Annotated in this window: 49 protein-coding genes and 2 pseudogenes (1 of these 51 running past the window's edge); 26 read left to right on the forward strand and 25 right to left on the reverse strand. The window is 70.7% G+C overall.

What is annotated here, in order from left to right:
• The first annotated feature begins 229 nt into the window (after positions 1–229).
• The 5 genes from ACWD4G_RS29450 (at position 230) to ACWD4G_RS29470 (ending at position 4,370) form a co-directional block, all read left to right on the forward strand.
• Entirely contained in the window at positions 230–376 is a 147-nt protein-coding gene (locus tag ACWD4G_RS29450) for a hypothetical protein (protein WP_451298664.1), read from the forward strand.
• A gap of 232 nt (positions 377–608) precedes the next feature.
• Complete coding sequence (locus tag ACWD4G_RS29455; protein ID WP_451298666.1) at positions 609–1,547, forward strand: NmrA family NAD(P)-binding protein; 939 nt, start codon at positions 609–611, stop codon at positions 1,545–1,547.
• Between the two features lie 355 nt (positions 1,548–1,902).
• Positions 1,903–3,129 (forward strand): FAD-dependent monooxygenase, encoded by a 1,227-nt coding sequence (locus ACWD4G_RS29460; protein WP_451298668.1) that lies wholly within the window; start codon positions 1,903–1,905, stop codon positions 3,127–3,129.
• Positions 3,130–3,180: 51 nt separating this feature from the next.
• On the forward strand, positions 3,181–3,903 hold the full coding sequence (locus tag ACWD4G_RS29465) for a TetR/AcrR family transcriptional regulator (RefSeq protein WP_451298670.1): 723 nt from the start codon (positions 3,181–3,183) through the stop codon (positions 3,901–3,903).
• A gap of 44 nt (positions 3,904–3,947) precedes the next feature.
• Positions 3,948–4,370 carry a nuclear transport factor 2 family protein gene (locus ACWD4G_RS29470; RefSeq protein ID WP_451298671.1) on the forward strand — a complete coding sequence of 141 codons (423 nt, stop codon included), beginning with the start codon at positions 3,948–3,950 and terminating at the stop codon, positions 4,368–4,370.
• Positions 4,371–4,547: 177 nt separating this feature from the next.
• Here the strand turns inward: ACWD4G_RS29470 and ACWD4G_RS29475 are convergent, their stop codons facing one another.
• The 10 genes from ACWD4G_RS29475 to ACWD4G_RS29520 form a co-directional block, all read right to left on the reverse strand.
• Positions 4,548–5,714 (reverse strand): alpha/beta hydrolase family protein, encoded by a 1,167-nt coding sequence (locus tag ACWD4G_RS29475; protein ID WP_451298673.1) that lies wholly within the window; start codon positions 5,712–5,714, stop codon positions 4,548–4,550.
• A gap of 56 nt (positions 5,715–5,770) precedes the next feature.
• The gene (locus tag ACWD4G_RS29480) at positions 5,771–6,706 is read right to left on the reverse strand and encodes a VOC family protein (protein ID WP_451298675.1); all 936 of its coding nucleotides are present in this window, start codon (positions 6,704–6,706) and stop codon (positions 5,771–5,773) included.
• 29 nt (positions 6,707–6,735) lie between these two features.
• Complete coding sequence (locus ACWD4G_RS29485) at positions 6,736–7,830, reverse strand: FAD-dependent monooxygenase (protein WP_451298677.1); 1,095 nt, start codon at positions 7,828–7,830, stop codon at positions 6,736–6,738.
• 44 nt (positions 7,831–7,874) lie between these two features.
• On the reverse strand, positions 7,875–8,711 hold the full coding sequence (locus ACWD4G_RS29490) for an acetoacetate decarboxylase family protein (RefSeq protein WP_451298679.1): 837 nt from the start codon (positions 8,709–8,711) through the stop codon (positions 7,875–7,877).
• Between the two features lie 7 nt (positions 8,712–8,718).
• Entirely contained in the window at positions 8,719–9,705 is a 987-nt protein-coding gene (locus ACWD4G_RS29495; RefSeq protein WP_451298681.1) for a cyclase family protein, read from the reverse strand.
• Between the two features lie 180 nt (positions 9,706–9,885).
• Complete coding sequence (locus ACWD4G_RS29500; RefSeq protein ID WP_451298683.1) at positions 9,886–10,791, reverse strand: LysR family transcriptional regulator; 906 nt, start codon at positions 10,789–10,791, stop codon at positions 9,886–9,888.
• A gap of 275 nt (positions 10,792–11,066) precedes the next feature.
• Complete coding sequence (locus tag ACWD4G_RS29505) at positions 11,067–12,098, reverse strand: quinone oxidoreductase family protein (RefSeq protein ID WP_451298685.1); 1,032 nt, start codon at positions 12,096–12,098, stop codon at positions 11,067–11,069.
• Positions 12,099–12,178: 80 nt separating this feature from the next.
• Complete coding sequence (locus ACWD4G_RS29510; RefSeq protein ID WP_451298687.1) at positions 12,179–12,724, reverse strand: ester cyclase; 546 nt, start codon at positions 12,722–12,724, stop codon at positions 12,179–12,181.
• 463 nt (positions 12,725–13,187) lie between these two features.
• Positions 13,188–14,036: a lipocalin-like domain-containing protein gene (locus ACWD4G_RS29515; RefSeq protein ID WP_451298689.1), complete on the reverse strand. Its 849-nt coding sequence runs from the start codon at positions 14,034–14,036 to the stop codon at positions 13,188–13,190.
• 104 nt (positions 14,037–14,140) lie between these two features.
• Positions 14,141–15,352, reverse strand: a complete 1,212-nt coding sequence (locus ACWD4G_RS29520; RefSeq protein ID WP_451298691.1) for an FAD-dependent monooxygenase — start codon at positions 15,350–15,352, stop codon at positions 14,141–14,143.
• 202 nt (positions 15,353–15,554) lie between these two features.
• Between ACWD4G_RS29520 and ACWD4G_RS29525 the strand changes: the two genes are divergently transcribed.
• On the forward strand, positions 15,555–16,223 hold the full coding sequence (locus ACWD4G_RS29525; RefSeq protein WP_451298693.1) for a TetR/AcrR family transcriptional regulator: 669 nt from the start codon (positions 15,555–15,557) through the stop codon (positions 16,221–16,223).
• Positions 16,224–16,471: 248 nt separating this feature from the next.
• Here the strand turns inward: ACWD4G_RS29525 and ACWD4G_RS29530 are convergent, their stop codons facing one another.
• Both ACWD4G_RS29530 and ACWD4G_RS29535 read right to left on the reverse strand, forming a co-directional pair.
• Complete coding sequence (locus ACWD4G_RS29530) at positions 16,472–16,729, reverse strand: hypothetical protein (RefSeq protein ID WP_451298695.1); 258 nt, start codon at positions 16,727–16,729, stop codon at positions 16,472–16,474.
• A gap of 156 nt (positions 16,730–16,885) precedes the next feature.
• Positions 16,886–17,209, reverse strand: a complete 324-nt coding sequence (locus tag ACWD4G_RS29535) for an NIPSNAP family protein (RefSeq protein ID WP_451298697.1) — start codon at positions 17,207–17,209, stop codon at positions 16,886–16,888.
• A gap of 99 nt (positions 17,210–17,308) precedes the next feature.
• Between ACWD4G_RS29535 and ACWD4G_RS29540 the strand changes: the two genes are divergently transcribed.
• The gene (locus tag ACWD4G_RS29540) at positions 17,309–17,959 is read left to right on the forward strand and encodes a TetR/AcrR family transcriptional regulator (RefSeq protein WP_451298699.1); all 651 of its coding nucleotides are present in this window, start codon (positions 17,309–17,311) and stop codon (positions 17,957–17,959) included.
• Positions 17,960–17,975: 16 nt separating this feature from the next.
• Here ACWD4G_RS29540 and ACWD4G_RS29545 read toward each other — a convergent pair whose 3' ends face one another.
• Positions 17,976–18,590, reverse strand: a complete 615-nt coding sequence (locus ACWD4G_RS29545; protein WP_451298701.1) for a TetR/AcrR family transcriptional regulator — start codon at positions 18,588–18,590, stop codon at positions 17,976–17,978.
• A gap of 246 nt (positions 18,591–18,836) precedes the next feature.
• Here ACWD4G_RS29545 and ACWD4G_RS29550 point away from each other — a divergent pair, with 246 nt between their 5' ends.
• Entirely contained in the window at positions 18,837–19,487 is a 651-nt protein-coding gene (locus ACWD4G_RS29550; protein WP_451298703.1) for a helix-turn-helix domain-containing protein, read from the forward strand.
• A gap of 73 nt (positions 19,488–19,560) precedes the next feature.
• Here the strand turns inward: ACWD4G_RS29550 and ACWD4G_RS29555 are convergent, their stop codons facing one another.
• From ACWD4G_RS29555 to allB, 3 genes are all read right to left on the reverse strand, one after another.
• Positions 19,561–19,914, reverse strand: a complete 354-nt coding sequence (locus tag ACWD4G_RS29555; RefSeq protein WP_451298705.1) for a hypothetical protein — start codon at positions 19,912–19,914, stop codon at positions 19,561–19,563.
• A 1,679-nt stretch (positions 19,915–21,593) separates the two neighbouring features.
• The gene (alc, locus tag ACWD4G_RS29560; protein WP_451298936.1) at positions 21,594–22,718 is read right to left on the reverse strand and encodes an allantoicase; all 1,125 of its coding nucleotides are present in this window, start codon (positions 22,716–22,718) and stop codon (positions 21,594–21,596) included.
• Positions 22,719–22,762: 44 nt separating this feature from the next.
• On the reverse strand, positions 22,763–24,103 hold the full coding sequence (gene allB, locus ACWD4G_RS29565; protein WP_451298707.1) for an allantoinase AllB: 1,341 nt from the start codon (positions 24,101–24,103) through the stop codon (positions 22,763–22,765).
• 280 nt (positions 24,104–24,383) lie between these two features.
• Here allB and ACWD4G_RS29570 point away from each other — a divergent pair, with 280 nt between their 5' ends.
• Entirely contained in the window at positions 24,384–25,184 is an 801-nt protein-coding gene (locus ACWD4G_RS29570; RefSeq protein WP_451298709.1) for an IclR family transcriptional regulator, read from the forward strand.
• Between the two features lie 232 nt (positions 25,185–25,416).
• Here the strand turns inward: ACWD4G_RS29570 and ACWD4G_RS29575 are convergent, their stop codons facing one another.
• On the reverse strand, positions 25,417–25,728 hold the full coding sequence (locus tag ACWD4G_RS29575; protein WP_451298711.1) for a DUF5955 family protein: 312 nt from the start codon (positions 25,726–25,728) through the stop codon (positions 25,417–25,419).
• 226 nt (positions 25,729–25,954) lie between these two features.
• Here ACWD4G_RS29575 and ACWD4G_RS29580 point away from each other — a divergent pair.
• Together ACWD4G_RS29580 and aceB are read left to right on the forward strand one after the other, a co-directional pair.
• Positions 25,955–26,623, forward strand: a pseudogene (locus tag ACWD4G_RS29580) (nucleotidyltransferase family protein); the annotation flags it as partial.
• 228 nt (positions 26,624–26,851) lie between these two features.
• A complete protein-coding gene (aceB, locus tag ACWD4G_RS29585; protein WP_451298713.1) occupies positions 26,852–28,486 on the forward strand; it encodes a malate synthase A in 1,635 nt (544 codons plus the stop codon).
• 4 nt (positions 28,487–28,490) lie between these two features.
• Here aceB and ACWD4G_RS29590 read toward each other — a convergent pair whose 3' ends face one another.
• Positions 28,491–28,784 (reverse strand): SelT/SelW/SelH family protein, encoded by a 294-nt coding sequence (locus tag ACWD4G_RS29590; protein ID WP_451298715.1) that lies wholly within the window; start codon positions 28,782–28,784, stop codon positions 28,491–28,493.
• Positions 28,781–29,695 carry a HipA family kinase gene (locus tag ACWD4G_RS29595; RefSeq protein ID WP_451298717.1) on the reverse strand — a complete coding sequence of 305 codons (915 nt, stop codon included), beginning with the start codon at positions 29,693–29,695 and terminating at the stop codon, positions 28,781–28,783. The genes ACWD4G_RS29590 and ACWD4G_RS29595 overlap by 4 nt, the downstream gene beginning before the upstream one ends.
• A 924-nt stretch (positions 29,696–30,619) precedes the next feature.
• On the opposite strand from ACWD4G_RS29595, the gene ACWD4G_RS29600 reads away from it, so the two are divergent.
• From ACWD4G_RS29600 to ACWD4G_RS29610, 3 genes are all read left to right on the forward strand, one after another.
• The gene (locus tag ACWD4G_RS29600; RefSeq protein ID WP_451298719.1) at positions 30,620–31,279 is read left to right on the forward strand and encodes a hypothetical protein; all 660 of its coding nucleotides are present in this window, start codon (positions 30,620–30,622) and stop codon (positions 31,277–31,279) included.
• A complete protein-coding gene (locus tag ACWD4G_RS29605; protein ID WP_451298721.1) occupies positions 31,279–33,432 on the forward strand; it encodes a bifunctional serine/threonine-protein kinase/ABC transporter substrate-binding protein in 2,154 nt (717 codons plus the stop codon). Before ACWD4G_RS29600 ends, ACWD4G_RS29605 begins: the two co-directional genes overlap by 1 nt.
• Before the next feature lie 67 nt (positions 33,433–33,499).
• Positions 33,500–35,701 carry a protein kinase domain-containing protein gene (locus tag ACWD4G_RS29610; protein WP_451298723.1) on the forward strand — a complete coding sequence of 734 codons (2,202 nt, stop codon included), beginning with the start codon at positions 33,500–33,502 and terminating at the stop codon, positions 35,699–35,701.
• A gap of 312 nt (positions 35,702–36,013) precedes the next feature.
• Here ACWD4G_RS29610 and ACWD4G_RS29615 read toward each other — a convergent pair.
• The 3 genes and pseudogenes from ACWD4G_RS29615 to ACWD4G_RS29625 all read right to left on the reverse strand — a co-directional run.
• Positions 36,014–36,106: pseudogene (locus tag ACWD4G_RS29615) on the reverse strand (GntR family transcriptional regulator); the annotation flags it as partial.
• A gap of 29 nt (positions 36,107–36,135) precedes the next feature.
• Entirely contained in the window at positions 36,136–37,575 is a 1,440-nt protein-coding gene (locus ACWD4G_RS29620; RefSeq protein WP_451298724.1) for a glycoside hydrolase family 43 protein, read from the reverse strand.
• Positions 37,576–37,698: 123 nt separating this feature from the next.
• Complete coding sequence (locus ACWD4G_RS29625; protein WP_451298726.1) at positions 37,699–39,297, reverse strand: IucA/IucC family protein; 1,599 nt, start codon at positions 39,295–39,297, stop codon at positions 37,699–37,701.
• Between the two features lie 149 nt (positions 39,298–39,446).
• On the opposite strand from ACWD4G_RS29625, the gene ACWD4G_RS29630 reads away from it, so the two are divergent.
• The 3 genes from ACWD4G_RS29630 (at position 39,447) to ACWD4G_RS29640 (ending at position 43,152) form a co-directional block, all read left to right on the forward strand.
• Positions 39,447–40,946 carry an IucA/IucC family protein gene (locus tag ACWD4G_RS29630; RefSeq protein ID WP_451298728.1) on the forward strand — a complete coding sequence of 500 codons (1,500 nt, stop codon included), beginning with the start codon at positions 39,447–39,449 and terminating at the stop codon, positions 40,944–40,946.
• A gap of 122 nt (positions 40,947–41,068) precedes the next feature.
• A complete protein-coding gene (locus ACWD4G_RS29635) occupies positions 41,069–42,346 on the forward strand; it encodes a VWA domain-containing protein (protein WP_451298730.1) in 1,278 nt (425 codons plus the stop codon).
• The gene (locus tag ACWD4G_RS29640; RefSeq protein ID WP_451298732.1) at positions 42,346–43,152 is read left to right on the forward strand and encodes a hypothetical protein; all 807 of its coding nucleotides are present in this window, start codon (positions 42,346–42,348) and stop codon (positions 43,150–43,152) included. The genes ACWD4G_RS29635 and ACWD4G_RS29640 overlap by 1 nt, the downstream gene beginning before the upstream one ends.
• Positions 43,153–43,315: 163 nt before the next feature.
• Here ACWD4G_RS29640 and ACWD4G_RS29645 read toward each other — a convergent pair whose 3' ends face one another.
• Positions 43,316–43,948: a winged helix-turn-helix transcriptional regulator gene (locus ACWD4G_RS29645; protein WP_451298734.1), complete on the reverse strand. Its 633-nt coding sequence runs from the start codon at positions 43,946–43,948 to the stop codon at positions 43,316–43,318.
• An 88-nt stretch (positions 43,949–44,036) separates the two neighbouring features.
• Here ACWD4G_RS29645 and ACWD4G_RS29650 point away from each other — a divergent pair, with 88 nt between their 5' ends.
• The 7 genes from ACWD4G_RS29650 (at position 44,037) to ACWD4G_RS29680 (ending at position 50,737) form a co-directional block, all read left to right on the forward strand.
• Entirely contained in the window at positions 44,037–45,245 is a 1,209-nt protein-coding gene (locus ACWD4G_RS29650) for a pyridoxal phosphate-dependent aminotransferase (RefSeq protein WP_451298736.1), read from the forward strand.
• Between the two features lie 156 nt (positions 45,246–45,401).
• Complete coding sequence (locus ACWD4G_RS29655; protein WP_451298738.1) at positions 45,402–46,007, forward strand: hypothetical protein; 606 nt, start codon at positions 45,402–45,404, stop codon at positions 46,005–46,007.
• Complete coding sequence (locus ACWD4G_RS29660; protein ID WP_451298740.1) at positions 46,004–48,034, forward strand: M48 family metalloprotease; 2,031 nt, start codon at positions 46,004–46,006, stop codon at positions 48,032–48,034. Before ACWD4G_RS29655 ends, ACWD4G_RS29660 begins: the two co-directional genes overlap by 4 nt.
• 73 nt (positions 48,035–48,107) lie before the next feature.
• The gene (locus tag ACWD4G_RS29665) at positions 48,108–48,809 is read left to right on the forward strand and encodes a hypothetical protein (RefSeq protein WP_451298742.1); all 702 of its coding nucleotides are present in this window, start codon (positions 48,108–48,110) and stop codon (positions 48,807–48,809) included.
• A 9-nt stretch (positions 48,810–48,818) separates the two neighbouring features.
• Positions 48,819–49,352, forward strand: a complete 534-nt coding sequence (locus ACWD4G_RS29670; RefSeq protein ID WP_451298744.1) for a hypothetical protein — start codon at positions 48,819–48,821, stop codon at positions 49,350–49,352.
• 33 nt (positions 49,353–49,385) lie between these two features.
• Positions 49,386–49,985, forward strand: coding sequence for a histidine phosphatase family protein (locus tag ACWD4G_RS29675; protein WP_451298746.1), 600 nt, complete (start codon positions 49,386–49,388; stop codon positions 49,983–49,985).
• Positions 49,986–50,062: 77 nt separating this feature from the next.
• Positions 50,063–50,737 carry a hypothetical protein gene (locus ACWD4G_RS29680; protein WP_451298748.1) on the forward strand — a complete coding sequence of 225 codons (675 nt, stop codon included), beginning with the start codon at positions 50,063–50,065 and terminating at the stop codon, positions 50,735–50,737.
• 84 nt (positions 50,738–50,821) lie between these two features.
• On the opposite strand, the gene ACWD4G_RS29685 is transcribed toward ACWD4G_RS29680, so the two are convergent.
• The gene (locus ACWD4G_RS29685; protein WP_451298750.1) at positions 50,822–52,513 is read right to left on the reverse strand and encodes a peroxidase family protein; all 1,692 of its coding nucleotides are present in this window, start codon (positions 52,511–52,513) and stop codon (positions 50,822–50,824) included.
• A 370-nt stretch (positions 52,514–52,883) separates the two neighbouring features.
• On the opposite strand from ACWD4G_RS29685, the gene ACWD4G_RS29690 reads away from it, so the two are divergent.
• On the forward strand, positions 52,884–55,112 hold the full coding sequence (locus ACWD4G_RS29690) for an alpha-N-acetylglucosaminidase (RefSeq protein ID WP_451298752.1): 2,229 nt from the start codon (positions 52,884–52,886) through the stop codon (positions 55,110–55,112).
• A gap of 96 nt (positions 55,113–55,208) precedes the next feature.
• Complete coding sequence (locus tag ACWD4G_RS29695; RefSeq protein WP_451298754.1) at positions 55,209–56,036, forward strand: chitosanase; 828 nt, start codon at positions 55,209–55,211, stop codon at positions 56,034–56,036.
• Between the two features lie 34 nt (positions 56,037–56,070).
• Here ACWD4G_RS29695 and ACWD4G_RS29700 read toward each other — a convergent pair whose 3' ends face one another.
• Positions 56,071–56,927: the 3' portion of an 8-oxoguanine deaminase gene (locus ACWD4G_RS29700; RefSeq protein WP_451298756.1), read on the reverse strand. 517 nt of this gene lie beyond the right edge of the window; 857 of the gene's 1,374 nt are visible here — the last part of the coding sequence; the start codon falls outside the window, past its right edge — the gene reads right to left on this strand; it ends in the stop codon at positions 56,071–56,073.

The raw sequence follows: 56,927 nt of genomic DNA on the forward strand, positions 1-56,927 counted from the left end.
CTACGAACGCAAGGCCGAACACTTCCTGGCCTTCACCGCCATCGCCTGCAGCCTCATCTGCTACCGCAGACTCACCAAATGAGACGACGCCTTAGCCGATCCGGCTCCCGGAGGGGCGACGGTGCGTCACCAGCCGGCTCCCCATCACCGGCCACCTCCATGAGCAGGTACGTCCGCCACCCAGGCTGAACGAATTGAACAATTTGGTCAGTTTGGCTAACCTGGAATCATGAGCGTGAGCATGCATCGCCGCATCGAGCGTGCGGCCGTGGGCTCCGGTGGCTTCGACACGACCCCGCTGAACCGGGCCACCCTCACCGGGCGGAGTCGGCGCGCCGCGGTGAGACCCCGGCCGGGCAGTTCCCGCCCGGCATGAGTGGTGTCGCAATCCCTGTCCCGACATCAGCGGATCGCCCACCCCATCGGTGCGCCGCAACCGCGCCAGAGCAATGGTGCGCAGCCGAATACGGCCGCGCGTGCTCTCGCCGTCGCGGCGAGTTTCCCAGCACGGTGCCGGCACTTTTCATCCGGTGAATGCCAGGCGTGCGCCATCGGCTGAGTCCCGTCGGCGCCGAACCCTCCACGCACGCATCCCGAAAGGAATTCCCATGGCCGAAAGCATCAACAGCAAACCCGTTCCGCGCAGCGTTCTCATCTTCGGCGCGTCCGGTCACATCGGCAGGCCACTGGCTGAATTTCTCCGCCGCGAGGCACCGCAGATCCAACTGCGCCTGGTGAGCAGCAAGCCGGAGCGCGTCGACGATCTTCGCCGCGGCTTCCCCGAGGCCGAGGTGGTTGTCGCGGACTACTTCGACCTCCCCTCGCTTGAATCCGCCGTGCAGGGGATAGAGGGAGTCTTCGTCAACACCCCCGGCGGAACGGACGAACGGCCCGCCATGACGAACATGGTGGCCGCCCTCCAGCACGCGGGCACCGCGATCCACGTCCTGCGCACCGTCGGCATGCAGCCGGAGGCCAACCAACGGCGCATCCCGCAGTCCATCCGCGACAACAGGCTCGGACTGCCCGTTCAGCATCCGGTCGTCAAGCACATTCTTGACGAGAGCGGCCTGCCGGTGACCTATCTCAACATCGGCGCCACGTTCATGGACAATTTCTTCTGGATGAAGGAGGGCCTGAGTCGCGAACGCAAGCTCATCTGGCACAACCGCCTGATCCCCTTCATCGACCCGCGCGATATCGCCGAAGTCGCGGGACGCCTGCTCCTCTCCGACAACCATCGGCACATCGGCCAGTTCCACACCCTGAACAACGGCCACGATCTCATGCGCTTCAGTGAGGTCGCCGAGCTCATGAGCGAGGTCTTCGGGGAGAAGATCACTTACGACGGCAGCGAGGAAGCCTTCCTCAAGGCGTATTCCGGCCGGCTCGGCCCGCTCGTTTCGACTTTCTGGGAGTTCTTCGAGTACGAGAGGGAGAACGAAGTCGTCTGGGCCCGCAACGATTTCGTCGAGCGCACACTCGGGCGCAAGCCGATCACCGTACGGGAATGGCTGCGGGAACACGCCGAGCCTCTGTTGAAGTGAGCAGTACCGCGACACCGACGTGAGCGTCGCCGCCCCGCGACCGCTCACGGCCACAGAACGCCGAAGCCGCCGGCTCCGGCACGCCGATCACATATCCGTCGGCCATGGGGGAATCCCCGGACGGTCAGGATGCGTGGTCGGCGTTCGCGCGCGGCCGTGCTCGACCAGCGGTCGACTCTCGCCATGGATTCCCGACCGCCGAAGGTTGCCGCAGGCGACACCCATCGCTCCTTGGAGGCTCCTCGCAGCCCCGAGACGCCCGCACGCCCGACCGCCCGTCACCCACACAGCGAAGTGACCCACATCACGAACTGACCAGATGACGAATCTGGTCAGTTCCTCTAACATGGAGGGCATGGAGATCACGAACAGCAACAGCAAGAACCGCCGGGCACTGGTTGTGGGTCTGGGGATCAGCGGGATCGCGACCGCCCTGCGGTTGAAGCAGGTCGGCTGGACCCCGGTCATCGTCGAGAGGGCCCCGGCGCGGCGCACCGGTGGATACTTCATCGCTCTCTTCGGCGGGGGGCGGCCTCCCGCCGAACGCCTGGGCATCCTGGACAATCTGCAGGACCGGATACCCGTCGGCGGCCGTCAGTACGAGATCGACCGCGCGGGGAACCGGAGGCTCGGTCTGGGTTACGGAGACCTGCCCGGCAGCCCCTGGATGATGGTGCGCGGCGATGTGGAGGAGGCCGCCTTCGCGGCCCTTCCCAAGGACGTGGAGATCCGTTACTCGACCGTGCCGACCCGGATCGAGCAGGACGCCGAGGGTGTGGACGTCACGCTGACCGACACCTCGGACGACACCACTGTCACCGAGCGGTTCGATCTGGTGGTCGGCGCGGACGGACTGCGCTCCACCGTGCGGTCCCTCGTCTTCGGCCCGCATGAGAAGTACCTGCACCGGCTGAACTACATGGCGGTCGCCTTCCAGCTCCCCGGCCCGCTCAGCGAGATCCATCCGGACGACGGGGCGATCCTGATGGAACCCAACCGGTCGATGTGGCTCTTCCCCTTCGCGGGCAGTCCTCAGACGGTGCTGATGAGCTACCACACCGACGATGTCGACGCCGAGTTCACCGAGCCGCCGGCCACGCGGGTGCGCGCGGCGTTCGGCACCGAGCCCACCGGCCGGGTGCTCGGCGAGGTGCTGGACGCTCTGGACAAGGCGGACGACCTGCTGTTCGACTCGGTCGAGCAGACACGCATGGACCGCTGGCAGCGCGGCCGGGTCGTGCTGGTCGGTGACTCGGCCTGGTGCGTCAGCCTCTACGCGGGCATGGGCGTCTCGATGGGGATCACCGGCGCGGACCTGCTCGGGACCATGCTGGAGCGCCACTCGGAGGTGCGCCACGCCCTGGCCGCCTGGGAGCAGGCGCTGCGGCCCCACGTCGACGTGTTCCAGGAGAACGGGGTCCAGCAGCGCATGTTCTTCGTCCCGGCCAACAACAAGGAGCTGGCTCTGCGCAAGGCCATGAACGTGGGGATGCGGCTCCCCGGCACCTCGCACCTGCTGAAGCAGTTGCAGGCCAGGGACAAGGCGGGCCGGCTGAAGGACACGGACCTCGCCCTAGCATGAGGCCGGTCCCGCTCCCCGGGACCACCTCTTAGTACAGGCAAGGACGCGACCATGACTGCATCGGCTGAACACGACTCCGCGACGGCCACCCGAATCCTCGCCGCCGCCAGGGACCTGGTCCTCAAACGCGGCGTCAAGGGCCTGACCGTGGCCGAGATCGCGGAGAAGGCGCACGTCGGCAAGGGCACGGCGTATCTGTACTGGGGCACCAAGCAGGACCTGCTGTTCGGCCTGTTCGCCCGGGACTTCCTGGCCGTCCTCGACGACGGGATCGACACGCTGAGCGCCGATCACGAACAGTGCCGCCCGCACCGGCTCTGCCCACAGCTCATCCGCGGCGCCGTCGACCGCCCGTTCGTTCAGGCCCTGCAGACCGGCGACGCCGACCTGCTGGGTGTCCTCACCCAGCAGCCACGCAGCATGGAACTGCTCGACCTGGCGGGCCCCGCCGCGCTGATGTACACCGTGCTGCCGGTGTGGCGCCGGCACCGGCTCGTCCGTACCGACTGGCCCCTCGACGAACAGGCCTACGCGCTTCAGGCGCTGATGGGTGGCTTCCTCAGCAACGTCACCCGCCCGCAGACCCCTCAGAGCATCACCGTCGCCGACCCCTACGCGGTCATCGCGACCGCCGTGACGGCCCTGCTGGGTCCCGAGGAAGCCGACCCTGCCGAGGTCCGCGCGACCGCCGAAGAAGGCATGCGGGCGCTGCGCGAGAAGCGCGCGGCCGTCGTCGCGCTGATCACGGCCAACCAGGAGACCAAACAGAGTTAGCCACCGGAACGGTTCCGGTGCGAGAGATCAACGGAGGCAGTGTCATGACTCAGGCGATTGAGACGGTCACGAAGGCCGGATCGACCAACCCGAACGAGACCGTGATCGACCGCTACATCAGGATCTTCGACCGCGTGGCGCACGACCGCGGCGTGCTGGAGGAGCTGTTCGAGCTCTTCGCGCCGGACGCCACCGTGCAGCTCGCCCAGTTCCTCGAACCGGTGACCGGCCTGCCCGCGATCAAGGAGCTCTACCGGAACCTCACCTCGTCGATGGTGGACAGCCAGCACATGTGGAAGAGCACCGTGCTCGACGACGGCAGGATCGAGTGCCACTGGGCCCAGGTGGGACGCGGCAAGGACGGCCGCCTCGCGACCGGGCAAGGCCACGAGTTCGCGACCGTCAACGCCGAGGGACTGATCACGGACCTGCGTAACACCATGGTGGAGCCCACGGGCTGGGCCTGACCCGCCCGGGCCGACGAGGCCCCCTTACGAAGCGATGCTGAGGACCCCCGGCCTTCCCGGCCGGGGGTCTTTTCGTCCAGTGGGGCGGGTTCTGCGGGGGGCGGGTTCTGTGGGGCAGACCGAAGACCCCCGGCCGGGAAGGCCGGGGGTCTTGTTCTGCGGGTCAGCTCGTGTGGGTCAGGCAGGCCGCGTCGGTGAACCGAATGTCTCGGCGACCCAGTCGGCGATGAAGTCGGTGGCGTTGTGCGGGCCGTCCAGGTGGACGTGCTCGACGCCTCCCTCGCGCTCGGTGTAGATCTTCAGTTCGCGCTTGGGGCTGTTGACGGCCTGCTCGTAGCTGCGGTGGGCGTACTCGACGGGAATCTGCCGGTCGTTCACGCCGTGGGTGATGAGGAAGGGGACGGTGATCTTCTCGACCACTCCGTCCAGGGTGACCTCCTCGACCGCCTTCATGAACTCGGAGAGGTCCTCGTGCCCCCACACCCACATCACGTGGTCCCAGTAGTGCGGTACCGGGCGCTCACCCTCGCGTTCCAGGCGGCGCCTCTGCATCTCGCCCCAGTCGTGGTTGGCGCCCCAGGCGACACACAGCTTGAGCCGCTTCTCGAAGGCGGCGGCCCTCGGCGCGTAGTAGCCGCCGAGCGACCAGCCGACGATGCCGATCCGGTCCGCGTCGACGTCCTGCCGGGTCTGAAGGTGGTCGACGCAGGCGGCGGCCCAGTCCTCGGCCCGCACGGTTGCCGTCAGCCCGTTCAGCCGCAGTGCCCCTCCGGTACCTGGCTGGTCGACCATGAGGGTCGCGACACCACGGCGGGCCATGGCCTGCGGAAACCCGGAGAACAGCATGCTCTCCTTGAAGCTGTCCAGGCCGTTGCACTGGATCACGCAGGGCGCGGGCGAGCCGTCCGCGGTGCGGGCCGGCATGTAGTACGCGGGCAGGGTCGAGTCGCCGTACGGGATCTCGACGATCTCGATGTCCTCTCCGCCGAGCTTGATGGCCCGGTGGTGCAGGCCCACCGCCCGCTGGTAGACGGCGAGTCGTCCGGGCGAGCCGGGAGCCTGCATGCGCTCGGCGAGGATCAGGTAGGAGCCGGCCCGGTGGTACTTGGCGGCGGCGCTGAAGTGCCGGCCCGCCGCCTCGTCCAGTTCGGCGAGTTCGACGAGGTTGTCGGCGACGGCGGTCCAGGCGGCGAGGAAGTCCTCGGTGCCCGCGTCCTCGCCGCGCCGGGCCGCCTCCCTCAGGGGGCGGCAGGCTCGGTCCACCTCGTCGATCGTGCCGCCGCTGTTCAGCACGGCGACGACGGAGAGGTTCCATGTGTAGTTGCCGGGAAAGTACTCGTACATGTCTGTGTCCCTAGGGCCGGTGTGTACGGAAATCAGTGGTGGGGCCGGCTGACGTCTCACACCGGAGGGGCGACGAAGACGGGGTCGGGCAGGTCGGCGGGCGACTTGGCCATCATGTCCTCGACCGAGTTGGCCGTGCCCCACTGGTCCTGCACCATCGGGTCGCTGAAGTCGTAGATGTGCGGATGCCAGGTGTCCTCGTCGAGCAGCTCCAACTCGGTCGTGTACTCCATGACGTTGGCGCTGGGGTCGATGAAGTAGCTGAAGGTGTTGTCACCGCCCAGGTGACGGCCCGGCCCCCACATCAGCTCCACGCCCGCCCGCTTCAGCCGGCCGGTGCCGCGCAGGTACTCGTCGATGCCGCGCAGTTCGAAGGAGACGTGGTGCAGTGAGGCGTGCCGGCCGCGCGCGATGGCGAAGCTGTGGTGCCGGGGGTTGCAGCGCATGAACCACATGGCGCCGCCGATCTTCGGGTGGGTGAGGGTGTCGGAGAGGGCGAAGTCCAGGTGCTTCTCGTAGAACGCGACCAGGACTTCGGGGTCGGGCGAGTTGATGACCACGTGCGACAGCCGCACCGGCACCGACTCCTTCTCCTCCACCTGACGGTGGGCCCGGGCGGCCACGTCCGCGGAGACCTCGACGACGCGGCCGTCCGGGTCGAAGAAGCGGAATCCGTAGCCGCCGCCGGGAGTGTCGAGCTTCCCCGGTTCGGTGATCAGCCGTACGTCCGCCAGTGTCAGACGGGCGGCGAGCGCGTCGACGTCACTCGCCGTGGCGGCGCCGAACGCGATCAGATCGACGCGCTTCTGCTCGGCCTCGCGCAGCCGGACGACATACTGCTCGGGTGAGCCGACGGCCGCCAGGAAGGCGAGGCCGGTGTCGTCGGCCACCCTCTCCAGGCCCCACAGGTCCTGGTAGAAGGCCAGTTGCCGGGAGAAGTCCGGTACCGCCAGGTCGACGTGGCGGAGATGGGTGATCAGACGGTCGGGCATCGTGGGGCTCCGTTTCATGTTTCGCGTGATCAGGCGGGCCGGCGGAGAAGTGGGTAGAGACTCGTCGTGAGGGTCGCGGCGTCCACCGCGCGCTCGGGGGTCCGTACGACGTCGCACAGTTCGACCGAGGTCCGCACGACACTGCGCACCCGGTCGAAGCGGCGTGCGGTGAAGGCGTCGAAGAGGTCCTGGTCCAACGTGTCGTGGTTGGTGAGGAGTTCGGCGAGGACCAGCGCGTCTTCCAGGCCCATGGCGGCGCCCTGGGCGAGGGTGGGCGGGCAGGCGTGGGCCGCGTCGCCGATCACGATCGTCCGGCCCCGGTGCCACGGGGAGTCGACCAGCAGGTGGTCGAGGCTGCGGTAGTCGACCTGCCCCGGTTGGGTCACCGACTCGCGGATGGCGGGCCAGAAGCCTCCGAGCCCTTCGGTCAGCCGCCGGAACTCGGCGACCTGGTCGAGCTGCCGCAGCGCGGACCGGTCCCGGGCGTCCTCGATGATGAAGGTGTACAGGTGGGTCGCACTGATCGGGTTGTAGCCGGTGATGTACTGCGGGCCGGTGCCGTGTTCCAGGACAACGTGTTCCAGGCCCTCGGGACGCCTGGCGTACGCACGCCAGATCGCCAGACCCGTGGGGCTCGGGAGGTCCGGGATGCCGATCATGGCTCGCGTGGCGGAGTGGATGCCGTCGGCGCCGACCACGAGGTCGTATTCCGCGACGGTGCCGTCGTCGAGGGTGGCGGTGACCCGGTCGCCGGTGTCCACCAGTTTCTCGACGGTGCTGCCCAGCCGGACCCGGGCGCCCGAGCGGCGGACGGCGTCCCTGAGGATCGCCTGCAGGGTGGGCCGGTACATCCCGCACACACCGGGCAGGTCCGGACCGCCGTACTTCCACTGGTCCAGATGGGCGGGCGTGGGCGCGATTGCGGCCTCGACCTGGTCCCAGACGCCGGCTTCGCGCAGGACGCGCAGGGCGTTGCCCAGCAGCGTGATGCCCGAGCCGTGGGCACCCCACTCGGGGTCCTTCTCGACCAGGTCGACCTCGATGCCCGACCGGCGCAGCAGGATGGTGAGGGTGTTGCCGACGGTTCCGCCTCCGACGACAAGTACGTTGCGGACACTGGGCATGGTGCCTCCTGGCAGATGAGGTGCTGTGCTCCGCTGGATGCGGTTCAGGCCAGCACGCGGACGTCGTAGTGGTCGGCGTAGCCGCTGGTCACGGTCAGCGTGACGCTGGGTGTCCCGAGGACGGGCAGCTCCGAGAGCGGATTGACGATGTGGTGGAGGGTCGGCAACTGCTCGAAGGTCGCGGGCTCGAACGCCACGGCGCCCTGGCCGGTCCGCACGCTGACGAGCCTTGTCTCTGACGCCGCCGCGAGGCCGGTGCAGGTGACGTCGTCCGCGTCGGCCTCGCCCCACCGCCCGGGGGCGGGCACCCACCGGTGGTGCAGATACGGCCGCGGCTCGGGCGCCGGCGCATCGGGCGCGGGTGCGGGCGGGGTGAGCGTGTGACCCGACACCTGGGCGAAGGTGAAGCCGTCCCAGGCGGCGGACATGGACAGCGTGCCGGTCCCGGGCTCGGTGCGCAGGTCGCCGAGGTCGGCGTAGAGCTTGCTGAACCCCAGCTCCTCCCGCCCGGAGATGATGGGGTCGGCGAGGTTCTCCCAGGTGACCAGGTCCAGGTCGCCGCGCACGGTCTCCCCGCCGTGGTAGACCACGGGGACGCTGACGGACAGCAGGTTGTAGCCGCGGCCCGCGAGCCAGGGCAGATCCCGCAACTCGGCCGCTACGACCGTGTAGTGGCGGCCGTCGAGCGTGAACCGCTCGGGCAGGAAGGCCACGAGGCGGTCCGGGTCGGACGGCACCCGCACCGAGAGCTGGGTCGTGCGGCCCCGGTCGGGGGCGGTCCAGCGCCCGCCGTCGGGCCGCTGGCGCGGTCCTGGCTGCGGGCCGAAGGCGGTGGGCATGCGATACAGAGCGGCGGCGGTGCGCGGCGGAACGGTCGTCATGGCGGGCCTACTTGACGGCGAGAGGGTTGACTGGGGCGCCGGCGGCACCGGTGAACGGGATGGGGCCGGCGGCGAGCAGGAACTCGTACACCCCGTCGGCGGCGCAGTCGGCGGCCAGCGCGTCGAGGTCCCAGATCTCCCCGACGGGCATGCCGATATGAGGGATGACGACCTGGTGCAGGGGCTGGAAGGACCGGTCGAATTCGTTCGGCCGGACCTCGAATCCCCAGGTGTCGGTGGCGACCGCGGCGATCTCCGTGCCGTGCAGCCAGCCCGCGGTGGTGAAGGACAGCCCCGGCGCCGGCCCGCCCGCATACGTCCCCCATCCCTCGCGGCGGGCCCGCGCCAGACGGCCGGTGCGGACGAGGACGATGTCTCCTCGGCCCACCGCGGACGTCGCGCCCTGGGAGGCGATCGTCTCCTCCAGGTGGTCCGCCGTGATGGCGAAGCCGTCCGCGAGCTCGCCGTCCGTCCCGAGCGCCCGGCCCACGTCGAGCAGTACGCCACGGCCGACGAGCGGCGCGGCCAGGGTCTGTACGCCGGTGACCCGGTCCCCCCGCACACTCGCGACCTGCGCGGCGTCACGGCCGTTCCATGCCTGGCCTCGGTCGAAGACGTGCCCCAGGGAATCCCACTGGGTGGCGCACTGCAACGGCATGACCACCATGTCGTCGACGCCGCCGAAGCCGTGCGGGGGGAAGGGCACGTCGTCGCCGGCGTCGCCGGTCTCGATGGCGCGCACCGTGTACAGCGGGTTGATCCGTCCGCCGTCGCCGGTCTGCGGTCCGTCCGAGCCGAACTCGATGGACAGGGAGAACGAGACACCGCGGCGGACCAGCGAGGCGGCCCGCATGCGGGTGTCCGCGTCGATGAAGTTCACCGTGCCCAGCACGTCGTCCTCGCCCCAGCGGCCCCAGTTGGAGAAACGGGCCGCCGCGGCGGCGATCGCCTCACGGGGCTTGGCGGGATCGAGGGGCGTGGGCGGACGCGACATGAAAGGCCTCCTCATGCGGGACCGGTGTACGAGTCGGCCGCTGCGATGTGCCCGGGGATTCGCCGACGCGATCCTGCGGCCCGCTTCGACGGTGGCAGCCCCCTGCCTGATCAGGCCAACAGATCTTTCGTATGGAGAGATCGGTACGACCGATAGCCCGAGGTGAACGCGCGCACCCGGCTACTCGGCCAAGGTCTGCGAGGTGCTGCTCACCAGTCGCCGGAACCACACGTGGCCGGCGTCCCGGGAGTGTGCGGGATGCCACCAGAAAGCCTCGGTCAGCGGCGGCACCGGTACGGGCAGCGGAGAGAAGTCCAACGCCTCGTACGCGCCGAACCAGGCCGCCAGACGGCTGGGAAGCACGGCGATCCGGTCCGTGTGCGCCACCATCGGGGGCAGGCCGAGAAAGTCCTCGATGAGCAACTCCACGCGGGGTTCCATCCCCAGAGCCGCGAGATACCGCACCACCGGATTCTGAGCGCGCCGCTGGTCGTGGGCGAGGACCCACGGACGCTCCGCCAGCTCCTCCAGCGTGAGCGGCCCGCCCTTGACGTCGCGGTCCGCGGCCCGCAGGCAGACCCATTCGTCCTGGTAGAGATCCATCGCGGGATAGCCGCTGAGGAATCCGCGCGGTGCCAGAAGACCGTCCGCCGCGCGCAGCGCCGGCTCCAGTTCCCCGAACGAGTGGAGATCGCGCACTCTCACCCGGATACCGGGACCCGCGTCACGCAGCCGGTCCATCAGAGGCTTGACGAAGACCGCGAGCCCGTTGCTGCCCGCGATGAGGGTGAACGTGCGGTCACTTGTCGTCGGGTCGAAGTCACCGCGTATCCGGAACGTCCGCTCGACGCTGTCCAGGCTCTCGGCGACGCGGTCACGCAGGAGCAGGCCCAGCGGCGTCAGGTCGTACTGGGTGCCGTGGCGCAGCAGCAGCTCGTCGCCGAAGTGACGGCGCAGCTTGGCCAGGGCGTCGCTCATGGCGGGCTGGCTGAGACCGACGCTCTGCCCGGCCCGGGTCACATGCCGCTCGTCCAGCAGGGCCCGCAACGCGATGAGCAGGTTCAGATCAAGGCTGTGCAACCGCACACGGGCTCCTCCGGGTGATGCCGCCGGTCCGCCCGTGGGCGCGTTTCACGGTCCGTGGGCCGCGCGCTCCCCCCGCAAAGGGGTTCGCGGCCGCACGGGCGGCCTCGCCTCGCCGGCGTTCGAGGGCGTCGGGGCGGCTCGGTGACGTGTCCTGCTCCGGCCGGGAACGGGACGTGGGACCGGGCCCGGTGGCGTCCGAGAGGGGGGGCGGACGCCACCGGCCGGGGTTCAGGGGGATGTTCTCCGCCCCGGTCGCCCGTCGTGGTGGGGCGAGGTCAGTCCGCCCACGGGAGCAGGACCACCTTTCCGGTGGTCTGCCGGCTCTCGATCAGCAGGTGGGCCTCGGCCGCCGCGGACAGTGGCATCCGCCGGCCGTGGGAGAGCCGGAGGCGTCCGCTGCGGACGTGCTCGGCCAGTTCGTCGAGGGCCTGGTTCATCTCGTCGCGGGCGTGGGCCTGGTAGTAGTGCAGGCCGAAGAAGCCCAGGGTCTGGTTCATCCCGAGCCGGCCGGTGCTGATCTGGGCCGCGAAGTCGACGACCGGCAGTCCTCCGTTGGCACCGCCGAACACCACGACGCGTCCGCGGGGCGCCAGAGAGGCCAGCGTCTGGTTGAACGTCTCGTCACTGGTGCTGAGCATCGCGCCGTCCACGCCCCGGCCGTCGGTGAGGCGCAGCACTTCGGCATGCCAGTCGGGTTGTGTGTAGTCGATGGTGGCATCCGCGCCCAGCTCGCCGACGAGACGCCGCTTCTCCGGCGTGCTGGCCGTGCCGATGATCTGGCCCGCTCCCATCAGCCGGGCGATCTGCACGGCGAAGGAGCCGACCCCGCCCGCGGCGGCGAGGATCAGGACGCTGTCGCCCTTGGCGAGCCGTACTCCGTCGCGGACGAGGAAGTACGCGGTCAGACCCTGGATCAGCAGCGCCGGCGCGTCGGCGTAGTCGATGCCGTGCGGCATGGGGATGACGTTGTCGGCCGACGTCGCGACGTACTGTGCGTAGCAGCCGGAGCTCTTGGCGTCGACGATCCCGAAGACCTTGTCGCCGACGCTCACGCCGGAGACCGCGTCGCCCACCTCGACGACCTCCCCCGCGAACTCACCGCCCAGGATGGCCGGGAACTCGGTCACCGGCACGGGATAGAAGCCGGCCCGGCGGCGCTCGATGTCGGCGAAGTTGATTCCGGCGGCACGGTTACGGACGAGTACTTCGTGCGGCTTGATCGAGGGAATGGGTACGTCTTCGTAGACGAGCTCGTCGGGCGAGCCCTGCCGGTGGATGCGTGCTGCCTTCATGGTCGGAGTCTGCATGGGGGGTTCCTTTCACATGTGCACCGGCCGGAAGGCCGGCGTCCACGCCCCTCCTACGGGGCGTCGACAGCATGGGTCGGTCAGAACAGGCCGTTGTCGTGCGGGAGTTCGGCGGGGACGGGCATGACGACGTCCCAGTGCTCGGCGATCTTGCCGTCGGCCACGCGGAAGAGGTCGTAGAAGGCGACCGGGCCGCCGAACTCGCCCTCGGACTGCAGCAGGACGAAGTCGCCCTCGGCGATGACCTTGTGGACCTTCTTGTAGAGAAGGTTCTTGCCCTGCTCGGCCCAGGTCGTCGCGGCGGCCTCGAAGCCGTCGAGCCCGTCGGCGGCCTCGGGGTTGTGCTGGTGGTAGGTCTCGGTGGAGATGTAGTCGGTCAGCACCGAGTAGTCGGCGCCGACGAGCACCTTCTGCGCGAACTCCGTCACCAGGGCCCGGTTGGCCTCGGTCCTGTCGGCGCCGGTGCTCTCGGTGGGACCGTCTGTCTGGGAGCGGCCGGAGACGGTGTCCGCGACCTGCGGGGCGAGGCCGTCCCAGTGCTCGGCGATCTTGCCGTCCGCATCGACCCGGAAGACGTCGAAGGCGACCAGGGGGACCGGGCCGACACCGTGGTAGGTGCCGTGCACGGCGGCGAGGTCACCGTCGGCGATGACCCGGTGGATCTCGTGGCGGAAAAGCCGTCCGGCAGGTGGCCGAGGAGTTCCGTGGCGGCCTTGAGGGCCGTGCTCTTGATGTCGCTCATGGTTCCTCCCTCGGGGGACTTCGAGTGGTTTCGCCGGTCACAGCGAAGGCCTCACCCAGGCATCCCGGTCGGGGAACCGGTGAAGTGGAGCGACTCGCACCATTCGCGGTCGAAGGCGTACGGGGAGCCCGGTGGCGGGGTCGGCCGTCGTCGGAACTCCCGCGTTGACGGTGACGTACACCGTGCGGCCAAGATCCTTGCCGGCAAACCGGAAGACCGTCTGACATCCGTCAGATTAGTCGGATACCTGACAGGCGTCAAGTAGATTCCTGACAGACGTCAAGTAAAGGTCGTCCCGCGCGGTGAGGGAGCTCGCCTCGCGACGAGGACGCGAAGGCCTCCAGGACTCACCCGAGGACGTCCGTGTAGCCGTGCCCGGTGATGTCCCGCCCCTCGAAGGTGCCGGTCACCGAGCAGACACCGGTATAGAGGGAGCCCTCGGGGCGGCCCGGCAGCTCGCGGTAAGCGATCTCGAGGGAGGCGTCGAGGTCCGGGACGGTCAGGGTCCACTTTCCGTCACCGCCGGTCCGCCGGGCGCGGGTGAGGGTGTGGGTGCCGTCGGGCTTGAGTGCGGTGAGCCAGGACGTGCCGTCCCCCACGGTGTCCCAGACACTGAGGTAGCGGCCCGCGCCGAGGTCGAGTCCGAGCCAGGTGAACGCCAGGTGATCGTCGCCCGTGGCCGCCCACTGGCGGTCGAACCAGGTACGACCGCCGACCTGACGGGTGATCCCGTCGACGGTGATCGTCCCTGACGTGGTCAGTCCGGGCAGTGCGTACTGCACGGTCGTTCCGTCGAAGAAGGGGAAGACTCCGGCTCCGCCGTTGTAGAGCACGGGGTCCTCCCGTCGGAGGCCGAGCCGGATCGAGGCGGTGTCCGTGTCCCCGGAGATCTCGATCGCGTCGAGGTCCCCGCTCACCGCCAGGACCGATGTCCTCACATCGAGGGAGGTCGCGGACAGGGCCACCTCGTGGATGGCTTCGGGCACGTGCCGGACGCTGGAGTGGCCGTCGGGTTCCTGGAGCAGTGCGACGGTGCTGAGGCAGCCGCCCTGGAACTGCGCCACGTGGATCTTCGCCCAGAAGGTGGTCTCGTCGTCGTGCAGCCTGGCGGCGAACCACCAGGAGTCCAGCATCTCGGGGTCTTTCGCGGCGAGTTCGCCGGCGGCGTCGACCATGGTGGGGTGGGGGTTGTTCATCGTGTCTCCTTCGGCGAGGGGTGCGGCCCGGCCGTGCCGACAGGTGGCCTCGCCCGAGTGTTCCGGTGGGGGGTGGGGGGGTCGGATGCCGACGGGCCGGCAGGTCAGGTCGCGGCGGGGTCGAGGGACTTGGCCTTGAACGCAGGGGCGATCAGCTTCTTCATCACCCGCTTGCCGACCGCGTTGCCCGCCAGCGATGTGGTGAGGGTGCGGGCGAGCTTGTCCTTGCGGGTCTGGGGGACGAACTGCACCAGCTCCTTACGGCCGTGCTCCTGCATGTTGTCGATGAACGGCCGCAGCTTCTGGTCCCACTCACGCAGGGCACGGGCGGGGCTGCCCGGGTTGCGCTGCAGCAGGGTGCCGAGCAGGTCCGCACCGGAGATCGCGCTGGAGGCGCCCATTCCGGAGTACAGCGTCAGGCACCAGGCGGCGTCGCCGAGGAGGACGACCCGGTCGGTGTGCCAGGCGGGCATCACCACCTGGTGGACGGAGTCGAAGAGGACGTCGTCGGCCTGCTCGAACTGCTGCAGGAGGTTCTCCAGCACGGGCCCGGTCGGTTCGGGGCCGAAGGCACGGCGCAGCGACTCGACCGGCGGGCGGGTGAACTCCTCGTCCTCGTTCTCGGTGCGATAGCTGAGCAGCAGCCCCGGCTGGTGGTCGGTGAAGGGGAACACCCAGGCGGAGCGGCCCGGTTCCGCCAGGATCATGCCGTCGGTGACGCTGAAGCCGGGCACCGCTTCCTTGAGGACCGTGGCGCCGATGATGTGGTTGAACGGGCGCAGGTAGTCCGAGTGGGGGCCGAAGGTCAGTTGGCGCACGGTGGAGCGCAGGCCGTCGGCGCCCACCACGAGGTCGAAGCGCTCCGTGGTCTCGGTGACGGTCTCGTCCGCCGCGGTGGTGCGCAGCGTGACGTCCACGCCGTCGGCGTGCTCCTCGACGGCCACCGGGGTGGTGCCGTAGCGGATGTCGGTGACGGACACAGCGCTGTCGTAGAGGGCACCTTCGATGTCACCCCGGAGCAGCAGCCGGGGGCTGCCGGGCAGATCGCCGTATCCGAGGCCCGGCCGCCGGCGGCCCGCCCGGTCGATGTCGTACGTGATGCCGTCCTCGACGGCCCGGTTGCCGATCGCGTCGAGCACGCCCATCCGCTGGGCGGCGAGCCTGCCGGTTTCGAACAGCCCCACGAAGTAGCCGGCGGGCCGGCGCTGGGGGGCGCGTTCGACGAGCAGGCTCTCCCAGCCGATGTCGTGCAGGCGTATGGCCGTGGCCAGGCCTCCGATACCCATGCCCACGATCAGGGCGCGCGGCTTGCTCATGGCGGTCCTACCTTTCGTTGCCCCGTGTGGCGATGCCTGCCCCAGGGGGGTGAGGTGACGTGTGGACGGTCGGGGCGGCGCCACGGCGCGCGCTGATCACTCCGACCACGGAACGCTAACTGGAGAAGTCATCTCCGCTTACCTGGATCACTGTAGCACTGAAACCGGAGATGACGTCTCCGGTTTGGGTTACAGTGGTCACATGAGCAGCAAGAACGCCCCTGCCCCGCCCTCCGGGAAGGCCCCGTCGCGCCCCCTGCGGGCGGACGCGGAACGCAACCGGCAGCGCATCATCGCCGCCGCTCGGGAGGTCTTCGCCGAACGAGGACTGGACGTCACGGTCGACGACATCGCCCACCACGCGGGCGTCGGTGTCGGCACCGCCTATCGCCGCTTCGCCCATCGCGAGGAACTCATCGAGGCCGTCTTCGAGGACGAGGCGGAGCGGGTGATCGCGCTCGCGGAGCGGGCCCTTACCCACGAGGACTCCTGGGACGGCCTCGTGGAGTTCTTCCTGGCCACCGCACAGATCTTCGCCGAGAGCCGCGGACTGAGAGAGTTCCTGCTGGGAGTGACGCAGGGCAGACCCCGGGTGAGTGCCGCCCGGGACCGGCTCCATCCCGTGGTCGACGCCGTCATCTCCCGCGCCCGGCAGGACGGGCGGCTCCGCGACGACATCGAGCCGACCGACTTCCCTCTCGTCCAGATCATGCTCGGAGCCGTCACCCAGCACAGCCGCACCGTCGCCCCGGAGCTGTGGAGGCGCTACCTCACCCTCGTCCTGGACGGCATGCGCCGAGACCAGGCCGGACCGTCGCCCCTGCCCATCCGCGCACTCGATCTGGACGAATTCCACCAGGTCATGTCGTAGCCCACCCACTCCACGCCGATCACACCGGCACCGGCCCAGCGGGAGAACGGCCGCGCGGGCCCCCGTACCGCCGCATTGCCCCTACCTGCGCGATCAACGCGGGCGGCATGATCGCCGCCGACGGCATCCACGCTGCCCCTGGGGCCATCGAGCCGCCGATCGGCACAAAGGCCCCGGCGCGAGCGCCCCGACCGCCCGGCGGACGGCATCGCCGAGGACAGCCGGGCCGGCCGGACCCCGGCACTCGCCTACAGGACAGTCACCTTGTCCCCCTCGGCAGCCTGCCGCGCTGCGGCCACTTCGCGCCGATGCGCCAGAAGTCCGAAGAACCCTGCGGTGAAACCGCTGATGAGGCCGCTCACGGCGTGATTGACGGCGTTGGCCGCCACACTGTTCGGCACACCGACCAGCAGATAGTTGACGAGACCGCTCAGCACGGCCCCCAGCACTCCCCCCACGAGGCCGGCCTTCAGCGAAGCTCGCATGCCGGACGGCGATCGCCCCATGGATGCCTCGGTACGCGCTGCCGCCATCGTCGACCGCCCTTCCCGTTGTGTCGTCATGGACTCGATCCGGTCACAGCCGGCTCGCGGTCCACGAGCCGGCTGTGACCGACCTGCGGGGCTCATGGGCCGCCACCGCGGCCGCCCGCCCCGGCGCCCTTACTGAAGAGGCGAGATGGCCGTCGGGTCCAGCAGCACCGAATCGACGTGGAGGATCTTCGCCATGTCGAACCCCTCAAGGTCCTTCTGGAACTCGGGACTCGACACGAACCGCATGCCCACCTCGGCGGGGTCACTGCCCTCCGGGTTGGACGCCAGGATGTACAAGCGCGGCTCGTCGTCCGAGGGGCTCGTCCAGGCGCCGTGGATCTCGATGCCGAACAGCTTGGCGCTCGGGATGTGCTTGGCATAGACGACGTCCTTGTAGAAGTCCAGGTCCTCGCGGCTGGCCAGGGTGTAGGTGCGCAGGTCGTAGATTCGCATGTCGATCTCCTCAAGGGTGGTGGAACCGGTCCGGAGCCGGTCCGAAAGCAAGAAATAGAGGACACGCTCTATTATGGATTGGAGTGTACGCTCCAGTGCATGACCGGACAACATCCGCCCTCTGGAAAGAGCACCGAGGGACTGCGCGTGCCACAGCAGTCACGGAGTCAGCAGTCGACGGACCGCATGCTCGACGCCGCGTTGACGATCCTCGACCGCCACGGAATGGAGGGTCTGAGCATCGCCGCCGTCAGCCGGGAGTCGGGGGTGTCCAACGGCTCGCTCTACCACCGGTTCGGCGACCGGCACGGCCTGCTCGTCGCCGCACAGGACCGGTTTCTGGACAAGGTCATGGCCGACTGGCTCAGCGCCGCCGAGCCCCTGTGGGAGGACTCGGGCGACCGGGACGAGTTGCTGGCGCGCCTGGTGGACCTGTTCCTTCGGGTCTTCATGGAGTGGCGCTCGGTGTTCCACGCCTTCATGGTCACCGGACGGGCCGACCCCGAACTGCGCGCTCGCGGCGCCACGATGATGAAACGCGCGGCGAGCCACTTCACGTCCCGCCTCGGCGAACACTTCGGCTGCACGCCGGAAGCCGCCGGAACCGCTCACCAGATCATGTTCGCCCAGGCGGTTCTCCTCGTCCTCTTCAGTGAGGAGGAGACGACAGCGGTCGACGTCGACACGGAGGGACGCCGCCGCCACCTGGTGCGAGCCCTGCGAGCGGTTCTACAGCCCGCCACAGGCTGACGCGCACCCCTGCGCATCACACCCGGGAGCGCTTCCCCGAACCCGTCGCGAGCAGCCCGTTGACCACGAGTGCCGCCAGCGAATCCGCCGTGTCCGTGAGCTGCTTCGGTGACGCGGCGCCAGGCCCGCCCAGGCGCCGCGCCAATGGCCCTTCAACCATGCCCGCGACGGGCGGGATGACGGCGAAGAACAGCACATCCATGGGAACGGGCGCCATGCGCCCCTCGGCCACGAGCCGCTCGATATAGGCGCTCATGGTCCGCGGCATCGGGGCGACGCAGCACTCGTAGAGGACGCGACACCCGTAGAGGCAGTCCAGCCGCTCGGTGCCCCGGGAGAACTCGTCGACGAAGATCCGCCCGACCAGGAGGCCCACCGCGCCGCGACAGAAGCCGGCGATGATCCGCCGTAGCCGTTCGGCGTCGTCGGCCGAGTCATCCACCTGGGGCAGGCCGGCCGACCGCGACCTCAGGGCCGAGTCGACCACCGCGCGCCAGAACGCCACCTTGGACCCATAGCGGTCGTTGATGAAGTTGCGGCTGACGCCGAGGCGGACGGCCAGTTCCCTCCGCGCCCGGATGTCCCGGCCGCCTGGCGGATTCGGCTCTCGCTCCCCCCTTGCCCCCTTCACCGCGCCACCCCGGATATCCCGGAACTCACCGACAGGTTACTTGACACTTGTCAGAGTCGAGTTAATCTGACACTCGTCAGGCGATCTTTCCGGTGCGTAGGACCCAGCGCGACCAGGCGCTTTACGCAGCACCGAGCTGCCGCACCCGGGGAGTGGCTCCCCCACGAGCCTCCCCCCATGCCCCCCACCCCCACCAGTGGAGCCGTAGTGCCCTTCTACTTCGCTGATCAGAAAGCTTCTTGTCGAGTGACGTCGCTGTCGGTCGCCCTCGTCAGCCGGCACGGTCTGATACCGGCCTCTCTTTCCAGGGTCCGTACCCGACTGGTCCGGGAACCGCACGAGATCTGCTCGTGCGACGACGTCGTGTTGTTCTACGGAACCGGCATGGCGCGGGATCTGACGCGCTTCTCGGCCGAGGCGGCCGACGGACTGCCGCCCACCCTGGTCCTGGCACCCTGGCTCGACTGGGACGACGTGTCACTGGCACTCGGCCAAGGGGCCGGCGGCTATCTGCTGGAGAACCAGCACGCCCTGCCGCTCGACGAGGCGTTGCTGTGCGCCGCCCACGGCACCAGCATCCTCGACCCGGCGATCGCCGCCGAGCGGATCAGGTTCGCTCCCCGGGAGAGCGCCGGGGAGCGGAATCGCGGCGATACACGGCCGGAGAAGGCGACCGTCCCGGACCCGCGGACGCGCCTCTCCCCACGCGAGCGTCAGCTCATGGATCTGCTCGCCTCCGGCCTCAGCACCGGTGACGTCGCCCGGAAGATGTACCTCACCGACAAGACGGTCAGGAACTATCTGAGCCGCGTCTACGGGAAACTCGCCGTGCGCAACCGCTCAGAGGCGATCCTGTGCTGGCTCGGACACCCGGACACCCCGCCGGTCGGCGACTGAACCAGGAGCCCGCACACATGAGCCGGCCGCGGAAAGCCATCACTCTCCGCAGCCGACTCACTCCCGGGAACGCTCAGTTGATGTTCCAGACGGTCCCCAGGCTGCTCGGGGCGACATGCGTGTCGTTCCGAATGGTCGTCGGACCGCAGTTGGCATCACGCCAGTCGAAGTGCACCCAGTCCCCGGGGTTGACGTTGATGCCGTTGACCGTGACGCTGCCGCCCGCCGCGAACCTGACAGGACCGGCCGACCCACCACTGGTCTCGTCCGTCACGTAGACACAGCCCGCCCCCGAGGGAATGGCCTGGCTGGCGACAGCGATGTTGATTGTGGCGGCGGACGCCGGAGACGCGGCCAGAGCGACCGCGGACACCGTCGCCGCCAGAGCCATCGGGACGAGCAGGGGCTTACGCGTGATCCTGGACATACTGAATTCCTTTACGGTGAGTCGGATACGGAACGTGAGAGCCGGCACGGTGAAAGCGAATTCCGAACCGGTACGCAGACCAGCGGGGACACCGGCTTCAGTTGCGGAGACCGACAGCGTGCTCCGCATGGCCGGCCCCGAGCGCGAGTTGCGCGCAGTCGAGGTTGTTCTCGCGAACGCGGTCGCCCGCCTGGAACACCTAGGCAGCGGTGTCCTGACGGGGTTCAAGCCCCCCGCTTCCCCCGCCGGCAGTCGAAAGGATCAGCACACCGCCCGTCCCCGACGGCACGCTCTCGTTGACGAGCGCCGCGTTCCAACTGCTCGCGGCCCACGCCGAACCCGTACCCACGACGGTGGCACCGACCATGACGACAGCCACGGCACCGACACCCGCTCCAGACCGGATCGCGGTCCGCCAGACGATGGTTCACCTCGACATGTCGTCAACCTCTCGGCTCCTGAGGGGAGTTCACATGTCGAGTATCGGCAGCACCGTCCGGCAGAAGATAGAGTCTTCCGCCCCTACGTGATGGTGACGGCGACCGAGGACATGTGACCCCATCGGCGTTGCGCACTGCCCGAGCAGAAAGCCTCGACCAACTTCTGCGGATGAGTGCGCGCAGCCGCTCCTCCGGCAGAACGGCGCCGGACGCATCCACCATCGGGCGACTCGTGGGAGTCTCGGGTTCTCGGGTCCTCAGACCGCGGGCCGCGGGCCGGCTCCCGCGTGGATTCCCGGGCGCGGCCCTGAGCGCGGGACGCCCTGGGCAGTCGGCCTGGAAGCCGCACGCCGACGGCACGACGCGAAGGCCGACCGCGTGCTGACCTCGCTCGCGGTGGGGGAGATCCGCTCGCCGACGCCATCATCGCCGCGCCGAGTTCGACCTCTACGGCGTACAGGCCCAGCGCATCCTCGACGCGGGCCTCAAACGCGGCCTGGCCGGCTTGGACGAACCGCCCCCCCACCGCCATCGCCGCACTGCTGAGGCAGCTGGAGGCCACCCCTTCCCGGATCGATCCCCTGCTGCTCCATCGCGGGGATATCGCATCGCGGGGATGTCGTGAGCCGGTCCGTACCCCTATGTGGTTCGGCCTCTGCTCGGTCCCCAGCGCCCTCGCGCGACGCCTGGCCCGGCAAGGCCGCCCGACCGCCATGGCCACCCGCCGGCTCGTGGAAGCCGGTGTGTGGGCGCGGCAGACCATACGGCCGGGAGGGCTGCTGCGCGGTGCCCCCGGGTACGTGGCCACCGCCGAGTTCCGGCTGCGACATGCCCGTATGCGAGCCACGGCGCTCAAGGACCGGGACACCGGCGCCCGCGATGTGCCACGCGGGCCAGGTGGGGCTGGCGGTCGGCGCGGCAGCGGTGATGGCCCTCCCCCAATCCACCGACGCAGCCGTTGTGCCCCATGACGACGCGCGTAGACCGCAGCATGACGATGACAAGTTCGCGGGGATTTCACGGAGGCGTCGGGGGAGTTTTCCGGGTGTTAACCAGGGTTACCGGCCTGCGGATGGTCTTCACACCGGGGCGCCTATGAGAGGGAGGCGTCTGGTTTTGGTGCGGGTGCGGGTTGGTGGGGGCTGGTCGCGCCCACGCGGCGGAGCCGCATATGTCACAGCCCCGCGCCCCTTTGTTCGGGGCTTCGCCCCTCAATAGGCACGCCGCCCCCCTCCGCGATCAGGCGCCCAAATCCCGGTGACGTGCCGCCAAGGTGTTTCTGCCCTCCTCCGTCAGCGTGCCGTGGAGGCGTAGGCGGGAGATGCCTCCGTCGGGGTAGATGTCTATGCGGGCATGGGTGGCCCGGATCGGGGTCGGCAGGACGAAGCGGTGGTTGGTGTCGGGCTGGAGGCGGGTTCGGGGGAGGATCTCCGTCCAGTCGTCGGTGTCCTCTCCGTCGCGCACCGAGACCGTGGCCCAGCCCGCAGCGTTGCCCTTCAGATAGGCCGTGTCGATCTCCAGGGCCCTGATCTCGGACTGGGCGACCAAGCGGTAGCGAATCCAGTCGTTGCCCTGGTCCCGGCGGCGGCGGGTCTCCCAGCACTCGTGCATCACCCGGGCGCGGCCGGGCTGGATGGTGTTGGTGGCGGGTGAGTAGAAGAGGTTGGAGGCGTCCTCCGCCTGGCCGCCGTTCTCCAGGGCGACCACGTCGAAGGTGCCGAGGGCGGCCAGCCAGGCCGGGTCCGGGACGACCTCGCCGTACACGCGCAGACGGGCTATGCCGCCGTCGGGGTGCTGGTTGAGGCGGAGGTGGGTGAAGCGCTGCTCCACGGCCACGGGGAAACCGTTCGCCGCGTGGCCGCCGACGGGGGTCCTGGGGACCAGCGTCGTCCACTTCACGTCGTCGGCGAGAAGGTCCTCGGGGGACGGGGAGCCGGGGAGGGAGGCGGCCTCCACCGATACGGCCTGGGGGTAGTTGCCGCGGAAGTGGGCCGTGTCGACGACGATGCCCCGGATCACGCCGGGGGCGCCGAGGCGGATCAGGGCCCAGTCGTGGTCGTCGGCCGTGGGCCAGGGGTGCTCGGCACAGGCGCCGCGCCGCCGCCTGGTCTCCCAGCCGTCCATGATCTTGCCCTTGTGTCCGAAGTGCTCGGGGTCGAACTCGGCGCGCTCGGGCAGCAGCAGATTCTCGCGCTGGGCGAAGAACTCGTCGTTGGCGGCGATGACACCGGCGCCGAGCCGGCGGTCGGCGAGGTCGGCGTGGTGGGTGAAGGGGAAGTCGGCGGTGCGGTAGTCGGCGTAGGGGTCGCCGCCGCCGTAGGGGTTCGCGTCGCCGGTGAAGCTGGGTATCGCCACGGTGATCAGGTCTGCCTCTCTGCTGTGGTGGGCCGCTGCGGGTGCGGGCGGGATCAGGGGGTACGGGTGAGGAGTCGCCCCTTCGGGTCGGTGAACTCTCCGTCCGCGACGATGCGTTCGCCGCGCAGCCAGGTGGACTTCACCACGCCGTGCAGGGTCCTGCCCGCGTAGGCCGTCACTCGGTTGCGGTGCTGGAGGGCGGCCGGGTCGACGGTGAACGTCTCGTCGGGTGCGAGGACGGCGAAGTCCGCGTCGCGGCCGGGGGCGATGGCGCCCTTGCGGGCGTCCAAGCCGACCAGCTGAGCCGTACGCGTCGACATCCAGCGGACCACGTCGTCCAGGGGGTGGCCGCGCCTGCGGGCCTCCGTCCAGACGGCCGCGAGGCTGAGCTGGAGGCCGGAGATGCCGCCCCAGGCGGTGGCGAAGTCGGAGGTCTTGAGGTCGGCCGTCGACGGGGAGTGGTCGGTGACGACGCAGTCGATGGTGCCGTCGGCGAGCGCCTGCCAGAGGAGGTCCTGGTTGGCGGCCTCACGGATGGGCGGGCAGCACTTGAACTCGCTGGCGCCGTCCGGGACTTCCTCGGCGGTGAGGGTGAGGTAGTGGGGGCAGGTCTCGACGGTGATACGGACGCCGTCCGCCTTCGCCCGCGCGATCAGCGGCAGGGCGTCGCTGGAGGAGAGGTGGAGGACATGGACACGTGCGTCCAGCCGTCGCGCCCGGTCGATGAGGCCCGCGATGGCGGTGTCCTCGGCGTCGCGCGGGCGGGAGGCGAGGAAGTCGGCGTATCTGGGGCCGCCCTGCTGGGGGGCCGCGTCGAGGTGGCGCGGGTCCTCGGCGTGCACGATCAGCAGTCCGTCGAACCCGGCGATCTCGGCGAGTGAGCGGTCGAGGCCGCCCTGGTCGAGGTGCGGGAACTCGTCGACGCCCGACGGGGACAGGAACGCCTTGAAGCCGAAGACCCCGGCGTCGTGCAGCGGACGCAGGTCCTTGACGTTGTCGGGGAGGGCTCCGCCCCAGAAGCCGACGTCGACATGGGCCTTGTCCGCGGCCACTTCCCTCTTCGTACGAAGGTGGTCGACCGTCGTGGTCGGCGGGAGGGAGTTGAGCGGCATGTCGACGAGGGTGGTGATGCCGCCGGCCGCCGCCGCGCGCGTGGCGGTCCAGAAGCCCTCCCAGTGGGTGCGGCCCGGGTCGTTGACATGGACGTGGGTGTCGACCAGGCCGGGGAGCAGGACGTCGTCGCCGAAGTCCTCCAGCCGGGCGGTGGGCGGTGGGGCGGCGTCGTACGGCAGTACAGCCGTGATCGTCCCGGCGGTGACCGCGACCGTGGCCGCACGCGTCCCCTCCGGGGTGATGACACGCGTCGAGCGCAGCATCAGTTCAGCGTCGGACACCCGGACCCCTCTCACGGTGTTTACTTCCGCATTTACTTCCATGTAACGGAATTCAACGTTCTGTTGAAGGAGTCTTCACTCCGGCTCGGACCCCGTCAAGGGCGCGCCCCTCGCACCCCTCGTACACACCCCTCCACTCTGCCTCCGATGCGCCCACTCTGGATGTTTTCACAAGCCGGAATTAAAATTCCACCACGCAGAACGTAGTGACGCACAAGCGAGCGGTCACCGAACCGCCCGGTAGGCTGCGTCTCTCTGCCATGTCGAAAGGACCGCGCCCGTGCCGACGTCCAGCGCCAGCACCACCGACTCCGTCAAGTCGCCCTCGTCCAGCGGTGGCGTCCAGTCCCTGGAGCGGGCCTTCGATCTGCTGGAGCGGATGGCGGACGCCGGCGGCGAGGTCGGGCTGAGCGAGTTGTCGGTGAGCAGCGGGCTGCCGTTGCCGACGATCCATCGGCTGATGCGGACCCTGGTCGTCTGCGGTTACGTACGCCAGCAGCCGAATCGGCGGTACGCCCTCGGCCCCCGGCTGATCCGACTCGGCGAGTCGGCGTCCCGGCTGCTCGGCACCTGGGCCCGCCCCTATCTCGCGCGACTGGTCGAGGAGACGGGCGAGACGGCGAACATGGCGCTGCTCGACGGGGACGAGATCGTGTACGTGGCTCAGGTGCCGTCCAAGCACTCCATGCGGATGTTCACGGAGGTGGGCCGGCGGGTGCTGCCCCACTCGACCGGCGTCGGCAAGGCGCTGCTCGCGGAGTTCCCGGACGACGAGGTGCGTGCGCTGCTCGCCCGTACGGGGATGCCGGCGGCCACGGAGAAGACGATCACCACGGCCGAGGGCTTCCTGGCGGCGTTGACGGATGTGCGCCGACAGGGGTTCGCGGTCGACGACAACGAGCAGGAGATCGGCGTCCGCTGTCTGGCCGTGTCGGTGCCCAATTCGCCGACGGCGGCGGCGATTTCGATCTCGGGGCCGGCGGGGAGGGTGACGGAGGCGGCGACGGAGCGGATCGTTCCTGTTTTGCAGGGGGTGGCGGCGGAGCTTTCGGAGGCGCTGGCCAGCACGGGGGGCGCCTGATAGCTCGGGGGGTGGGGTGCGTTGGCGACCGCGGGTGAGTTGTGGTTGCTCGCGCAGTTCCCCGCGCCCCTGAAAACCTGCGGTTGCTCGCATGCGCAGACCTGCTGCTGCCCGGGGCTGACGAAAATGCAGGGCGCAGCCCGCATTTTCAGGGGCGCGGGGAACTGCGCGACCAGCCCCCACCCACCCGCACCCGCCAACACACCCCACCCCCCGAGCCATAAGGCGCCCCTCACCTACGCGGTGGCCCGAACCGGTCCACCGCGCTCCGTACCTCCCTCAACCCCCTCGACAGCGCGCTGACCGACCCGATCGACCCGGCGATCAAGAGAAGCGAGCGGCGTAAACGCGGTGCCTCCGGCGTGCCGTTCGCGGCCATCGCGGCCAGGGCCGCGAGTTCGTCCTCGGCTATGCCCCGGTCGGGGAACTCCGCCGGATGCGCGGCCAGTTCACGTCGCAATCGGGACACGGCCGAGCGCAACTCCGTCACCCTCGGGTCCTCGTCACTGCCGGTCACTGGCCTCTGCCCCAAGCTCCGCAACACAGCTCTCCCCCCCCTCGCGCACACCCCTGTACGCGCGCCCCCGGCCGTACGCCGTCGCACGGTCGGCCTCCCCTGGGGTCGGTCGGGCGCCGGGGGTGGCGCGGGCCAGTAAACGCCAATCGGTGTGGCGCGCGCCACTCCACGGACCGAAATTCAGTCCCCCGACACCACCCGGCCCGCAGACCCGCCGCAGGCACTCCCGCCCGGTGTCGGGTATGCAGGGGGCATGACACACAACGGAGGTCGGGGAACAGCGCCCGGGAGAGGCGTGGAGGCGGGGCGCGGTGCGGGCGCGGGAGGCGTCGTCGGGCTCGTGCTGGCCGCCGGCGGGGGGCGGCGGCTCGGTGGGCGGGCCAAGGCTCTGCTCCCCCATCATGGGCGCCCGCTCGTCGAACACGCGGTCGGAGTGTTGCGGGCCGGCGGCTGCTCCCGGGTTCATGTGGTCCTGGGGGCGCGGGCGGCGGTCGTACGGGAGCGGGCCGATCTGTCCGGTTGCGCGGTGGTGGACAACCCCGCGTGGGAGGAGGGTATGGGGTCGTCGTTGCGGGCGGGGCTGGAGTCCCTGGCCGGGACCGGCGCCGAGGCGGCCCTCGTCTCGCTCGTCGACCAGCCGGGGATCGGGCCGGAGGCCGTGGGCCGCGTCCTCGCCGCGTACCGAGCGGGAGGGGTGACGGGGGCGCGCGGGGCACTCGTGGCGGCGGCGTACGGCGGTGAGCGGGGGCATCCCGTGCTCTTCGGCGCCGATCACTGGGCCGGGATCGCGGCGGCCGCCACCGGCGACCGGGGGGCGCGTGCGTACTTGAACGAGCACACGGACGCGATCACGCTCGTCGAGTGCGGGGACGTGGCACGGCCGTACGACATCGACACGGAGGCCGATCTGATCCATCTCGACCGATCTGATCCATCTCGACCCACCCATCTCGACCGGACCATCGCGATCGAACCCGACGCCACAGCCGCTCGTCCCGAAGAATCTCGACGTCAACAAAACATTGAACTTCCACCATGAGGAAACTACTATCCACGTTTCAGAAGCGCCCTCTCGATTCCCGGGGCGCAGACCGTCCCACCCGGGTCGACCGACACCCGGTGCCATGCCCGCCGAAGGAAGTGACAGCTCATGTCCGCACCAGCGCCGTCCCCGCTGGCCATCGTCGACGCCGAGCCCCTGCCCCGCCAGGACGAGGTCCTTACGGACGCGGCCCTCGACTTCGTGGCCGAGCTGCACCGGCGGTTCACTCCCCGGCGTGAGGAGCTGCTGGCCCGACGGGCGGAGCGCCGCGGCGAGATCGCCCGTACCTCGACGCTCGACTTCCTCCCGGAGACCGCCGCGATCCGCGCGGACGACTCCTGGAAGGTGGGCCCCTGCCCGCCCGCGCTGCTGGACCGCCGGGTCGAGATCACCGGCCCCACCGACCGCAAGATGACGATCAACGCCCTGAACTCGGGTGCGCGGATCTGGCTCGCCGACTTCGAGGACGCCTCGGCGCCCACCTGGGAGAACGTGATCCTCGGCCAGGTGAACATGGCCGACGCGTACACCCGGAACATCGACTTCACCGACCCGAGGACGGGGAAGTCGTACGCCCTGCGGCCGAGCGAGGAGCTGGCGACGGTCGTCATGCGTCCGCGCGGCTGGCATCTCGACGAGCGGCACCTCGTGGACGCGGACGGCAAGGCGGTGCCCGGCGCGCTCGTCGACTTCGGGCTGTACTTCTTCCACAACGCCCAGCGGCTGCTGGACCTCGGCAAGGGCCCGTACTTCTACCTCCCGAAGACGGAGTCGCACCTCGAAGCCCGCCTCTGGAACGAGGTGTTCGTCTTCGCGCAGGACTACGTCGGCATCCCCCAGGGCACCATCCGCGCCACCGTCCTGATCGAGACGATCACGGCGGCGTACGAGATGGAGGAGATCCTCTACGAACTCCGCGACCACGCCTCCGGATTGAACGCCGGCCGCTGGGACTACCTGTTCTCCATCGTCAAGAACTTCCGTGACGGCGGCGCCAAGTTCGTCCTGCCGGACCGCAACGCGGTGACGATGACGGCCCCGTTCATGCGGGCGTACACCGAACTCCTCGTCCGCACCTGCCACAAGCGCGGCGCCCACGCGATCGGCGGCATGGCGGCCTTCATTCCCTCCCGCCGGGACGCCGAGGTCAACAAGGTGGCCTTCGAGAAGGTCCGCGCCGACAAGGACCGCGAGGCCGGCGACGGCTTCGACGGCTCCTGGGTCGCCCACCCGGACCTCGTCCCGATCGCCATGGAGTCCTTCGACAAGGTCCTCGGCGACAGGCCGAACCAGAAGGACCGCCTCCGCGAGGACGTCCACGTCGAGGCGGCCGACCTGATCGCGATCGACTCGCTGGACGCCAGGCCCACGTACGCGGGCCTCGTCAACGCCGTGCAGGTCGGCATCCGTTACATCGAGGCCTGGCTGCGCGGTCTCGGTGCCGTCGCCATCTTCAACCTCATGGAGGACGCGGCCACCGCCGAGATCTCCCGCTCGCAGATCTGGCAGTGGATCAACGCGGGCGTCGAGTTCGAGCACGAGGGCGCCACCGTGAAGGCGACCCCCGAGCTGGCCCGCGAGGTCGCCGCCGGGGAACTGGCCGCCATCCGCGCCGAGTTGGGCGAGGAGGCCTTCGCCGCCGGCCACTGGCAGCAGGCCCACGATCTGCTCCTGGAGGTCTCCCTCGACGAGAACTACGTCGACTTCCTGACCCTGCCGGCGTACGAGCAGCTGCGCGGCTGACCCTTCAGGAAGACGGTTTGTCCGAGTGGCCCAGGGACCTTCCCGGGGCCACTCGGTCGCGTACGGCCTGCTTGACGGCCGTGGGCTCGGGAAAGCCCTGTTCACGGCGGTCCCAGACGACCTCGTCGTTGACGCGGACGACGAAGACTCCCCCGGTGCCGGGCTTGAGGGAGAGTTCGGCGAGGTCGGTCTCGAAGGTGGTCAGCAGTTCCTGGGCCAGCCAGGCGGCGCGGGGCAGCCAGCGGCACTGGGTGCAGTACTCGATCTGTACGACATGGCTCTGTACGACATGGCTCATCCGAGGTGTACCGCCCCATCCTGTTCCGCCGCCGGTTTGCCGTGCAGGTCGGGGACCCGCTGAAGCCATTTCGGGCGGCCTCGCTGTGTCCTCGCCGCGCGGAGGGCGTCCTCGGCGGCGAGTTCCTCCCGGGAGGGGAAGTCGGTGGGCAGCCACGCCTCGGAGGCCCGGGCGCGGGCGACCAGATGCCGGACGTAGGCGTCGCGGGCCTCGTCGGGCGTGGCGAAGCCCGGTTCGTCGGCCAGCCAGGCGTCCGGGACCTCGGCGACGATGTCCCGCAGCAGTTCCTCGGTGACCTTCGGCGCCAGCTCGGCGTCGGCGGCGCGTACGTCGGGGGTGTAGTGGCCGAGGGCGTGGTGGCGGAAGTCGTACGCCTTGGTGGGGTCCGAGGTGTCCCAGCGGTGGTGGAAGACGAGGGCCGCGCCGTGGTCGATCAGCCAGAGACGCGGCGGGGTGATGCCGAACGTCGGCCAGATCATCAGGTTGGAGCTGTGGACCGTACGGTCCACGTTGGCCGTGAGGGCGTCCAGCCAGACGATGCGGCCCGCCTCCAGGGGATCGACGGGGAAGGTCTTCGCGACCTCGGGGGTGAAGTCCTCGGCACCCGGCAGATGGTCCATACCGAGGTTGAGGCCCGCGCTAGCGGTATGCAGGCCCCGTACCTCCTGGTGGGGCTCGTCGGCGGCGATCGCCGGGTCGAAGTGGACGAGGACCAGTTCGGGGAACCTCAGCCCCAGCGCGCGGGCCACCTCGCCCACGATCACCTCGGCGACCAGCGCCTTGCGGCCCTGCGCCGAGCCCGTGAACTTCACGACGTAGGTGCCCAGGTCATCGGCCTCGACGATGCCGGGGACGGAGCCGCCGGAACGCAGGGGCTCGATGTAGCGGGTCGCGGTGACCTCTCTCAGCATTTTCCCAGGCCACCCCGCTCTTCAGCCTTGAAATCCACGCTCTGCGTCGTCCGCACCTTGCTTCCGACCTCCGGTATGAAGTGAGCATAGTAACCGAGGGTGACCGCCGGCGAGGAGTCGACCGCCGCAGTGGTCTCGGTACCTCCGCAAGGCCAGTGGACCGGGCAGTCATGACCGCCCGGCAGCCGATGTGCAGTGCCCGGTCGCCCGAATCGGACCGGGGCATGGCCCGCGCGAGGTCGGCTCGCAGCAGCGGGAGACCGGTCGACGGGTCGGCGCCGCGGCCGCGCCGGCGGTCCGGCCGCATCCGCCGGGTCGATTCCCGTGTCTGTCCGGCGGCATCGCCGAGCACCCGGAATCCTCGGTCCGACGCGCCGCCGGGGTCCCGGTCGGCCCAGTCCGCCCTCCGCTCTTGCCGCATGGCCTTAACTGGCTTGCGACTACTGGGAGTTGGGCAATCGGTAGGTAGCATTCGGTCGGCCGGGAGAGTGGTGCGCGGCAGGGGCGCCGGATGCGGCGCGGAACCGCGTGGCGTGCGCGCCGCATCGGTACGGACATGCGTCAGCCGTCGGCGCGGTTCCGTCGGTGCGCCGGAGCACGGGGGTGCGGGGGCGGCGGAAAGCAGCGGGGGAAAGAACTCGGGAGCGATCAAAGGGGCAGGGGGGAATCGTGGTGTGTGCGAGAGCACTGCGCGTCTGCGGGGTCCTCGTGGCGTGCGGGATCTCACTGCTCGGGTGCACCGGCGGCGGAGGCGGTGGCGATGGCGAAGGCACGGCCGGTGCGGCCACACCGGGGGCCGGGCGGAGCGCCGATACGGACGCGGGAGCGGGGGGTGGGGCCGGAGCGGCTGGAGGGGCCGGGGCGGCATCGACACCGAGTTTCGATACGGCGAAGCAGCCGAAGACCGGGGTGCAGGCGCGGGAGTTGATCGGGGAGGTGATTCCCGGGCCGGAGCTGTTCGGGGCGGAGGTGGTGCGGGCGACGCCGTACGAGGGCGACCCCGGCCGCTGGGCCGTGCTGGGCGAGGACTGCGTGTGGCAGCAACAGGAGCTGCCGGAGAACGTACTGGCCTCCCTGACCCGGCGCTTCACGCTGCCCGCGACGGGCGGCAAGGGGGCGATGCTGCTGTCGGCCACGGTCACCGTGCACCGTACGCCCCTGGACGCGGCCTGGGAGCAGGCCCGGATGCTGGAGGAGGCCCTCGGCTGCGAGGAGCAGCTGCTGCGGCCGGGCGAGCGTCTGACGGATCTGTATTCGCTGGGGAGTGTCTTCGGCGAGGGCTCCAACACCAGCTACGACGATTCCGTGATCGAGCGCGGCACGTGCCGAAGCGACAGCCGGGGCGGCCCGTACCCCTACATCTTGTACCAGGTGACGTATGGACCGGTGGTGCTCTCCATCTCCGGGTGCGGGGGACGGGGGCACACCAGTGAGGACGTATCGGTGCCGGTCGTCGAGGCGCACGCCAAGGCGACGACACGGCTGGAGACGGCGATCGGATGGGATGACGGAACGCCCTCCGCCTCGCCGGAGGCGGAGGGCTCGCCGAGCGCGTCCGCTCCGGGCACGACGGGGGGTGAGTGATGGAGCGGCTGGTTCCGTCCGATCCGTCGTGGCTGGGCGGGCACCGTCTGCTGGGGCGGCTGGGCGCGGGCGGCATGGGCGTGGTCTACCTGGCCCGCACCGGGGCCGGGGAACTGGCCGCGGTGAAGGTGATCCAGCCCGAGTTCGCCGAGCAGCCGGAGTTCCGGGCCCGGTTCCGCCGTGAGGCGGCCTCCGCCGGCCGGGTCGACAGCCCCTGGGTGGTGCCGGTGCTGGGCGCCGACGCGGAGGCCGAGGCGCCGTGGCTGGCGACGGCGTTCGTGCCGGGGCCGTCGCTGGCCGAGGCGGTCGCGGTGTGCGGGCCGCTGCCGGTGCGCGCGGTGCGGGTGCTGGGCAAGATGCTCGCTCAGGCCCTGTCCGCGGTGCACGACGCGGGCCTGGTGCACCGCGACGTCAAGCCCGGCAACATCCTGCTCGCCCTCGACGGGCCGCGGCTGATCGACTTCGGCATCGCGCGGCCCACGGCCGCCGAGGCGACGGAGCTGACCACGGACGACATGGTGGTGGGCACGCCCGGATTCCTCGCCCCCGAGCAGGCACGGGCCCAGCGGGTGGGCCCGCCGAGCGATGTGTTCTCCCTGGGCTGCGTCCTGGCGTACGCCGCCACCGGACGGCCGCCGTTCGGGACAGGCGCCGTGGACGCGCTGCTGTACCGCACGGTCCACGACGCACCGGAACTGAACGATGTCGGGGACGACGGGCTGCGGGCGCTGCTGGCGCGCTGCCTGGACAAGGAGCCCGAACGCCGCCCCACGGCGGCGGAGCTGGACGCGGAGCTGGTGGAGGACGCCCCGGACGGGTCCATCGACTGGCTGCCGGACGCCGTGGTGCGGATGGTCGCGGACCGGTCGGCCGAGCTTCTCGCCCTGCCCGGTATCGAGCCCACCGAGGTCCCGGGCGAGGTCCCGGGCGAGGCCCCGCTCCGAGTACCGGGCCGCCGGCGCGTCCTGGCCCTGGCCGCGGGCGGCGCGGCCGTGCTCGCGGCGGGCGGCGGCGCGGCGCTGCGGGCGGCGCTGCGGGACGGTGAGGAGACTCCGGCGGCGCGGTCCACGGGTCCCCGCCGGGTCATCGGGCTCCAGGCGGATCTGAGCGGCCCGCAGCAGGAGGCGGGAAGGGCGCAGGAACGGGCCGCCCGGCTGGCCGTGGAACGGTTCAACGCCCGCGAGGACAAGCCGTTCACACTGACGCTCAAGGTGGTGGACGACCGGGGTGAGACCGCGCGGGCCCAGCGGGCGGCCCGGCGCCTGACGCGTGACAAGGAGGTCCTCGCCGTCCTCGGCCCCACCGGATACGCGTCCGTCCTGGGTGCCTTGGAGATCTACGAGCGCGTCGGGATGCCGCTGCTGACCGTCTCCGAGCTCTCACCGTACGCGGCGACGGCGGTCCTGCTGACGGACTCACGGGTCTACTTCCACGCCACGCCGACAGCGGACTTCGCCGCCGTCCGCACGGTCACCTCGCTCGCGGTGTCGGGGTCCCGCCGCCCGGGTCTGCTGGCCGACCGCGCGGGCGGGACCGTCGGACTGGAGACCGCCCCCCTCGTCCCCAGCACGGCGAAGAGCCATCGGCTGGACCTGTACACACGGGTCGTCCCGGCCATCGCGCCCGACCTGTCCTCCGTGGTCGCCGACATGCTCGGCCACGGCATCGACGGCCTCTGCTACATGGGCACCCCTCAGCGCGCCGCGGCCGTCGCCCGGGCCCTGGCCGAGCAGGGCTTCGACGGTCCGCGGTTCCTCGAATACTCCCTGGCCACGACGTCGTTCATCGCCACCGCGGGCAGCGCGGCCGAGGGCTGGCAGGTCCTGGCCCCGTACATCGCTCCGGAGGCGGAGCCCGTGCGGGACTTCGCGACCGCCCATCGCGAACGGTACGGCGGCGCTCCGGCCGCCTGGGGGGCCGAGGCGTACGACGTGACACGCCTGCTCATCGACCGGCTCACCGCACTCGCCGCGAAGAGCGGTCGGCGCCCGAGCCGTGCGCAGGTCAACGAGGCCTTGATGAAGGCCGAGTTCAAGGGGCTGGTCACCACCTACGCGTTCGGCGAGAACAAATGGCTCAAGGCGCCGCGCTTCCATCACCACCGAGTGGACGGCGGCCGGTTCGCCTACGTCCGCTCGGTGGACTTCTTCTGAGGGCTTCCGAGGTTTCCGAGGGTTTCCGAGAGCTTCCGAGGGTTTCCGAGAGCAAAGGGGACGGGTGATGAGGGCTCTGCGGGCTGAGGACCCCGGGTCCCTGGGCGGGCACCGGCTGCTGGCCCGGCTGGGGGCGGGCGGCATGGGGGTGGTCTACCTGGCCCGTACGGAGGCCGGGGCCCTGGTGGCACTGAAGATGATCCGCGCCGAGCACGCCGCCGATCCCGCCTTCCGGGCCCGGTTCCGGCGCGAGGTACGGCTGGCGACCGGGCTCACCGGCCGCTGGGTGGTGCCGGTGACGGCCTCGGACACCGAGGCGCGCGAGCCGTGGCTGGCGAGCACCTTCGTGCCCGGCCCGTCGCTGGCCGAGACGGTGGACAGCCGCGGGCCGCTGCCCGCGCACACCGTCGTCACGCTGGGCCGCCTGCTGGCGCGGGTCCTGACGGAGGTGCACGCGGCGGGGCTGGTACACAGGGACGTCAAGCCCGGCAACGTCCTGCTCGCCCTCGACGGACCGCGGCTGATCGACTTCGGTATCGCGCAGGACGGCGGCGCGACGGCGCTGACCGCCCCCGACGCGGTCATCGGCACGCCCGGCTACCTCTCTCCGGAGCAGGCCCGGACGGGCGGGGGTGAGGTGGGCCCGGCGAGCGATGTGTTCTCCCTGGGCTGTGTGCTGGCGTACGCGGCCACCGGACGGCGGCCGTTCGGCACCGGTGATTCCGCGGCCGTCATCTACCGCACCGTCCATGAGGAACCCGACCTCGCCGGTCTCGACCGGCTCCTGCCGCCGCCGGTGGTCGCGGCGGTCATCGACTGCCTGGCCAAGGACCCCGGGCGCAGGCCCACGGCGGCCGACCTCAGGCAACGGCTGGACGGGGTCGCCGGTGCCCCGGCCGACCCCACCGGCCGGGGCGACTGGCTGCCGCCCGAGGTGCTGCGGCTGGTGGCCGAGCGGTCCGCCCGCGCACTCGACCCGCCGCCCCGGCCGGCCGCCACCACACCGCCGGAACGGTCCGGCGGGGACTCGGCACGCCCGCCCTCGCGCCGCCGTCTCCTCGCCGTCGTCGGTTCGGCCGCCGCGGTACTCGCCGCGTCCGGCACCGGGGCCGCCGTCCTGCTCACCCGCGAGGACAGCTCGACCGGCGGCACCCCGCACGCCCTGCCGACCCGCACCCTGGGCCTCCAGCTCGACCTGACAGGGCCGCAGAAAACCCTGGGGACGGCTCTGGAGCGCGGGGCCCGGCTCGCCGTCACCGTCCACAACAGCCGTGCCGACGCGACGTTCAAGCTCGCCCTGAAGGCGTTCGACTACGGGGGCGAGACGGCCAGGGCGCGGGAAACGGCCCGCCGCCTGATCGCGGACCCGGCGGTCCTGGGGGTGATCGGCCCCACGACCGCGACCGCCGTGGGTGCCGCGGCGCCCCTGTACACGGACGCGTCCATGCCGCTCGTCCTCGTGCCGTTGGCACCCGAGACAGTGGGACTGCCCGACTCCGATCTGCCGACCGTCTGCACGACCGCGGTCTCCGAGATGGCCAAGAAAATGCCGGTCCTCGACTATCTGACCCGAGTACGCCCCACGCGCCGGACCGCCGTCGTCGACGATCGCGCGGCGGGACAGACATCCTGGGACATCGCCAGTGACCTGCGCGAGTTCCCTCCCGACCAGGGAAAGACCACCGTCCACTCCGTGGCGGCGGACGAGAACGACTTCCGCCCCGCCGCCGACGCCGCTCTGGCTGCCCGGGCACAGGCGGTCGTCTACACGGGAACCTCGCCGACCCGGGCCGCGCTCTGCGCCCGGGCGCTGGCCGCCGCGGGTTTCGCGGGGCCGTGCATGGGATTCGAGCCCGTGATGCGCCCGGACTTCTTGAAGGAGGCGGGCGAGGCGGCCGAGGGCTGGCTGTTCGAAGCCCCGTACACCGATCCGGCCGCGGCCGGTACCAAGGCCGCCAAGGCGTTCACCGCCGCCCACCGCGAACGCTACGGCGAGCCACCCGGCCGCTGGGCCGCCGAGGCGTACGACGCCGTAGGTCTGCTCGCCCGCACCCTGGACGCGCTCGGCACGGGCGCGGGGATCGAACCCGGCGAGGTCGCCGAACGCCTCTTCCGCACCACCCATGACGGGGTGGCCAAGCGCATCCGGTTCTTCCAGGACACCTCCCACTTCCTGGAGCTGGTGAACATGAACTTCCTGTACCAGGTCACCGACGGCGCCTTCCGTTTCCTGGGGCGGCACGACCGGATACCCGGGACGAAGGACTGACCGGGATCGGCGCCAGGGCGTCGAGCGCGGCGCCGAGTACGAAGGTGACCGCGGTGGCGATCCGTCATGGGGCCGTATGGCCCATGACCCGGCACCGTGTACGGGCGCACGCTGGACATGCCAGGTACGCCCCGACCGGAGGCACCCCATGAACGCTCCCGCCACCCCCGGTGTGCCGCAGGACCGCCGACCGCGCTCGACCCGCCCCCGGCTGCCCGGCCTGTACGCCCCCTGCGCGGGCAGCGGCAGCCATCTGTGACGACGTACGCGAACGGCAGCGCCGGACTCCGTGGGAGTGGGCGTCGGCCGGTGCTACGAGGTCGGCGACTCCGTGGAGCGGAGGTGTTTTCTCAGCCACTGTTCGGTGTTGCTCACGTGCAGCAGCGCGGCGGCCTGGCTGAGGGAGCACCTGAAGGTCGCCCCCGTCAGTGACGTCAGGCCGTCGGACGGAACGTGGCGTCGCTGCGGCCCAGCGCGGTGGTGATCGGGTCGAGTTTCAGCTGGAACCCGTAGTGGCGGATGTAGCGGTCGGGGTGGTTGTAGGACTGGAACGACGACCAGCTCGCGTCGGCGAGTCCGGCGACCTGCCGGAACGTGGCGTCCTCGGCGAACGCGGTGGTGCCGTCGTAGTGGGCGAGTTGGAAGTCGGAGCCGTCATGGCGCAGATAGTGGCCGGGGAAGTTCACCGACTCGAAGGAGACGGTGCCGGAGCCGGCGAGGCCGGGCCTCGGCCGGAACCGGGCGTCCTCGCCGGTGATGTTCTGGTCGATGCGCACATCGAAGTTGGCGTGCCGCACATAGCGGTCCTGGTAGTTGAAGGACTGCAGGCGCCTCGCCGGGGTGTTGGCCCAGCGGGCCTGCACACGGGTCTCCTCGGCGGCCGTCAGGTTCAGGATCGAGCCGTGGCGCTTCTTCGTCCCGCCCAGATTGAAGGAGCCTGCGGCCGGAAGCCGGTACGAGCCCGAGGTGGACGGGGTGGAGGGGCTGGCGGTCAGCACCGGCATGTAGCCCCGGCCGGAGGCGTACTGGTCGAGGTACAGGGCCCACTCGTCGCGGTCCCTGAACTTCAGCCACATCGGGCCCTCGACCTGCGCGCCGGTGAGGCCGATGCCGGAGAGATTGCCGAGGGTGGTCCAGGTGCCGAGGATCGAGTCGCTGCCCTCGATCGTGATCTGGCCGTCGCCGGAGGCCCGCACATAGCGGTAGTCACCGATACCGGACGGCACTTCGACGATCTGGGTGTCGATGATCTCCTGGGTGCCGGGGCGGTCGATATAGATCTGCGGGGCGGTGATCGTACGGAAGTCGGTGGTGTGGGCGTAGTAGATGCGGTGTTTCTGGACGCCGTTGAGGTTGCCGTTGGTCGCCCAGTACAGGACGTAGCTGTGGCTGGCCGGGTCCCAGATCGCCTCCGGCGCCCATGCGTTGCGCCCGTCGGGGATCGCGCCGGCCACGTTCAGCAGCCATGGCTTGGACCAGGTGACCAGGTCCGTCGACTCCCACACCACGAAGCTGCGGCTGCCGTTGTTGATGGCGTCGTCCCATGACTGTCCGCAGCCGATGCACAGATCGGTCGCGATGATCCAGTAGCGGTCGCCGCCGGGTGCGCGCACCAGCGCGGGGTCCCGCACGCCACGGGTGCCGACCGTGGAACGCAGCGTCATTCCGCCGCCGTTGAGGCCGTTCCAGTGGAGTCCGTCCGTGCTGTGCGAGAAGTAGATCTGCTGGCCGGTGGCGCCCTCCCCGATGAAATGCGTCATCAGATAGCCGGGGTCGGCGGCTGCGGCTCTCTCGGTACCGGCCACGAGCTGGGCGGTGAGCAGCAGGCACGCGGCGAGCCACATCGCCGACAGCCGGATGAGAAACGTGGGCATGCACAACTCCCTTGTGGGGCCTGCGACCTCACCGAAGCCACGAGCTGTTCGATTTACCGAACGCCGTTCGGAAGGCCGGGCAGACGCTAAGCGGGAGCAACCGGACGCGTCAATACCTCTGCCTCAGAAGGGATTGGGCAGGGGGAGGTAGCGGGCGTCCGCGCCGTCGGCCGCCGTCCAGCGCAGCAGGAGGTTGGTCTTGCCGGGCAGAGTTGGGGAGTTGAGAAGGTCCTCGACCTCGGGGAGGTCGCGGTGGCGCTCCAGCTCCGCCCGTACGGCGGGCCACGGGTCCACCCGAGGGTGGTGCTCGATGAGGGCCGACGCGATCTCCAGGAGGTTGTTCACGATCAGGCAGTACCGCAGCCGTTCCCAGCCGGTCTCACGAGTGACGTCCGGGAGGAGTTTCACGCCCTCGGCGTCCCGGTAGAGGACCTGGACGGGCGTGCCGGTGGGGTCGCACGCGACGACCGTGTTCTGGAGGTGGGCTTCGAGGACCACACCGTGGCGCCGGAAGGCGTCGAGGGCCGGGGGCACGACCGCGCGCAGATACGCCCGCCACCATGCCTCGGGGTCGGCGGTCCGGGCCAGCGGGTTCCCCCGGAACGCCTCGGTCGACTCGGTGAGCGCGGCCCCGAGGAACGGCGTCGCACCGGGGGCCATGTGCACGCCGAAGCCGTCGCGGACCATGACGGCCAGCTCCTCGAAGGCGAAGGCGGCGGTGCGATAGCCGCGATCGCCCAACCAGGCGCCGCCGCCCGGCAGTTCCGCGAAGGCCGAGGTCACCGCCGAGTCCGTACGGCGCAGCTTGAGCAGGTCGTGGCGCCACAGCCGACGGATGTCGTTGGTGATCCGCACATCGAGGCTGAACTTGAGAAAGAGATCACCCTCACGGGCCCGGCCGAGAGTTGGGCCTAGGTCGGACGCCGGGCCGAGCTGGCGGTCCTCCATCGCCCCCACTCCGGCCGTCCCCTCCCCCTCCCGCTCCCCCCGCCCCGGCACATACACCGTCCGGATCGCGGCCGTCGGCCACACCTCCCCCTCCGTCCGGCCCAGCCGTACGAGTCGGCCGTCGGCGAAGTATTCGGCCACCTCATGGCCGATCAGGGCGAGTTGCCAGGGATGGGCGGGCAGGAGACGGTAGCCCGGAGGAGGTGCGCCCAACGCGTCGAGGGCGGAGGTGTCGCCTTCCTCCACGACCACGTCCTCACGTACGCCGAGCAGGGTCAGCGGGAAACGGGCGTACGCCTCGGGCGCGTACGGCAGCCAGTCGGCGGGCGGGCCTCCGCCGCGCGCCTTGGGGGCGGGGTGGAAGGGGTGCCCGGTGATCAGGGAGTGCTCGGAGCGGACGTACGGGTCCTCGGGCGGCCTCGCGTGGACGCGGGCGGCGAGGATCGCGGCCACGGCCTCACGGCTGTCGAGCATCTCGGCGGGCAGCTCGGCGTTGGACAGCCCGGTGAGGAGGCGGAGTTCCTCGGCGGTGAGCGCGACCAGCTCCGTATGGGTGAGTCGCCGCCAGGAGCCGTCGATGAGCAGTTCGGGGTCCGTCGGGCGCCGGGTGCCGTGGACCCGCAGGAGGCGCCCGGTGGCCGAGAGCCGGTGCACCCCCGCCTCGACGGGTCTCGCCGCCTCCCTGAGAAGGCAGTTGAGCAGGGGCGCGATGGCGACGGCGTCGGCGGTCCGGTCGATACCGCTGAGGGGAGGGGTGGCGTCCACAGGGTCCATTCGTTCCATACGGTGAACTCGTGACGATCAGTATGTCTGCCGTCATGCGTCGCGACGAAGGGGTACGGGCAGTAGTCGTAGGCCATCGCGTCACTGGCCCCGTATCCGCGTATCCGCCGATCCCGTACCCGCACCCGAGGAGTCAGCCCATGGACCGTCGTCCGTTGTCCGATGCCGAGGAGGTGCTCGGCGCCGAGCTGGCCGCCGTACGCCCCGATCTGACCGTGCCGTACGCCGCCGCGCTCCCCGGCGCCCGGGCGGCCGTGCTGTCCCGGCTGTGGCGGGCGTTCGCCTACGAACCGCTGCCCTGGATCGCGCGCCGCGAGCCGGGCCGCGACGGGCTCACGCTGCGTCTGACCGACGGCCGCCGACTGCACGGGCCGCACCCGGACGCGTACTCCATGGCCGAGTACGTCACCGAAGTACGGCTCGGCGACAAGGCGTACGACCGTCCGGCACACCTCATGGCGGCCCTGGCCGTCCCGCACGGTTCCGCCTTCGCGGCCGAACTCGACCACAGCGTCGCCTCGATGGCGCTGTCCCGGGCGAACCAGCCGGAGGACGCCCCGGCGCCCGTGACCAGCTGGGAGTGGGAGCAGCGGGTGGTCGACGGCCATCCCCTCCACCCCAACTGCCGCTCCCGTCCCCAGTTCTCCGTGGCCGAGCAGCTCGCCTTCGGCCCCGAGCACCGGCCGGTCGTGGACCTGGGGCTGGCCGAGGCGGACGACTGCCTGGTCGTGGGGGCGTGGCCGGAGCGGTTCCGCGACGGGGACCGGATACTGATCCCGGTCCATCCCTGGCAGGCAGAGCATGTCCTCAAGTCCCCCAAGTCCCCCTTGCGAGAGGGGGTTCCGGCGCACCCTCTGATGTCCCTGCGCACCCTCGCCCTGCCCGACGGTCCGCATGTCAAGACCGCCTTCAGCGCCCGGCTCACCTCCTTCGTCCGCGACATCTCGGTCTACTCGGTGGAGACGGCGATGACGGTGTCCGCGTTCGCCGAGGACATCGCCGCCCGCACGGACGGCCTGCTGCACACCACCCGCACCCTGGGCGCCGCCACCGCCCACTCCCCCGATCTGGCGGCCGTGCTGCGCGAGTCGCCGCAGACGTACGCGGCGCCCGGCGAGCAGGTCGTCCCGGTGCGGGCCCTGACGACGACCGGTCTGACCCGGAACCCCGCCTGGCTGGCCGACTTCACCCGGCTCGCCCTCTCGGTCTGCCTCCGGCTGCTCGACCTGGGCGTGGCCCTGGAGGCGCACAGCCAGAACCTCCTGGTGATCCTGTCTCCCACGGGAGCCCCGCTGCGCCTCGTCTACCGCGATCTGGCCGACATCCGGGTCAGTCCGGCCCGTCTGGCCCGCCACGGCATCCCCGCCCCGGACCTCTCCGGCCGTATCGTCACGGACGACGAGACCGTGCTGCGCCGCAAACTGTTCGCGGGACTGATCGCGGGCGCCCTCGGGGTGACGGCCGGCTCGACGCCCGCACTCCGTAAGGCCCTCTCCACCGTCGTACCGGATCTGCCGCGCACCCCCGATCTCGCGGCGCTGCTGGGAGAGCCGGTGCCCACGAAGGCGTACACGCTGATGCGGCTGTCGCCGGAGCGGGAGGGGGACATCTGGGCGGAGGTGCCGAACCCGCTGGCATGAACCCACCGGCAGGAACCCGTCGGCATGAACCCACCGGCAGGAACCCGTCGGCATGAACTCGCCGGCCCAGGGCACCCGGTCTCGTTTTGGAGCCCGCTCCCTTCGGTCAATAAGATCCGCCGATGATCACAAGACAACGGCTGGCAGCAGGGGTGTTCGTCCTGCTCGCCGCCCTGACGGCCGGGGTCGGGGTTCCGTCCACGGCCGTCGCCGACGAGACCACGGCCACCGCGCCCAAGGTCAACCTCCTGCTGGACGTGAGCGGTTCGATGCGGGCCAAGGACATCGACGGGCAGTCCCGGATGGCCGCGGCGAAGCAGGCGTTCAACGAGGTGCTGGACGCCACGCCCGAGGAGGTCCAGCTCGGCATCCGCACCCTCGGCGCCGACTACCCCGGGGACGACCGCAAGACGGGCTGCAAGGACACCGCCCAGCTCTATCCGGTCGGCCCGCTGGACCGCACCGAGGCGAAGACGGCGGTGGCGACCCTGGTGCCGACCGGCTGGACCCCGATCGGCCCGGCGCTGCTGAAGGCCGCCGACGATCTGGAGGGCGGCGAGGGCACCAAGCGGATCGTGCTGATCAGCGACGGCGAGGACACCTGCGCCCCGCTCGACCCGTGCGAGGTGGCCCGTGAGATCGCCGCGAAGGGCATCGGCCTGACCATCGACACGCTCGGCCTGGTCCCGAACGCCAAGATGCGGCTCCAGCTCAGCTGTATCGCCGAGGCCACCGGCGGTACGTACACCTCGATCGAGCACCGCGACGAACTCACCGACCGGGTCAACCAGTTGGTGGACCGCGCAGCCGACCCGGTGGTCGTGCCGAAGGCCGTCGAGGGCGCCGACACGTGTTCCGAGGCGCAGACCCTCACCTCCGGTCTCTACACCGACCGCGAGGAGTTCGCGCAACAGCGCTGGTACCGCGTCGAGGTGAAGCCGGGGCAGGAACTGCGCGCCTCGGTGAGCGTCGCCGCCGACCGTGACGTCAACCCCGACTACGGGGTGCTGCTGCGGGCGGTCACCGTCAAGAACCGCGAGATCGTACGCGGCGAGGCCGCCGGCAACGGCCGTACGGACGTGATCTCGACGGGTCTGCGCTACCCGAAGCCGGAGGCCGAGGACGATGACGACTCGGCGGCCGAGGGCGTCGCCGAGACGGTCTGTCTCCAGGTGACCCACTCCTACTCGCCCGCGAGCGGGGTGAAGACCACCCCCGGTCTGCCGCTGGAAATCACCGTGGACGTCGTCGAGGGCCCCGACCGGGCGAGCGACGTCGCCTCCTTCGGCCTCGGCCGGGGCTGGTGGCTGCTCGGCGTACTCGTGCTCGTCGGCTTCCTGGCGGGCGTCCTGTGGGGCTGGCTCTCACGCTGGCGTTTCGCGGTGTGGAGGACCAACTGATGCGGATCACACGTGCACTGGGCGCCGCCCTGCTGATGCTGGGCCTGGCGGTCTCGCCCGCCGTCGCCGACTCCACCCCCTCCGCGTCCCCCTCGGCGGACGGTGACGCGCCCACCGAGGCGGGCACCTCCTTCCGTACGGCGACGGAGTTCGAGCAGGGGCAGACCGCGACGGCGAGCGCCTCGACCGGCGACTACCTGTACTGGTCGTTCCCGGCGGACGCCCGGCAGCGGCCCACGGTCCGGGCGACCGTCGAGCTCCCGGAGGGCGCCGAGTCGTCCTCCACCTGGCAGATCGACGTGTACGACGGACTGCGGCGCCGCCAGGCCTGCCAGTACGGGGCGCAGACCCGTACCGCCGGGGCGGACGCGACCTCGGTCGAGTTGTCCTGCACCCTGCGCACCGTCCGGGCCTGGGCGGAGCAGTGGTCCGACGACCCGCTGCCGGGCACGTACTACATCCGGCTGACCACGACCCGGCTGGCCACGGCCGACCTCGGACTGCCGGTCGCGGTCGAGGTCGAGGCCGACTCCAAGGACATCGGCGGCTCGGCGGCGGTCGACGGCTCCCTGGCCGAGCCGTTGGTACCGGGCGTCGCGGTCACCTCCCAGCAGGACGAGGACTCCACGACGGACGCCGTCCTCTCCTCCCTGGAACCCGACGGCGGCTGGGCCTCGGGCTGGTGGAGCGACCGCTGGGTCTGGACAGCGATCGGCGCGGCGCTGGCCGCGCTGGCGGGCATCGGCGGCTACAACCTGACCCGAGGCTCGGGCCGCCCACCCCGGGTCCCGCCACCGGGAGCCTGACGCCCCACCTTCGGCCCACCCGCGGCCCCGGTGGCGGCTGATCGCGCAGTTCCCCGCGCCCCTTTGGGGGCGCGGGGAACTGCGCATCTTTCAGGGGCGCGGGGAACTGCGCGAGCAACCACAACCGACCGCCGGCCGAAACACAACCCACACACCCCCAAACTCACCCCTCCCTCAGCTCCTTCGCAAGAGGCCCCTCCCCCACCACCTCAACCCGCCCCACCCGAACAGCCTCCCGCAAGCTCAGCTCCCCCCGGCCCAGCACACCGCAGGTGCCCGCGTCGATCGTCAGCACCACATCCGCCGTCTCCGGCGCACCCCCGTCCCCGTAGACGGGCCCGTCCTCCGTGCCGACCCACACATGGAACCGCCCCTCCTCCAGCCGCACTTCGACAAGCCCGGCGGCGAAGCCGTCGAGCCCCCGCAGCAGCGGCAGGGCGAACCAGTGCGCCCGCACCGCGTCGGTGGGCCGGCGTTCCCCGAGCGCCATGGAACCCCACGCCCCCAACGCCTGCAGCACCGGCAGCAACTCCCGCCCCCGCTCGGTGAGTTCATAGACATACGCGGCCCCCGGCGGCGGCAGCCGACGCCGCGTCGACAACCCGTCCCGCTCCATGTCCTTCAGCCGCGAGGCAAGAACGTCCGTGCTGACGCCCGGCAGGTCCGCGTGCAGATCCGTGTACCGGCGCGGTCCGGCCAGCAGTTCGCGCACGATCAGCAGGGTCCAGCGATCCCCGACGAGGTCGAGCGCACGCGCGGCGGAACAGTACTGGTCGTAGCTTCGACGAGGTGACATGCGACGCAGTCTAGACATGTCGTTGGACTTTCCAAGCACCTACTTGGTAAAACCAAGCAACACCAATGAACCGGAGAGGCGTAAGCGCATGGAGTTCCGGCAGTCGAGCAAGCTCAGCGAGGTCTGCTACGAGATCCGCGGCCCGGTGATCGAGCACGCCAACGCGCTGGAGGAGGCGGGCCACAGTGTGCTGCGCCTGAACACCGGCAACCCCGCGCTCTTCGGTTTCGAGGCGCCGGAGGAGATCGTCCAGGACATGATCCGGATGCTCCCCCAGGCGCACGGCTACACCGACTCCCGTGGCGTCCTCTCGGCCCGCCGCGCGGTCGCCCAGCGCTACCAGGAGCGGGGCCTGGAGGTCGACGTGGACGACGTCTTCCTCGGCAACGGCGTGTCCGAGCTGGTCTCCATGGCCGTACAGGCCCTCCTGGAGGACGGCGACGAAATCCTCATCCCCGCCCCGGACTTCCCCCTCTGGACGGCGGTGACGACCCTCGCGGGCGGCAAGGCGGTCCACTACCTCTGCGACGAGCAGGCCGACTGGTACCCGGACCTGGACGACATGGCGTCGAAGATCACCGACCGCACACGGGCCGTGGTCATCATCAACCCCAACAACCCCACCGGCGCGGTCTACCCCAAGGAGATCATCGAGGGCATCCTCGACCTCGCCCGCCGCCATGGCCTGATGGTCTTCGCCGACGAGATCTACGACCAGATCCTCTACGACGGCGCCGTCCACCACTCGGCCGCCGCGCTCGCCCCCGACCTGGTCGTCCTCACCTTCTGCGGTCTGTCGAAGACCTACCGGGTCGCGGGCTTCCGCTCCGGCTGGCTGGTCGTCACCGGCCCCAAGCAGCACGCCCGCGACTACCTGGAGGGCCTGACGATGCTGGCCTCCATGCGGCTGTGCGCCAACGCCCCGGCCCAGTACGCCATCCAGGCCGCGCTCGGCGGCCGTCAGTCCATCGACGACCTCACCCGGCCCGGCGGACGCCTCCACGAACAGCGCGATGTGGTCTGGGAGAAGCTCAACGAGATCCCCGGCGTGACCTGTGTGAAGCCGAAGGGCGCGCTCTACGCGTTCCCCCGCCTCGACCCCAAGGTCCACAAGATCCACGACGACGAGAAGTTCGTCCTGGACCTGCTCCTGAGGGAGAAGATCCAGGTGGTCCAGGGCACCGGCTTCAACTGGCCCGCCCCCGACCACTTCCGTATCCTCACCCTCCCCCGTACGGAGGACCTGGAGGCGGCCATCGGCCGGATCGGACGGTTCCTCAGCGGCTATCGCCAATAGCGGCACATTCTTTCAGGAATCGACAACCATCCGAATTTTTTCGAAAGTTGATTCCCCGTGCTCGTCGCCACTGGCATATCCCCTCTATAGTCCCCAGAACCATCAGGGCATGAGCAGCACGCTCGTTCGGGGGTGCACGTGAATTCCGATTCGGAAGTGGTCACTGGGGAAGAGGTGATTCTTCTCGCGCTGCGATCGATCGCCGCGCGAGGGGAATGGACGGAGAATTCGGATCTCGTCGATTCCGACGAGGCGGGACGGGCACTGTCCGAAGGGGCGCCGTCCGAAGGGGCGTTGTCCGAACAGGCGTTGTCAGAGCAACTGGCGCGATTCCGCGTCGATCCGGTGACGGTCGATCAACTCGCCGCCCGGCGCGGCGGCCTCATGACGAGCGGTCTGGCGACGACCATCCTCACCTCGTCCCTCGTGGTGGCCGTCGTGGCGCAGATCATCGCGGACCAGGTCCAGGTGGGCGCCCGCGCCGCGATCGGCAAGGTGTCGCGCTGGCGGGCCGGCCGGCGCGGGCGGCAACTGGTCTCGGCCCTCGGACAACCCGCTCAGCCGTTCGGCGCCCAGGACGCGCAGTGGCTCCGGGGCTATGTGACGGCCCAGTGCGAGGGGATCGGCTGTCCCCCGGAGCAGGCCGCGGCGGTGGCGGAGGCGGTGGCCACCGCCTGGCTCGCACGCGGCCGGGACGGCCGGCGGGGACGGGACGGCGACGACGATCCCGGCACCCGGGTACGGGAGGGCGGCCACGGGTGACACGCCCGTCCTCCCTGCCCCATCCGACCTCCACCCAGTTCCTGCTGCTCCTTCTCATGCTGGGCGCGGCCTCGCTGTTCGCCGGCACCTGGTGGGGCGTACTGACCCGGAGCGGCTGGACATCGCGCCGCGAGGACTGTCTGTGGCGCGCGGCCGAGGCGTCCGGGGACCCGGACGCCACCACACGGTGTCTGAACGATCTGCTGCTGCGGGAGACGGGCGTGGCCCTGCTGGGCCCGGCGACGGTCCTCGCCCTGGCCGCGCTCGCCGTCGTCGTCACCACCGCCTGGCGCCTACGACGCTGGCGGCGTTACGACCTGCCCGTACCCGACCGGACCGTCCGGGCCCTGGAAAGCTGCCTGGCCGACATCGGGTACGCGCCCGCCGAGCCGCCGACTCCGGTCGTCGAGAAGCGGGGCAGCTTCGGTGGCGTACGGGAGGAGGCGAGGGCGTACGGGCTGTTCGGGCGGCGGTATGTGGTCGTCGCGCATCACACGCCGCTCTCGCAGAGCCTGCCGTGGGGCGAGGCCGACCGCCGTATCGCGTTCGCGAGCCTGCGTCACGAGGTCGCCCATCTGCGTGCCGGAGACGTCGGCCGGGGACGGTTCGCGTTCCACGCGCTGTGGGTCTTCCCCTGTGTCGTGGTGCTTCCGCTGGCCGTCGCGGCGATCGGCCGCCCGGCGAACCTCTCGCTCTCCCTGGGGTGGCGGCTGGCCTCGATGACCGCCGTGGTGCTGCTGGCCTTCGCCGCGTTCGTCCGTATCCGCGAGTACGAGGCCGACGCCGTCGCCGACCGGGCCGAGGCCGACCCGGGCGGCATGGCCTTCGCCGTCCAGGCGTCGCTGGCCGGGGGTCGTACGCGGCTGCCCGAGTTCCTGCGGCTGCATCCGGACGACCGCGGCCGACTGCGGGTGCTGCGGCGGCCGGACCGGCCCCACCGGCTGCTGGGCACCTCCTGTCTGATCGCCGGGACGGCGGTCGGCTCCGCCTTCCACGAGATCGCCCTGCTGCTGGAGGCCGCCACCTCGGGCAACGTCCTGCTGTCGTACTGGCTCACGGGGCTGCTCGCCGGGACGGCCATCACGGCGGTGGTGTCGGTCTCGGTCTGGCGCGACCTCGGCGGAACGGCGTACGCCCTGCTGTCCGGCGCCCTGTCGGGGCTCGCCCTCGCCGTGGGCTCGCAGTTGTCGCCCCGCGCCGCCGGAGCGTGGGAACGGCTGTTCCCCACCTCGGTGATCAGCGGTGACAACTACGCGCTCTCAGGCGCCCGACCGCTCGCCGTGCTGTCGCTGGTGGTGGCCGCCGCGCTCGGCGGAGCCGTGTTCACGGTGTGGTCGAGGGCGCTGGCTCCGGCGCGTTCTCTGCCGGCGCGCGGGGTCACCGCCGTGATCGTCCTCGGGGGTCTGGTGCTCTCCGTGCCGCTGGCGTTGTGGTTCGGGCTGCAGCGCCAGATCGCCACCTCCTACGTCGCTCCCCGCGAGGTCGCGCGTCAACTGCTCTCCCCGGCGGTGTTCTGGGCGCTGTGCGCCACCGGGGTCCTCGCGCTCGCGGTGCTGTGGCGCGTCGGCCGACCGCGGTGGCGGCCCGCCCTGGCCGTCGCCTGCGTCTGTGCCGGGCTGCTGCCCGTGGGTGTGGTGGCCGTCGGCACGATCGTCGACGGCCGGGCCGGTCCAGCACGGGCCTTCACCAGACCGACCGACGCGCCCCGCCGCCCCTACGAGATACCGGAAGGTGACCTGCCGATCCTCCCCGCCCCCACCTCCACCTCCACCGCCGACGATCCGGCTGTCGAACCGGCGCTCGCCTGTTTCCTCTTCACCGCCACCCCCACCGAGCGCCTTTACTCCCCCGACGGCCTGGAAGAGGTGGCGAGACGGATGCGGGTCACCCGGGACGTCGCATTGCGCTCGGTCGTGGAGAAGGTTCTCGACGACCTGGAAAGCGCACGAAAAGAATCACGCGCTTTCGACATCGAAACCGCCGTCAGCGAGATCCATTCGGCGTGCAGGATCGTGCTGGCCCGATAGCGCGCCGGCCTGATGGCGCGAACACGGAAACAGAACCAGGTTCATTGAAAAGCGGCAGAGCCGGGAGAAACCTGTGAACAACACCTGGGCCAAGTCGATGGCTCTCGCCGTCGCCGTCATCCTGTCGACCGGCGCCTGCGGTGGTGGCGGCGATGGTGAGGACGGTACGGCACCGGACGAGGGCAAGGGCGGTGCGCTGCCCACCAGGGCCGAGGTCTCGGCCGCGCTGCTGAGCGTGGACGATCTCACCGGCTATGACCGGATCACCCCGGACCCGGAGGCCGTACCACCGGACGGCTCGGACAAGCCGCGCTGCGTGAACGCCCTCAACGACCTCGACTACGGAACTCCCGCCTCCGGCACGGCCGTTCAGGGGAGGGCCGAATTCGGGCACAGTGCGCTGGGCCCGTGGATTCGCCAGACCCTGCGGGTCTACCGCGACGCGTCCGCCGCCGAGGAGGCGTACGAGCGGACCGTCGCCGATCTCTCGGACTGCGCGCGGTTCACCATCACCTGGTCGGATCTCGCGAGGACCGGGACGGAGACGCTGCGGGAGACCACGCGTCCGGAGCTGGGGGACCGCAGTTGGGCGGCCGACATCGGAGTGGAGCTGGGCGGCTTCCCCAGCGGCGAGACCAAGACCCTCGTCCAGCAGGGCAGACTCCTGATCGTGATCAGCCACGCCGGAGCCCCCGACGCACCGGCGCGGAAGGACACCGAGGACATCACCCGCCGGGCGACACAACGGGCCTTGCGCGCACTGGACGACGGGTAGACCTTCCCCATGACTGACCGCCCGCTGCTCCTCCTCGATGTCGACGGCCCCCTCAACCCCTTCGGCGCCCGGTTACGGCGCCCCCGGGGATACGTCACCCACCGGCTGCGTCCGGCGAACTGGTCGGCCCGGCAGAAACCGGGGTCACGGCGGCTTCGGCGGGGGCTTCGTGTACGGCTCAATCCGGGGCACGGGGAGCGGCTGTTGGCGTTGCCGTACGAGTTGGCGTGGGCGACGACCTGGATGCACGAGGCCAACGAGATGATCGGGCCGGTGATCGGGCTGCCGGGGAATCTGCCGGTCATCGAGTTCTCGGACGTGTTCGTGCCCGACCCCGACGGCCTGTACTGGAAGACTCGGCAGGTGGTGTCGTGGGCGGCGGGGCGGCCGTTCGTCTGGGTCGACGACATGATCACCGACCTCGACGTACGGCATGTCGCCGAGCATCACGACACGGCGGCGCTGCTGCTGCGGATCGATCCGCGCAAGGGGCTCGGGGAGCGGGAGTTCGCCGAGTTGGAGCGGTGGGCGCGGGCGTTGTGAGGGGTCGCCGGGCGGGGCTCGTAGCCTGGGGGCATGGGTGATCTTTTTCTGGTGCGGCACGGTGAGACCGAGTGGTCGTTGTCGGGGCGGCACACCAGTTGGACCGACCTGCCGCTGACGGAGAACGGGCGCGCGCAGGCGCGGAGTGTCGCCCCGCTGCTCACCTCGCACCACATCGGGGCCGTGTTCGTCAGCCCCATGAAGCGGGCCCGGGAGACCGCCGAACTGGCCGGGCTCAAGGACGCGCGGGTGGACGCGGATCTCCGCGAGTGGGACTACGGCGCGTACGAGGGGGTCACGACCGTCGAGATCCAGCGCACCCGGCCGGACTGGTTCCTGTTCACGGACGGTGTCGCGCCGGGGCCGCCCGAGCATCCCGGGGAGAGCCCGGATGAGGTCGGGGCGCGCGCCGACCGGATGCTGGCCAAGGCGCACGCGGCCCTGAACGACACCGAGGGGTCCGTGGTGCTGGTGGCCCACGGTCACTTCCTGCGCGTCCTGACCGCACGCCGGCTGGGGCTGCCGCCGTCGGGCGGGGCGCTGTTCCAGCTGGCGACGGGGACGGTCTGCCGACTCGGTACCGAGCATGGGCGGCCGGTCATCGCCGGGTGGAATGTCAGACCCCCCTCGTAGTCTTCGGACGGGACATGCGAAGGGCCTACCAGTCCGGTCGTTCGGCCGGTTCAGCCGGTTCGGTGGAGGAGGGTGCCATGACACGACCGCCGACCGCCGCGCAGCGGCGGATCATCGATGCCGCCGAGCCGGTGACCGGGCGGGTGCGAGGTACGGAGGCCCAGCTCGCGGCGCTGGTGAAGCGCGGGCTGGCCTTTCGGCATCCGCGCCCGCCGCACGACCACTTTCTGACTCCGGCCGGGCATCGCATACGGGAGGAGCCCGCCGGGGAAGCCGCCGACCGGGAGGAATCCTCCGGCCAGGGAGCGGGGCCGGCCCAGGTGACCGGGGTGTTCGCCGCCCGGATCGGCGGTGAGGAGGGCGTCGTGTCCGGTCCGGCGCGTGTGCGTGAGGTGCACGGCGCCTGGCAGGGGTTGTTGGAGCTGCGCCGGATGACCAACCCGGACGGTGCCATGGATCGGCCCTGCGGCTGGGAGCGCGCCCATCTCGTCCAGGCGGCGGCCCTCGCCCTCGAAGCCGCGGGCCACCGCCCGGCGACCCTGGCGGACCCTGCGGACCCGGCGGCCACCGAGCCCGGCGGCTACCGCGTCCGGGCGACTCCCCAGCCGGAGGCCGTCGCCGTCCGCGAGCCGTCCCACGAGTCGCTGCGGGCCTGCGCGGCCACCCTGGAGAAGGCGGGCTGGCAGGTCGGCGAGCACACGGACCCCCGGACCCGGGAGCGCTATCTGCTGGCGTCACCGAGGAGAACGTAGGCGTCAGCGCCGCCCGGACCATGAGCACAGGCCCACAGCCCGAGCGGCGAAGGAGACGGCACGTCCCTCTGGCCCTGCGACCCCCTAACCCAGCGGGTTGAGCAGTGCCGGGTCGTTCTCGAAGGCGAAGAGGAGCAGGTCCGTCATCGTGAACGTGCCCTTCTTGTGGGAGGGAAGGGTCGGGCGCCAGTGCGGCTGCTTCACGATGGACGTCCGGCTGCCCTCCATCGCCCGGTGGAAGACCTCGGCGACGAGGGTGCCGCCGACGCCGGTGAGGCTGCCGGGGTGGGCCTCGTTCACCTCGGCCTCACGCAGGACGTAGAACCACAGCGGGGTGTTCTCCACGATCTGCGTGCGCTCGGCGTCGGTGAGGCCCTCCAGGACGGCTCCGCCGTTGCCGCGCAGGATCTGGTCCTCCGTCAGCGGCTTGAAGCCCATCTGCGCGGCCAGTTGCGGCCCGGTGGCCAGCTCGACCATCGCGGCCCGCGTGAGGTTGCGGAACGCGAGGTTGCGCTGGATCGCCGGCGGCGCGGGACGGCCCCGGCCGTCGAACGTGCCGGTGGGCAGTGTGGACAGCGGGTCGACCAGCAGGGTGTCCAGCCGCTTGGCCACATTGAACTCGCCCTCGGGCACGACCAGGTCGTCCCGGCCGATCTCCCCGAAGGCGAACAGCCGACGCCAGTCCACGATCCAGTTGCTCGGCAGCCGCAGGTTCTCCCCCGCGTTCGGGTCGTCGAGGTCGCTGAGGTCGGCCGGCCCCGGAGTGAGGTTGCCCGCCGTGCCGCTGAACCGGAAGAGAAGACCCAGACTGGCGATCCCGCCGGGCCCACCCGCGCGGAACACGGTGTTCCACTGGTAGGCCCCGCGCACCATGCTGTGCCCGAGCCGGTAGGCGGCCACGGAGAACTCGATGGGCATCGTCGGGGCGTCGCCGGGACGGCCGCGCCCCGGCACCTCGAAGTGCTTGCGCCCCCGGGTGAAGACCCGCTCCACGATGTCCCGGTCGACGATGCGGGGCAGGAAGTCGGTGCGCAGCATCCACTGGTAGTGCTTGACCACGGTCTCCCGGGCCGTGTCGAGCAGCCGGTACTCGGGCACCCCGCGCTCGACGAGGTGGTCGACGACGCGGTTGTGGAAGCGGATGAACGCCAGGTGGAGCTGGCCGACGGCCAGGTTCTCGTCGTTGCGCGCGTCCGGGATGAGCGCGGCGCGCTGGTCCGCCCGGGTGCCGCCGGCCGTCTCGCCGGCCCTGGGGAGGTCGAAGCCCTCCTGATCGACATTGGCCGGCGGGAACTCGGGCGGGAAGGGCACACCGAGCGCCGTCCCCACCTTGAGGCGCGCGTCGGTCTCGTAGAAGCGGGCGCTGCTGGAGTGGTGCGGGCCCAGACCGTAGACCGAGTCCAGGTCGAGGGCGGGGCTGCGCCCCTGGACGAGTTCGTCGACCGGGACCGGCTCGCCCAGCCCCACCTGGGTGCGGTCCAGCGTCAGATCGTGGTCGACGAACTGGCCGAGGTAGGTGAACCCGGCCGGGATCGGTGTCCCGGGCGCCCCGGAGTCGGGGTCGGCGCCGCCCGTGCCCGTGGTCATGGCCTCGGCGAGCTTGGCGCGCAGCGCCTCGTCGAGCTGGACTCCCTTCTCACCGAACCTGGAGAAGCGGAACGCCATCTGCTGCTCGGTCGCGCTCGGCACGCGGGAGACGGCATTCCCCTTCTCGAACTCCAGGACACGGCCCTCGTTGACGACGTAGTAGGTCTCGCGATGGTGTCGATGCACCATGAACATCCCCGTTCTTTCCCCCGCACTCCGCGCCCCGGCCACAACCGGACGTACCGGTTCCCACGGGATGCTCCGGCCCCCACCGGACACGAAGTGACTATTTCCGTGAATCCCTGTTTACCGACAACGCGTCAGCCAAGTCGAGGAGTTTCCCGAACCAGGACATCTACGTACATCGATGTACGACAAGTGTCCCGGCCGACCACAGCCGAACCCCCGAAGGCGCAGTCGGACCCACGAGGCCGGGCAGGGCCGAAGGAGTCGTTCATGGCGGGTTCTCCCCGTTGTGACCGCGTGTCTGCGCACGGGTGGGGTTTCGAGGGGTATTCCTCCCCTCGGCACACCCCCCGTCCTCAGCCCCGGAGACACCATGCCGCTCGCCCGCCGTGCCCTGCTCGTCGCCCTGGCCGCCAGTTCGGCGGTCGCCTGTACCTCGGCCCGTGCGATCCCCTCGGACGACGCGCCCCGGTCCGACGGAAGAGGGAACACGGACCGGGCCGCGAAGGTCGCCGCGAACGCGGCCCGGCGGCTGCTGCCCGACCACTGGCAGCAGATCACCTTCGTCGCGGGGACGGCCCCGGACACCTTCGAGGTCTCGGGGCGGGCCGGAGGCATCACCGTCGTCGGTGACACTCCGGCCGTCCAACTCACCGGCCTCAACTGGTACTTGAACCACGTGGCCCGCGCCGAGATCAACTGGGCCGGCGAGCAGACCGACCTCCTCCCCGCCGATCTCCCCGGCCTCGACGGCACGGTCACCCGGCGCGCGAACGTCCCCCACCGCTTCGCGCTCAACGACACCAACGACGGCTACACGGGCGCGTACCACGACTGGTCGTACTGGGAGCGCGAGCTGGACGTCCTGGCGCTGCACGGCTACAACGAGGTCCTCGTCTACACGGGCGCGGACGCGCTCTACCACCGGGTGTTCCAGGAGTTCGGGTACACCGACGAGGAGCTGCGGGAGTGGATCGCGGGGCCCGCGCATCAGCCGTGGTGGCTGCTGCAGAACCTGTCGTCATTCCCGGGGTTTCCCTCCCCCGTCTCGCGGCAACTCCTCGACGCCCGCGCCGCCCTGGGGCGCAGGATCGTGGACCGGGTGCGCGAGCTGGGCATGACGCCGGTCTTCCCGGGCTATTTCGGTACGGTCCCGACCGGTTTCGCCGAGCGGGTGCCGGGGGCGCGAACCGTGCCGCAGGGCACCTGGATGGGCTTCACGCGCCCCGACTGGCTGGACCCGCGCACACCGGAGTTCACGGAGGTCGCGGCGGCCTTCTACCGGGCGCAGGACGAGCTGTTCGGCGGTCCGTCGACCCTGTACAAGATGGACCTCCTGCACGAGGGCGGCGACCCTGGCGATGTGCCGGTCGCGGACGCGGCCGGCGGGGTCGAGCGGGCGCTCAGGGCGGCGCACCCCGACGCCACCTGGGTGATCCTCGGCTGGCAGCGCAATCCGCCGCGCGCGATCGTCGACGCCGTCGACAAGGAGCGGATGCTCGTCGTCGACGGCCTCTCCGACCGCTTCCCCACGGTCACCGACCGTGAGGCCGACTGGAACGACACCCCGTACGCCTTCGGCTCCATCTGGAACTTCGGCGGCCACACCACCCTCGGCGCCAACACCCCCGACTGGGCGGAGCTGTACGAGAAGTGGCGGACGAAGGACGGCAGCAAGCTGCGCGGGATCGCCCTGATGCCGGAGGCCGCCGACAACAATCCGGCCGCCTTCGCCCTCTTCTCCGAACTCGCCTGGCGGGAGGGGGAGTTGGACCTCGAAGCCTGGTTCGCCGACTGGGCGCACACCCGCTACGGCGGCCGTGATCCGCGCGCCGAGGCCGCCTGGGACATCCTCCGTCGCACCGCCTACGGCACCACCCGCGCCGACAGCTGGAGCGAGGGCGCCGACGGTCTCTTCGGCTCCCGGCCCGCCCTGAACACCGTACGGGCGGCCCGCTGGTCGCCCAAGCAACTGCGGTACGACGCATCCGAGTTCGAGCCCGCGCTGGGTGAACTGCTCGGCGTGCGGGCGGAGCTGCGGAAGTCCTCCGCGTACCGCCGGGATCTGCTGGACGTGGCCCGGCAGGCGCTCTCCAACCGCAGTCGGCTGCTGCTGCCGCAGATCAAGGCGGCGTACGACGCCGGTGACACCGCCCGGTTCGACGAGCTGACGGGGACCTGGCTGTCGCTGATGGACCTCCTCGAACGGCTGGTGGCCACCGACTCCGCCCATCTGCTGGGGCGTTGGGTCGCGGAGGCCCGGGCCTGGGGCGCCGACGACGCCGAGCGGGAGCAACTCGCCTACGACAACCTGTCGTTGCTGACCGTGTGGGGGACACGGGCGGGCGCGGACGCGGGGCTGCGGGACTACGCCAACCGGGAGTGGGCGGGGCTGGTCGGCGGGCTGTACCGGCTGCGCTGGTCGACGTACTTCACCGAACTGCGGGCCGCGCTGCGGGAGGGCCGGACGCCGACGGCGATCGACTGGTTCGCGCTTGAGGACCGCTGGACACGGAATCCGGGTCGGCTCGCGACCGAGCCGACCGGGGACACGTACGCGGTGGCCACCGAGGTCAGGGACCGGCTCACAGCTCTCTCCTGACGGATCACAGCGGTCTGCGATCGCACCCTCACGGCTTTCCAAGGCGAGCGCGCGAATCTCAACTACCCCCTCAGAGCGCTCACTTGGAGAACACACGTGCCGTTTCTGCCCGCAAGAGCCGCGTCCCGCCGACTGCTCCTCACCTCTCTCGGCGCCTCCTTGGTCGCCGCTCCCCTGATAGGAAGGCATGTGGCGGACGCGGCCACCACCGCGAGTACCGGGCTCGACGATCCGGAGAAGAAGGACATCGCCATGCGGCTGGTGTCCAGCGCGGAGAACTCCTCCCTGGACTGGGAGCAGCAGTACACCTACATCGAGGACATCGGCGACGGACGCGGTTACACCGCCGGGATCATCGGATTCTGCTCCGGTACGGGCGACATGCTGGCCCTGGTCGAGCTGTACACCGAGCGGGTCGCGACAAATCCGCTGGCCGGGTATCTGGACGCCCTGCGTACGGTCGACGGCACCGACTCGCACGAGGGCCTCGACCCCGGGTATCCGGCCGCCTGGCGCGAGGCCGCCGGTACCGCCGCCTTCCGCAAGGCCCAGCGCGACGAACGCGACCGCGTGTACTTCACCCCGGCGGTCGAGCGCGCCAAGAAGGACGGCCTCGGCACGCTCGGCCAGTTCATCTACTACGACGCGATGGTGATGCACGGCCCCGGCACCGACGCCGTCAGCTTCGGCGGTATCCGTGGGCAGGCACTGCTCAACGCGGCCTCCCCGGCCGAGGGCGGCGACGAGACCGCGTTTCTGCACGCCTTCCTCGACGCGCGGGTGTGGGCGATGGAGCAGGAGGAGGCCCACAGCGATGTCAGCCGGGTCGAGACGGCCCAGCGGGTGTTCCTGGCGGCCGGCAACCTCGACCTGGCGCTGCCGCTCAAGTGGGAGGTGTACGGGGACAGTTACTCGCTGAGCTGAGGATCGACCGAGGGCCGCCCCCTCGGCCGGATCTTCAGCCCCCGGCGGCGATCCGCGCGAGCCGCCGGGCCTCGTCCCTCGTGGAGCGGGCGATGGCGTCCTCGTCGACGTGGAGCAGTCGGCCGTTCTCGACGATCGGCTCGCCGCCCACGAGGGACAGCGTGACCGGGGCCGCCGCGCCGAAGACGAGAGCGGTGACGGGGTCGGCGATGGAGGCGTGGGCGAGGGTGTCCAGCTTCCACAGGACCAGGTCGGCGAGCTTGCCCGGCTCCAGTGATCCGATCTCGCCCGCCCGGCCCAGGACCTGGGCGCCACCGTGGGTGCCGAGGCGGAGGGCCTGGCGGGCGTTGAGGGCGGCCTCGCGGTGGGCGCCGAGGCGGTTGATGAGGAGGGCGTTGCGCAGCTCGGTGTGGAGTTCACCGGACTCGTTGGACGCCGTGCCGTCGACACCGAGGCCGACCGGGACGCCGGCGGCGAGCATGTCGGGGACGCGGGCGATGCCCGCCGCCAGCCGGGCGTTGGACGAGGGGCAGTGAGCCACCCCCGTCCTCGTACGGGCGAAGGCGGCGATGTCGGAGTCGTTCATATGGACGCAGTGGGCCATCCACACGTCCTCGCCGAGCCAGCCCGTCGATTCGAAGTAGTCGGTCGGGCCCATGCCGAACAGCTCGTGGCAGAACTTCTCCTCCTCGACCGTCTCCGAGCCGTGCGTATGCAGCCGTACGCCGAGTTCGCGGGCCAACTCGGCGCCCCGGCGGAGGAGTTCGGTGGAGACGGAGAAGGGCGAGCAGGGGGCCACGGCCACCTGGGTCATCGCGCCGAAGGAGGAGTCGTGGTGCTCCTTGACGGTCGCCTCGGTGGCGGCGAGGGCGCCGTCCAGGGTCTCGACGG

The organism is Streptomyces sp. NPDC002643 (assembly GCF_053592555.1).

What these genes read in the sequence shown, in the direction of transcription:
- ACWD4G_RS29535 (WP_451298697.1), bottom strand. Translation starts at nt 17,209, where the DNA reads ATGCGAATCTACGACCTGCGCACCTACACCCTGGCCAGCCGCGAGGAC.
- ACWD4G_RS29595 (WP_451298717.1), bottom strand. Translation starts at nt 29,695, where the DNA reads ATGCTGAGAGAGGTCACCGCGACCCGCTACATCGAGCCCCTGCGTTCC.
- ACWD4G_RS29630 (WP_451298728.1), top strand. Translation starts at nt 39,447, where the DNA reads ATGGACCGTCGTCCGTTGTCCGATGCCGAGGAGGTGCTCGGCGCCGAG.
- ACWD4G_RS29485 (WP_451298677.1), bottom strand. Translation starts at nt 7,830, where the DNA reads ATGCCCAGTGTCCGCAACGTACTTGTCGTCGGAGGCGGAACCGTCGGC.
- ACWD4G_RS29520 (WP_451298691.1), bottom strand. Translation starts at nt 15,352, where the DNA reads ATGAGCAAGCCGCGCGCCCTGATCGTGGGCATGGGTATCGGAGGCCTG.
- ACWD4G_RS29495 (WP_451298681.1), bottom strand. Translation starts at nt 9,705, where the DNA reads ATGTCGCGTCCGCCCACGCCCCTCGATCCCGCCAAGCCCCGTGAGGCG.
- ACWD4G_RS29645 (WP_451298734.1), bottom strand. Translation starts at nt 43,948, where the DNA reads ATGTCACCTCGTCGAAGCTACGACCAGTACTGTTCCGCCGCGCGTGCG.
- ACWD4G_RS29640 (WP_451298732.1), top strand. Translation starts at nt 42,346, where the DNA reads ATGCGGATCACACGTGCACTGGGCGCCGCCCTGCTGATGCTGGGCCTG.
- ACWD4G_RS29480 (WP_451298675.1), bottom strand. Translation starts at nt 6,706, where the DNA reads ATGCCCGACCGTCTGATCACCCATCTCCGCCACGTCGACCTGGCGGTA.
- ACWD4G_RS29610 (WP_451298723.1), top strand. Translation starts at nt 33,500, where the DNA reads ATGAGGGCTCTGCGGGCTGAGGACCCCGGGTCCCTGGGCGGGCACCGG.
- ACWD4G_RS29530 (WP_451298695.1), bottom strand. Translation starts at nt 16,729, where the DNA reads ATGGGGCGATCGCCGTCCGGCATGCGAGCTTCGCTGAAGGCCGGCCTC.
- ACWD4G_RS29680 (WP_451298748.1), top strand. Translation starts at nt 50,063, where the DNA reads ATGACACGACCGCCGACCGCCGCGCAGCGGCGGATCATCGATGCCGCC.
- ACWD4G_RS29625 (WP_451298726.1), bottom strand. Translation starts at nt 39,297, where the DNA reads ATGGACCCTGTGGACGCCACCCCTCCCCTCAGCGGTATCGACCGGACC.
- ACWD4G_RS29525 (WP_451298693.1), top strand. Translation starts at nt 15,555, where the DNA reads ATGAGCAGCAAGAACGCCCCTGCCCCGCCCTCCGGGAAGGCCCCGTCG.
- ACWD4G_RS29450 (WP_451298664.1), top strand. Translation starts at nt 230, where the DNA reads ATGAGCGTGAGCATGCATCGCCGCATCGAGCGTGCGGCCGTGGGCTCC.
- ACWD4G_RS29605 (WP_451298721.1), top strand. Translation starts at nt 31,279, where the DNA reads ATGGAGCGGCTGGTTCCGTCCGATCCGTCGTGGCTGGGCGGGCACCGT.
- ACWD4G_RS29650 (WP_451298736.1), top strand. Translation starts at nt 44,037, where the DNA reads ATGGAGTTCCGGCAGTCGAGCAAGCTCAGCGAGGTCTGCTACGAGATC.
- ACWD4G_RS29590 (WP_451298715.1), bottom strand. Translation starts at nt 28,784, where the DNA reads ATGAGCCATGTCGTACAGAGCCATGTCGTACAGATCGAGTACTGCACC.
- ACWD4G_RS29505 (WP_451298685.1), bottom strand. Translation starts at nt 12,098, where the DNA reads ATGCAGACTCCGACCATGAAGGCAGCACGCATCCACCGGCAGGGCTCG.
- ACWD4G_RS29675 (WP_451298746.1), top strand. Translation starts at nt 49,386, where the DNA reads ATGGGTGATCTTTTTCTGGTGCGGCACGGTGAGACCGAGTGGTCGTTG.
- aceB (WP_451298713.1), top strand. Translation starts at nt 26,852, where the DNA reads ATGTCCGCACCAGCGCCGTCCCCGCTGGCCATCGTCGACGCCGAGCCC.
- ACWD4G_RS29690 (WP_451298752.1), top strand. Translation starts at nt 52,884, where the DNA reads ATGCCGCTCGCCCGCCGTGCCCTGCTCGTCGCCCTGGCCGCCAGTTCG.
- ACWD4G_RS29670 (WP_451298744.1), top strand. Translation starts at nt 48,819, where the DNA reads ATGACTGACCGCCCGCTGCTCCTCCTCGATGTCGACGGCCCCCTCAAC.
- ACWD4G_RS29460 (WP_451298668.1), top strand. Translation starts at nt 1,903, where the DNA reads ATGGAGATCACGAACAGCAACAGCAAGAACCGCCGGGCACTGGTTGTG.
- ACWD4G_RS29620 (WP_451298724.1), bottom strand. Translation starts at nt 37,575, where the DNA reads ATGCCCACGTTTCTCATCCGGCTGTCGGCGATGTGGCTCGCCGCGTGC.
- ACWD4G_RS29540 (WP_451298699.1), top strand. Translation starts at nt 17,309, where the DNA reads ATGACCGGACAACATCCGCCCTCTGGAAAGAGCACCGAGGGACTGCGC.
- ACWD4G_RS29490 (WP_451298679.1), bottom strand. Translation starts at nt 8,711, where the DNA reads ATGACGACCGTTCCGCCGCGCACCGCCGCCGCTCTGTATCGCATGCCC.
- ACWD4G_RS29455 (WP_451298666.1), top strand. Translation starts at nt 609, where the DNA reads ATGGCCGAAAGCATCAACAGCAAACCCGTTCCGCGCAGCGTTCTCATC.
- ACWD4G_RS29470 (WP_451298671.1), top strand. Translation starts at nt 3,948, where the DNA reads ATGACTCAGGCGATTGAGACGGTCACGAAGGCCGGATCGACCAACCCG.
- ACWD4G_RS29635 (WP_451298730.1), top strand. Translation starts at nt 41,069, where the DNA reads ATGATCACAAGACAACGGCTGGCAGCAGGGGTGTTCGTCCTGCTCGCC.
- ACWD4G_RS29465 (WP_451298670.1), top strand. Translation starts at nt 3,181, where the DNA reads ATGACTGCATCGGCTGAACACGACTCCGCGACGGCCACCCGAATCCTC.
- ACWD4G_RS29555 (WP_451298705.1), bottom strand. Translation starts at nt 19,914, where the DNA reads ATGTCCAGGATCACGCGTAAGCCCCTGCTCGTCCCGATGGCTCTGGCG.
- ACWD4G_RS29515 (WP_451298689.1), bottom strand. Translation starts at nt 14,036, where the DNA reads ATGAACAACCCCCACCCCACCATGGTCGACGCCGCCGGCGAACTCGCC.
- ACWD4G_RS29685 (WP_451298750.1), bottom strand. Translation starts at nt 52,513, where the DNA reads ATGGTGCATCGACACCATCGCGAGACCTACTACGTCGTCAACGAGGGC.
- ACWD4G_RS29475 (WP_451298673.1), bottom strand. Translation starts at nt 5,714, where the DNA reads ATGTACGAGTACTTTCCCGGCAACTACACATGGAACCTCTCCGTCGTC.